Annotated in this window: 53 protein-coding genes and 1 tRNA gene (2 of these 54 running past the window's edge); 27 read left to right on the top strand and 27 right to left on the bottom strand. The window is 48.0% G+C overall.

What is annotated here, in order from left to right:
- Positions 1–236, top strand: the end of a protein-coding gene (locus tag GWC95_RS19535; protein WP_161820388.1) for a nucleoid-associated protein. Its footprint begins 811 nt before the window's first position; only the last 236 of its 1,047 coding nucleotides appear in the window; the start codon falls outside the window, past its left edge; it ends in the stop codon at positions 234–236.
- 19 nt (positions 237–255) lie between these two features.
- Here the strand turns inward: GWC95_RS19535 and GWC95_RS19530 are convergent, their stop codons facing one another.
- The gene (locus tag GWC95_RS19530) at positions 256–774 is read right to left on the bottom strand and encodes a hypothetical protein (protein ID WP_161820387.1); all 519 of its coding nucleotides are present in this window, start codon (positions 772–774) and stop codon (positions 256–258) included.
- Between the two features lie 43 nt (positions 775–817).
- On the opposite strand from GWC95_RS19530, the gene GWC95_RS19525 reads away from it, so the two are divergent.
- Both GWC95_RS19525 and GWC95_RS19520 read left to right on the top strand, forming a co-directional pair.
- Entirely contained in the window at positions 818–1,093 is a 276-nt protein-coding gene (locus GWC95_RS19525) for a DUF3820 family protein (protein WP_317164140.1), read from the top strand.
- A 61-nt stretch (positions 1,094–1,154) separates the two neighbouring features.
- On the top strand, positions 1,155–2,054 hold the full coding sequence (locus tag GWC95_RS19520) for a sugar phosphate isomerase/epimerase family protein (RefSeq protein WP_161820385.1): 900 nt from the start codon (positions 1,155–1,157) through the stop codon (positions 2,052–2,054).
- A gap of 19 nt (positions 2,055–2,073) precedes the next feature.
- On the opposite strand, the gene GWC95_RS19515 is transcribed toward GWC95_RS19520, so the two are convergent.
- Together GWC95_RS19515 and GWC95_RS19510 are read right to left on the bottom strand one after the other, a co-directional pair.
- A complete protein-coding gene (locus tag GWC95_RS19515; protein ID WP_161820384.1) occupies positions 2,074–2,739 on the bottom strand; it encodes a response regulator transcription factor in 666 nt (221 codons plus the stop codon).
- A gap of 244 nt (positions 2,740–2,983) precedes the next feature.
- Positions 2,984–3,220, bottom strand: a complete 237-nt coding sequence (locus GWC95_RS19510) for a helix-turn-helix domain-containing protein (RefSeq protein ID WP_202630317.1) — start codon at positions 3,218–3,220, stop codon at positions 2,984–2,986.
- A 355-nt stretch (positions 3,221–3,575) separates the two neighbouring features.
- On the opposite strand from GWC95_RS19510, the gene GWC95_RS19505 reads away from it, so the two are divergent.
- From GWC95_RS19505 to GWC95_RS19485, 5 genes are all read left to right on the top strand, one after another.
- Positions 3,576–4,073 (top strand): SET domain-containing protein-lysine N-methyltransferase, encoded by a 498-nt coding sequence (locus tag GWC95_RS19505; RefSeq protein WP_161820383.1) that lies wholly within the window; start codon positions 3,576–3,578, stop codon positions 4,071–4,073.
- A gap of 2 nt (positions 4,074–4,075) precedes the next feature.
- On the top strand, positions 4,076–5,260 hold the full coding sequence (locus GWC95_RS19500) for a D-alanine--D-alanine ligase family protein (RefSeq protein ID WP_161820382.1): 1,185 nt from the start codon (positions 4,076–4,078) through the stop codon (positions 5,258–5,260).
- Positions 5,257–6,678, top strand: coding sequence for an SET domain-containing protein-lysine N-methyltransferase (locus GWC95_RS19495; protein WP_161820381.1), 1,422 nt, complete (start codon positions 5,257–5,259; stop codon positions 6,676–6,678). The genes GWC95_RS19500 and GWC95_RS19495 overlap by 4 nt, the downstream gene beginning before the upstream one ends.
- Before the next feature lie 110 nt (positions 6,679–6,788).
- Positions 6,789–8,114: a Gfo/Idh/MocA family protein gene (locus GWC95_RS19490; RefSeq protein ID WP_161820380.1), complete on the top strand. Its 1,326-nt coding sequence runs from the start codon at positions 6,789–6,791 to the stop codon at positions 8,112–8,114.
- Between the two features lie 8 nt (positions 8,115–8,122).
- Positions 8,123–8,878 (top strand): 3-keto-disaccharide hydrolase, encoded by a 756-nt coding sequence (locus GWC95_RS19485; RefSeq protein ID WP_161820379.1) that lies wholly within the window; start codon positions 8,123–8,125, stop codon positions 8,876–8,878.
- A 46-nt stretch (positions 8,879–8,924) separates the two neighbouring features.
- Here the strand turns inward: GWC95_RS19485 and GWC95_RS19480 are convergent, their stop codons facing one another.
- The gene (locus tag GWC95_RS19480) at positions 8,925–9,848 is read right to left on the bottom strand and encodes a C1 family peptidase (RefSeq protein WP_161820378.1); all 924 of its coding nucleotides are present in this window, start codon (positions 9,846–9,848) and stop codon (positions 8,925–8,927) included.
- A 270-nt stretch (positions 9,849–10,118) separates the two neighbouring features.
- Between GWC95_RS19480 and recQ the strand changes: the two genes are divergently transcribed.
- From recQ to GWC95_RS19465, 3 genes are all read left to right on the top strand, one after another.
- Complete coding sequence (gene recQ / locus GWC95_RS19475) at positions 10,119–12,275, top strand: DNA helicase RecQ (RefSeq protein WP_161820377.1); 2,157 nt, start codon at positions 10,119–10,121, stop codon at positions 12,273–12,275.
- Positions 12,276–12,472: 197 nt separating this feature from the next.
- Positions 12,473–12,763, top strand: a complete 291-nt coding sequence (locus GWC95_RS19470; protein ID WP_161820376.1) for an isoamylase early set domain-containing protein — start codon at positions 12,473–12,475, stop codon at positions 12,761–12,763.
- Positions 12,764–12,984: 221 nt separating this feature from the next.
- Positions 12,985–14,379, top strand: a complete 1,395-nt coding sequence (locus tag GWC95_RS19465) for an MATE family efflux transporter (RefSeq protein WP_161820375.1) — start codon at positions 12,985–12,987, stop codon at positions 14,377–14,379.
- A 130-nt stretch (positions 14,380–14,509) separates the two neighbouring features.
- On the opposite strand, the gene corA is transcribed toward GWC95_RS19465, so the two are convergent.
- Positions 14,510–15,607, bottom strand: a complete 1,098-nt coding sequence (gene corA, locus GWC95_RS19460; protein WP_161820374.1) for a magnesium/cobalt transporter CorA — start codon at positions 15,605–15,607, stop codon at positions 14,510–14,512.
- 112 nt (positions 15,608–15,719) lie between these two features.
- Here corA and GWC95_RS19455 point away from each other — a divergent pair, with 112 nt between their 5' ends.
- Entirely contained in the window at positions 15,720–16,691 is a 972-nt protein-coding gene (locus tag GWC95_RS19455; RefSeq protein WP_161820373.1) for a YheT family hydrolase, read from the top strand.
- Between the two features lie 39 nt (positions 16,692–16,730).
- Here the strand turns inward: GWC95_RS19455 and GWC95_RS19450 are convergent, their stop codons facing one another.
- The gene (locus GWC95_RS19450; protein WP_161820372.1) at positions 16,731–17,222 is read right to left on the bottom strand and encodes a quercetin 2,3-dioxygenase; all 492 of its coding nucleotides are present in this window, start codon (positions 17,220–17,222) and stop codon (positions 16,731–16,733) included.
- Between the two features lie 62 nt (positions 17,223–17,284).
- On the bottom strand, positions 17,285–17,866 hold the full coding sequence (locus GWC95_RS19445) for a Crp/Fnr family transcriptional regulator (protein ID WP_161820371.1): 582 nt from the start codon (positions 17,864–17,866) through the stop codon (positions 17,285–17,287).
- A 360-nt stretch (positions 17,867–18,226) separates the two neighbouring features.
- Between GWC95_RS19445 and GWC95_RS19440 the strand changes: the two genes are divergently transcribed.
- The 4 genes from GWC95_RS19440 to GWC95_RS19425 all read left to right on the top strand — a co-directional run bounded on the left by GWC95_RS19440 (position 18,227) and on the right by GWC95_RS19425 (position 22,827).
- Entirely contained in the window at positions 18,227–18,799 is a 573-nt protein-coding gene (locus GWC95_RS19440) for a hypothetical protein (RefSeq protein WP_161820370.1), read from the top strand.
- Positions 18,747–19,760, top strand: a complete 1,014-nt coding sequence (locus tag GWC95_RS19435) for a S1 family peptidase (protein WP_161820369.1) — start codon at positions 18,747–18,749, stop codon at positions 19,758–19,760. Before GWC95_RS19440 ends, GWC95_RS19435 begins: the two co-directional genes overlap by 53 nt.
- A gap of 512 nt (positions 19,761–20,272) precedes the next feature.
- Positions 20,273–22,096, top strand: coding sequence for a hypothetical protein (locus GWC95_RS19430; RefSeq protein WP_161820368.1), 1,824 nt, complete (start codon positions 20,273–20,275; stop codon positions 22,094–22,096).
- Positions 22,093–22,827 (top strand): hypothetical protein, encoded by a 735-nt coding sequence (locus tag GWC95_RS19425; protein ID WP_161820367.1) that lies wholly within the window; start codon positions 22,093–22,095, stop codon positions 22,825–22,827. Before GWC95_RS19430 ends, GWC95_RS19425 begins: the two co-directional genes overlap by 4 nt.
- Before the next feature lie 151 nt (positions 22,828–22,978).
- On the opposite strand, the gene GWC95_RS19420 is transcribed toward GWC95_RS19425, so the two are convergent.
- Both GWC95_RS19420 and GWC95_RS19415 read right to left on the bottom strand, forming a co-directional pair.
- Positions 22,979–23,052, bottom strand: a tRNA-Asn gene (locus tag GWC95_RS19420).
- A gap of 79 nt (positions 23,053–23,131) precedes the next feature.
- Entirely contained in the window at positions 23,132–23,482 is a 351-nt protein-coding gene (locus tag GWC95_RS19415; RefSeq protein ID WP_161820366.1) for a Rieske (2Fe-2S) protein, read from the bottom strand.
- A 44-nt stretch (positions 23,483–23,526) separates the two neighbouring features.
- Between GWC95_RS19415 and GWC95_RS19410 the strand changes: the two genes are divergently transcribed.
- A complete protein-coding gene (locus tag GWC95_RS19410; RefSeq protein WP_161820365.1) occupies positions 23,527–24,156 on the top strand; it encodes a hypothetical protein in 630 nt (209 codons plus the stop codon).
- 19 nt (positions 24,157–24,175) lie between these two features.
- On the opposite strand, the gene hflX is transcribed toward GWC95_RS19410, so the two are convergent.
- Together hflX and GWC95_RS19400 are read right to left on the bottom strand one after the other, a co-directional pair.
- Positions 24,176–25,396 (bottom strand): GTPase HflX, encoded by a 1,221-nt coding sequence (hflX, locus tag GWC95_RS19405; RefSeq protein ID WP_161820364.1) that lies wholly within the window; start codon positions 25,394–25,396, stop codon positions 24,176–24,178.
- A gap of 160 nt (positions 25,397–25,556) precedes the next feature.
- Entirely contained in the window at positions 25,557–26,288 is a 732-nt protein-coding gene (locus GWC95_RS19400; protein ID WP_161820363.1) for an outer membrane beta-barrel protein, read from the bottom strand.
- A gap of 249 nt (positions 26,289–26,537) precedes the next feature.
- Between GWC95_RS19400 and GWC95_RS19395 the strand changes: the two genes are divergently transcribed.
- From GWC95_RS19395 to GWC95_RS19380, 4 genes are all read left to right on the top strand, one after another.
- A complete protein-coding gene (locus GWC95_RS19395) occupies positions 26,538–27,827 on the top strand; it encodes a DEAD/DEAH box helicase (protein WP_161820362.1) in 1,290 nt (429 codons plus the stop codon).
- 192 nt (positions 27,828–28,019) lie between these two features.
- Positions 28,020–29,654: a gliding motility-associated C-terminal domain-containing protein gene (locus GWC95_RS19390; protein ID WP_161820361.1), complete on the top strand. Its 1,635-nt coding sequence runs from the start codon at positions 28,020–28,022 to the stop codon at positions 29,652–29,654.
- A gap of 157 nt (positions 29,655–29,811) precedes the next feature.
- Entirely contained in the window at positions 29,812–32,271 is a 2,460-nt protein-coding gene (locus tag GWC95_RS19385; protein ID WP_161820360.1) for a TonB-dependent receptor domain-containing protein, read from the top strand.
- A 187-nt stretch (positions 32,272–32,458) separates the two neighbouring features.
- Positions 32,459–34,045 (top strand): S10 family peptidase, encoded by a 1,587-nt coding sequence (locus GWC95_RS19380; RefSeq protein WP_161820359.1) that lies wholly within the window; start codon positions 32,459–32,461, stop codon positions 34,043–34,045.
- A 171-nt stretch (positions 34,046–34,216) separates the two neighbouring features.
- Here the strand turns inward: GWC95_RS19380 and GWC95_RS19375 are convergent, their stop codons facing one another.
- Entirely contained in the window at positions 34,217–34,990 is a 774-nt protein-coding gene (locus GWC95_RS19375) for a hypothetical protein (protein WP_161820358.1), read from the bottom strand.
- 454 nt (positions 34,991–35,444) lie between these two features.
- On the opposite strand from GWC95_RS19375, the gene GWC95_RS19370 reads away from it, so the two are divergent.
- Positions 35,445–35,897, top strand: coding sequence for a DUF4268 domain-containing protein (locus tag GWC95_RS19370; RefSeq protein WP_161820357.1), 453 nt, complete (start codon positions 35,445–35,447; stop codon positions 35,895–35,897).
- A 27-nt stretch (positions 35,898–35,924) separates the two neighbouring features.
- Here the strand turns inward: GWC95_RS19370 and GWC95_RS19365 are convergent, their stop codons facing one another.
- The 6 genes from GWC95_RS19365 to GWC95_RS19340 are packed head-to-tail and all read right to left on the bottom strand — an operon-like array spanning position 35,925 to position 40,241.
- Positions 35,925–36,509: a GNAT family N-acetyltransferase gene (locus tag GWC95_RS19365; protein ID WP_161820356.1), complete on the bottom strand. Its 585-nt coding sequence runs from the start codon at positions 36,507–36,509 to the stop codon at positions 35,925–35,927.
- Positions 36,510–36,521: 12 nt separating this feature from the next.
- Positions 36,522–37,040, bottom strand: a complete 519-nt coding sequence (locus GWC95_RS19360; protein WP_161820355.1) for a GNAT family N-acetyltransferase — start codon at positions 37,038–37,040, stop codon at positions 36,522–36,524.
- Between the two features lie 15 nt (positions 37,041–37,055).
- Entirely contained in the window at positions 37,056–38,528 is a 1,473-nt protein-coding gene (locus GWC95_RS19355) for an APC family permease (protein ID WP_161820354.1), read from the bottom strand.
- A gap of 30 nt (positions 38,529–38,558) precedes the next feature.
- Positions 38,559–39,080, bottom strand: coding sequence for a DinB family protein (locus GWC95_RS19350; RefSeq protein WP_161820353.1), 522 nt, complete (start codon positions 39,078–39,080; stop codon positions 38,559–38,561).
- Between the two features lie 14 nt (positions 39,081–39,094).
- Positions 39,095–39,580: an acyl-CoA thioesterase gene (locus GWC95_RS19345; protein WP_161820352.1), complete on the bottom strand. Its 486-nt coding sequence runs from the start codon at positions 39,578–39,580 to the stop codon at positions 39,095–39,097.
- 58 nt (positions 39,581–39,638) lie between these two features.
- The gene (locus GWC95_RS19340; RefSeq protein ID WP_161820351.1) at positions 39,639–40,241 is read right to left on the bottom strand and encodes a TetR/AcrR family transcriptional regulator; all 603 of its coding nucleotides are present in this window, start codon (positions 40,239–40,241) and stop codon (positions 39,639–39,641) included.
- Positions 40,242–40,390: 149 nt separating this feature from the next.
- On the opposite strand from GWC95_RS19340, the gene GWC95_RS19335 reads away from it, so the two are divergent.
- From GWC95_RS19335 to GWC95_RS19325, 3 genes are read left to right on the top strand one after another with little or no spacing between them, the layout of a single operon-like run.
- Positions 40,391–42,259 carry a hypothetical protein gene (locus GWC95_RS19335; RefSeq protein ID WP_161820350.1) on the top strand — a complete coding sequence of 623 codons (1,869 nt, stop codon included), beginning with the start codon at positions 40,391–40,393 and terminating at the stop codon, positions 42,257–42,259.
- A 7-nt stretch (positions 42,260–42,266) separates the two neighbouring features.
- Positions 42,267–43,232, top strand: coding sequence for a hypothetical protein (locus GWC95_RS19330; RefSeq protein ID WP_161820349.1), 966 nt, complete (start codon positions 42,267–42,269; stop codon positions 43,230–43,232).
- A gap of 17 nt (positions 43,233–43,249) precedes the next feature.
- Entirely contained in the window at positions 43,250–44,152 is a 903-nt protein-coding gene (locus GWC95_RS19325; protein ID WP_161820348.1) for a hypothetical protein, read from the top strand.
- A 1-nt stretch (position 44,153) separates the two neighbouring features.
- Here the strand turns inward: GWC95_RS19325 and GWC95_RS19320 are convergent, their stop codons facing one another.
- On the bottom strand, positions 44,154–44,831 hold the full coding sequence (locus GWC95_RS19320) for a class I SAM-dependent methyltransferase (RefSeq protein ID WP_317164139.1): 678 nt from the start codon (positions 44,829–44,831) through the stop codon (positions 44,154–44,156).
- 70 nt (positions 44,832–44,901) lie between these two features.
- Here GWC95_RS19320 and GWC95_RS19315 point away from each other — a divergent pair, with 70 nt between their 5' ends.
- Positions 44,902–45,303: a hypothetical protein gene (locus tag GWC95_RS19315; protein WP_161820346.1), complete on the top strand. Its 402-nt coding sequence runs from the start codon at positions 44,902–44,904 to the stop codon at positions 45,301–45,303.
- 140 nt (positions 45,304–45,443) lie between these two features.
- Here GWC95_RS19315 and GWC95_RS19310 read toward each other — a convergent pair whose 3' ends face one another.
- From GWC95_RS19310 to GWC95_RS19300, 3 genes are all read right to left on the bottom strand, one after another.
- A complete protein-coding gene (locus GWC95_RS19310; RefSeq protein ID WP_161820345.1) occupies positions 45,444–46,082 on the bottom strand; it encodes a response regulator in 639 nt (212 codons plus the stop codon).
- The gene (locus tag GWC95_RS19305; protein ID WP_161820344.1) at positions 46,051–47,919 is read right to left on the bottom strand and encodes a sensor histidine kinase; all 1,869 of its coding nucleotides are present in this window, start codon (positions 47,917–47,919) and stop codon (positions 46,051–46,053) included. Before GWC95_RS19305 ends, GWC95_RS19310 begins: the two co-directional genes overlap by 32 nt.
- A gap of 91 nt (positions 47,920–48,010) precedes the next feature.
- Positions 48,011–50,806, bottom strand: a complete 2,796-nt coding sequence (locus tag GWC95_RS19300; protein ID WP_161820343.1) for an outer membrane beta-barrel protein — start codon at positions 50,804–50,806, stop codon at positions 48,011–48,013.
- A 159-nt stretch (positions 50,807–50,965) separates the two neighbouring features.
- Here GWC95_RS19300 and GWC95_RS19295 point away from each other — a divergent pair, with 159 nt between their 5' ends.
- Positions 50,966–51,892: an alpha/beta hydrolase gene (locus tag GWC95_RS19295; RefSeq protein WP_161820342.1), complete on the top strand. Its 927-nt coding sequence runs from the start codon at positions 50,966–50,968 to the stop codon at positions 51,890–51,892.
- A 6-nt stretch (positions 51,893–51,898) separates the two neighbouring features.
- Here GWC95_RS19295 and GWC95_RS19290 read toward each other — a convergent pair whose 3' ends face one another.
- The 5 genes from GWC95_RS19290 to GWC95_RS19270 form a co-directional block, all read right to left on the bottom strand.
- Positions 51,899–53,278: an arylsulfatase gene (locus GWC95_RS19290; RefSeq protein ID WP_161820341.1), complete on the bottom strand. Its 1,380-nt coding sequence runs from the start codon at positions 53,276–53,278 to the stop codon at positions 51,899–51,901.
- A 74-nt stretch (positions 53,279–53,352) separates the two neighbouring features.
- Entirely contained in the window at positions 53,353–54,798 is a 1,446-nt protein-coding gene (locus tag GWC95_RS19285; RefSeq protein WP_161820340.1) for a TlpA family protein disulfide reductase, read from the bottom strand.
- A 137-nt stretch (positions 54,799–54,935) separates the two neighbouring features.
- The gene (locus GWC95_RS19280) at positions 54,936–55,445 is read right to left on the bottom strand and encodes a hypothetical protein (RefSeq protein WP_161820339.1); all 510 of its coding nucleotides are present in this window, start codon (positions 55,443–55,445) and stop codon (positions 54,936–54,938) included.
- A 17-nt stretch (positions 55,446–55,462) separates the two neighbouring features.
- On the bottom strand, positions 55,463–57,127 hold the full coding sequence (locus tag GWC95_RS19275) for a RagB/SusD family nutrient uptake outer membrane protein (protein ID WP_161820338.1): 1,665 nt from the start codon (positions 57,125–57,127) through the stop codon (positions 55,463–55,465).
- A 12-nt stretch (positions 57,128–57,139) separates the two neighbouring features.
- A protein-coding gene (locus GWC95_RS19270) for a SusC/RagA family TonB-linked outer membrane protein (protein ID WP_202630316.1) crosses the window boundary here: on the bottom strand, positions 57,140–57,671 show its end. 2,627 nt of this gene lie beyond the right edge of the window; the window shows 532 of its 3,159 coding nt (coding positions 2,628–3,159); its start codon lies off the right edge, out of view; the stop codon is at positions 57,140–57,142.

Genomic DNA, 57,671 nt, shown 5'->3' with positions numbered 1-57,671 from the left:
ACAGCTTTACACAGTATAAACAAACCTACGAAGTGGCGCGCCAGGTGACCATTGAAGATGAATTTGACATCCATTTGTCTGCCGTAAAAAAACAGGAGCGTGTGTTCAAAAGCGTTTTAAAACTCGATAAGAATTTTCACGTTTACATCCATGGCCGGAAAGACCTGATCGAGAAAGGTTATGATGAGATGACGGGGAAACACTTCTATAAATTGTATTTTGACCAGGAGTCGTAACCGCTCCCGCAAACACCGCTTATTTCTTTTTTCCAAAGATCTTCGAAATGAACGACCCGCTTTCCAATGCCAGTTCTTCAAGGTCTCTCAGGTAATCGTATTGCAGGTCTTCGTGCAATGTTTTCAACGCCGTATTTATTTTCTTGACCTGGGCCAGGTACAGGTTGTGCAACACGGTGCTGCGCGGGATGTTGGGGATGGTTTCCTTCATTTGGCGGCAGAAAGAGATCAGCAACGCAACCTCCACCTGCTTTGAACCTGCGTATTTGATGTATTTATTGGTGATGCGTAATATTTTACGCAAACTCTTTTTACTGAGGTAAGCATTGGCTTTGGGAAGCTCGGCAAAACCTTCCTCCATCAGCGATTTTACACTGTTGATGTAGGCCTCTTCGTCGTGCGACTCAAACAACAGGTAAGTCAGCAGCTCTTTGTTCTCTTTTTTGAACCTCGCCAGCCGCAACGTGAGTTCCAGCAAACGCTGATGACTCACCGCCTGGAGCTCCTGTTTCAATTCCTGTATAGACGCCGTTTTCATGCCTGCAAGGTAAAACGAAAAAGTGCAGCGTAAATCTGCTTGTGTGCCGGCAAATGATTTATTTTACACCATGCCGTTCGACACTTCGCAACCACACCCCGAATTGCTCCAGGAGCTGGTGACCATGAAAATGCCTTTCGGGAAATACAAGGACCGCATTCTCTGCGATCTGCCCGATCATTATCTTGAATGGTTCCAGCGAAGCGGTTTTCCAAAAGGAAAACTGGGCATCTTGCTGGAAACGATGTATGTGATCAAACTGAATGGACTGTCTTATTTGCTGGATCCTTTAAAAAAACAAAATATACGCATGAGGTAAAACGGATGAAAAGCATTCTCCGTACTTCAAGCTGTTTCCTGTCATCGTTAAATCAACTACCATGCACATAGCCCGCCGATCTTTTATCCGTAAAACAGCCACCGTATTAACCGGCAGCCTGCTTGTTGGCAACAGGATCTTTGCCGCAACACCGCAGCCGATTACCGGCATCCAGTTGTATTCTGTTCGCGACGATATGAAAAAAGACCCTCTCGCAACGCTCAAAGCGCTGGCGGATATGGGCTATCAATACGTAGAGCACGCCAACTACGTGAACCGGAAATTTTATGGATACGGTGCTGCCGAATTCAGGAAAATCCTCGACGAGCATGGTCTTAAAATGCTGAGTGGCCATACCGTAATGGGGAAGGACCACTGGGATACTGCCAAAAAACAATTCACCGATGCGTGGAAATACACGATAGAAGACGCAGCTACCTGTGGCCAGCAGTTTGTGATCAGCCCCTGGCTCGATGCGGGTCTGCGCAAAACCTACGATGATATGCTTGCTTACATGGAAGTGTTCAACAAAAGCGGCGAACTCTGTAAAAAAGCGGGCATGCGTTTCGGGTACCACAACCACAACTTTGAGTTCACCGAAACCTTGAACGGTAAAAAAGTATACGACATCATACTGGACAATACCGATCCGTTGCTGGTGGTACAGCAGCTCGACATGGGCAATTTGTATGGCACCGGCGCCGATGCGTACGAGATCATACAGAAGCACCCCGGCCGTTTTGTTTCGCTGCATGTGAAAGATGAAATTAAAACAGCCAATGGCGCTTACGAAAGCACGATACTCGGCACCGGCGTGGCCAACACAAAAGCGGTTACCGATCTTGGGAAAAGATCGGGTGGCACGTTGCATTTCATCATCGAACAGGAATCTTACCAGGGCAAAACACCCATCGACTGCGCGAAAGAAGACCTGCGCGTGATGAAACAATGGGGCTATTGAACCGGGTGCAGCGCCCGTTTCAAAATTGCTGCACCGATTTATAAATGCCACGCGCCACGGCAAAGGTTATGATACCGGCAATGCTTTTGGCGCCGATCTTGTCCATGATGCGCGTGCGGTGGCCCTCAACGGTGCGCTTGCTCAGGTTGAGCGTGAAGGCGATCTCCTTGCTTGTGCACTCACGGCAGATCAATCGCATGATCTCTTTTTCGCGTTCGGTAAAATGGATCTCCAGTTGCGGCGGCAGCTGGTAATTGCGTGTAACGATCTCGGTTAGTTTTTCGGTGATCTCCCTGCAGAAATAAGGTTTGTGCTGGTATACCGTGCGGATGGCTTCAGAGATCTCATCCGCATCCGCGCTTTTTAAAACATAACCCAGCGCCCCGGCCTCCAGCATCTTGAGGATGGGCTCCTCTTTGCCGAATGCCGATAGAACAACAACCCGGCAACCCAGCTTTTTTCTTGTGATCTCTTTGGTGGCCAGTACGCCATCCATTACCGGCATACTGATATCGGTGAGCACAACATCGGGCGATAATTCAATGGAACTGCGCAGCAATTCCTGCCCGTTGGAAACTTCTCCTATTACTTCAATGTTCCTCGACTGGGAAAGCAGTGTGCGCAAACCGTTTCTGAACAATACATGATCATCCGCTATCAGTACCCTGATACATTTCTTTTCCATAAGTAGTTTTTGGTGTGATGAATACCGGTAAACAACCGCAAGCGGTAAAGGGAACAATTTCAGCCGGGGAGAACAGTAATCAATCAGGTATTTATACTGAAAACCGGGGGGAATACACGGTTTTTTCAGGAGGAGGATCGGGTACTTCGAAAGTAGTTGGTGTGTAAAGTGGAAACAACAGTGAAAACACGGTTTTTTATGCGGCTGCCTGTTGCGAACGCAGGGTTCGCGGTGCTCTTCTGCATCAGTTTCTCGGCGCCTTGAATTCATCCAGCAATTCGGCAACACTCATCTCCAGCCCCTGGGCCAAAGCAACCAGCGTGGTAAAGGCAATGTTCACTTTTGCTTTTTCAATACGCTGTACCTGGCTGTAATCAAGACCCGCCGCAGCCGCAAGCTGGCGGATGCTCAGTCCCCGCTCTTTCCGCAACCTGGTCAGGTGCGTGGCAAAACGCATCAATATTTTTTCTTTTGAACCCATTGAGAATAACAAGGTCGCTGCAATGCCCGGTTTAGCTGACGTATGGTCATACGTCACCACAAAACAAAGCATTAATTTGCACCGGCAATTTAAAAACCATTGCACAGTGAATATGATCCAGCCATTTCTTTCCACCGCCTCCCGCCAGACGCGCCACCTGGTCTTGTATGTGGTGGTGTTGCACATGATCAGGACCGGGAAAGCGGTAAGTCATTGATCGGTTTGTTGGTTGGCTGTTGCCCGTTGCGGCCGCGGCCAACCAACAAACCTGTTAACTAAATGTGGAGTACTAACCCCGATGAAATTCAATAACCATCTATATTTTATTGAAATTTAACGGGCTAACCTCCTTCATATGATCAGTGCTGTTACGTCGGCTTACAGAATGGTAAGTAAGCATGGTTTTGCAGAAATCATGCAGAATTCGGTCACCGGTGAAAAATCATTACACGCCGCTGCATTTTTTGATGCGGGCGATGTGGTTACCGGGTTTATCGCAGACAGGATCCTCGATGTTCCCACTTACCTTACTGTGCAAACCGGTACCAGCAAGCACATCACGCTGCTCCCAGACTTTTTACAGTTTGTAAACCACAGTTGCGATCCGAATGTATTCTTTGATACCACGCACATGGAACTGGTGGCGCTGAAAGAGATACAGCCGGGTGATGAACTCGTGTTCTTTTATCCTTCGAGCGAATGGGAAATGACACAGCCCTTCGAGTGCCTGTGCGGGTCAACCCGTTGTTTGCACCGGGTGCAGGGCGCAGCTTTCTTGTCGGAGGAAGAAGCGATGCGCTACCGGCTCACCGACTTTATCAGGGAACAACTGTTAAACAGAAAGACAATATAGCAATGCCCCGCCCAGCCGAATGGATCCCTTCCGTGCCTGTTGCTAAACTGAAAGTATGGGTACTCGCACCTTATCTTGTTACCAACGATGCCAACATCGATTACTATTACGATTTTTCCCAAAGCATAGAAGAGTATACAAACACTTTTGCAGAACTCGGTGTTAACTGGCAATGGCAACCCGTTACCGCGGGCAACCAGGAAGAGATCATCGAAATGATCTGCGATGAAAGAAATACGGGTAATATCTACCCTGTTGTTTTCAATTTATGTGATGGGGATGAAGTGAATGGAACACCCGGCATTTCTGTTGTTCGGTTGCTTGAAAAAAACAGGTTGGTGTACACCGGCTCGGATGAGCATTTCTACCGCATCACCACTTCAAAGATCCCGATGAAGAGAGCGTTCGACCGTGCGCAGGTGCCCAATGCGAAATGGCGGGCCATCCTTTCAAAAAACGAAGACCTTACCGGTATCATCGCCGAACTGGGATCGCCCCTGATCGTAAAACCCGCTGTGTCTGGCGGCAGCATGGGCGTGGGTGTAAAAAACGTTGTATCTACCAAGGCAGAATTGCAGCAACAGGTAGAACAGATGTTTGATGGTTACCGTGGCTGGAACCTGGCCTCTGGCGGTATTGTGGCGGAAGCATTCATCGACGGCCCCGAATTTACAACAATGGTGGTGGGCTCCGCACAGTTTCCCGAACATTGCAGGGTGCTGTCGCCGGTAGAAAGGGTATTCCATGCTTCGTTGCCCGATACGGAAAAGTTCCTGTCGTTCGACCGCCTCTGGGAGATCTACGAAGAAGAAACGCAAATGCCCGGCGAAGATAATTTTTACGAATACCAATCGCCGGATGCATCCCTGCACAATGCCCTCAAAGACATCAGTCTTGCTGCTTATGCCGCAACGGGCGGAACAGGATACACGCGCGTTGACATACGCATGGACCAGTTCACAAAGAAATTATACGTGCTCGAGGTAAACGCACAATGTGGCCTGAGCGAAGACGAGAACTACACTTCCATCGGCGCGATACTGCGCATGAGCGGAATGCGTTTTACCGAACTGGTGGTTGAGATCATCAATGACGCGTTCAGAAGAGCAGCGATCCATGAACAGGCAAAACCGGCCACGATACACACGACAGTTAAGCAACAGCTAAATCATACAGAACTGAAATGAAGATATGTGTGCTGCAACCCGATTATTCAACCTCCGGGGAGGATTATAAAAATTATGATCCCCCGCGTGATCTTTCGCATCTTTTGCCCGGCGATGAGGTTGATCATGTTTTTCTCAACAAACTCACTACCTACAAACAACTCAAAGCGCTTCAATACAAAGGCTACGATATTTTTATCAACCTCTGCGAAGGCTATCTCGAATGGGAAGTGCCTTCGATAGACGTGATCTATACGCTCGAACTGCTGAACCTTCCGTTTACAGGTCCTACAACACTGTTGTACGATCCTCCCAAAGACCTAATGAAATACGTCGCCTACTGCGAAAATGTTTTGGCTCCGGCATATGTGATCATCGAAAAAGAAGAAGATGCAGTAACCGCCTGTGAACAACTCCGGTTTCCTTTGTTTGTTAAGCCGTCGAAAGCCGGCGACAGCCTGGGTGTAGATGAAGGCTCACTGGTACACAACAAAGAACAGCTGTTGCAGAAAATAAGAAAGACCTTGCGCGATTATCCGCAACTGCTTGCAGAAGAATACATCGAAGGGCGCGAGTTCACCGTACTGATTGCCGCGAATGCGGATGGGAAAACGGCAACCACTTTCAAACCGGTTGAGTATGTATTTCCCAAAGGGTTTTCGTTCAAAACCTATGCACTCAAAACCTCTGAACTGCATCCCGATGCAAACATCCCCTGCAACGATCCCATTATTGAAGCGCAGTTGCGCGATGCGGCGCAGCGCATCTTCAAAGGCTTTAACGGCGTGGGTTACGGGCGACTGGATTTCAGGCTCGATGCAAAGGGACAACTGTATTTTCTCGAGATCAATTTTACCTGTTCCGTTTTTTATCCCGAAGGATCGGAAGGTTCTGCCGATCATATTTTACGTTTTGATGGAACCGGCGCCGCAGCGTTTCTCCGCCGTATGATCGAAGAAGGGCTGGCGCGCTACAAACGTTCGCAGAAAAAGTACCTGGTAAAAGGCAACGCCATTGCAGGGTATGGCATCTGCGCAACAGTACCGCTTAAGCCCGGCGAGACCGTCTTTACAGGTGAAGGGCGGCCACAGCGGATCGTTACCAAAAGACATGTGGAAGAAAACTGGAGCGAAGACGACAAACTCGTGTTCCGCCGTTACGCCTACCCGTTGAGTGATGCGGTTTTTCTATTGTGGGACCACAACCCTTCAGAATGGGCGCCGCAAAACCATTGCTGCGAGCCAAACACAGCGTACGATGGTTTGAATGTGGTTGCGCTCAAGCACATCAGGGCCGGTGAAGAACTTACGCTCGATTACGCCTCGTTCCTCGATGAGAACATGGAGCCGTTTCACTGCAGCTGCAAAGCAATCAACTGCCGCGGGGAGATCAGGGGAAAAACAAAGAACTCAGTTACGCTGCGCGAAAACAACCCATAAGAAAACCGGACACAAGCATACAGGGAAGCGGGTTTTTCATGTAACTTGTATGCTTGTGCCTGGTAACTCATTCCGGGTTCCTGGTCTTTACTTCTTTAAAAAACTTACTTATGTCGTCAAGAAGAGATTTTCTCCGCAATACTGCTTTTGTAGCGGGCGGCAGCATGTTGGGCAGCGCCGTTAAGGCCAATGCCTGGCTTAAAAACCCCGTGGCGCCGAGCGATCAACTCAATGTTGCAGCCATCGGTATCAATGGCCAGGGCTGGTCTAACGTAAATGCTGCGATGAAAGTGGCCGGCGTGAATATTGTTGCGCTCTGCGATGTTGATCAGAACGTGCTCGATAAAAGAATGGTTGATCTTGGAAAGAAAGTAACGGACACCTCGAATGTCAAACTCTACGCCGATTACAGGAAACTGCTGGATCAGAAAGACATCGACGCAGTGATCATCGGCACACCCGATCACTGGCATGCATTGCAGATGATCCATGCATCGCAGGCGGGTAAGCATGTGTTTGTTGAAAAGCCCGTTGGCAATTCAATCGGCGAATGCCGGGCAATGGTAAAGGCGCAGCAACGCTACAACAACGTGGTTCAGTGCGGGCAATGGCAGCGCAGCCAGCAACATTTTTCGGATGCGATCGATTTTGTACACAGCGGCAAACTCGGTAACATACGTACCGTTAAGGTGTGGTGTTACCTCGATTGGAAACAACCGCTCGAGGTACGCGCCAATACCTTAACGCCACCCGGTGTTGACTACAAATCGTGGCTGGGCCCGGCGCCAACACGCCCGTTCAACCCCAACCGTTTTCATTTTACCTTCCGCTGGTTCTGGGATTATGCGGGCGGCCTGATGACAGACTGGGGCGTGCATTTACTGGATTATGCATTGATGGGAATGAAAGTGGCCAACCCCAAACGCATATCAACCGTTGGCGGAAAATTTGCAAAACCCGATTCAGCCGATGAAACACCGGATACCTTGATGGCCATGTACGAGTTTGACGGGTTCAACATCATCTGGGATCATGCCGTGGGCATCGGCAATGGAAATTATGGAAGGGACCATGGCGTTGCCTTCATCGGCAACAACGGAACACTCGTGCTCAACCGCGGCGGATGGGAAGTGATCGAAGAAAAAAAGAACGCGGGAAAAGTGGTAGAACCATTTCACAAGTCGAGCGACAATGGCCTCGATAAACATTGGGTCAATTTTGTGGACGTGATCAAAACAAAAAAGCTGGGCGACCTGCGTTGCCCGATACAGGCCGGCGCAGACATAGCCAGCTTCTCGCAAATGGGGAACATCGCCTACCGTACAGGAGAAAAGCTGGTTTGGGATGAGAACAAAATGCAGTTCAAAGACGAGGCCATCAACAAAAAATACTTTATGAAAGAATATTTCAACGGATACCAGTTACCAAAAATTTAACCAGGCATATGAAAAAGAATTTTTTACTGATCGGTTCACTCGTTATGGGCATGGCGGCAAATGCGCAGGACAGCCTTACCAAAGAAGCCGCCAAAACAGAGATCTGGGAACCCGTTCCTAAAATAGTAACACCGGGAAACACGAACAGCGAACCGCCATCTGATGCCATCGTTCTTTTTGATGGAAAAAATGCGGATCAATGGCAAAGACAAAAAGGCGGCCCGGCCGGCTGGAAAGTTGAGAACGGCGAACTCGCCGTTGTAAAAGGATCGGGCGATGTGGCCACCAAACAAAGTTTCGGAAGCTGCCAGCTGCACATCGAATGGCGCGAACCGGCAACCATAGCGGGCGCCAGCCAGACACGCGGCAACAGCGGTATTTTCTTTATGGGAAAATATGAACTGCAGGTACTGGATTCATACAACAACCCGACGTATGTAAACGGACAGGCAGGGAGTATTTACAAACAACACATTCCCCTTGTAAATGCCAGCAAAAAACCCGGCGAATGGCAAACCTACGATGTGATCTTTACCGCGCCGAAGTTCAACACAGACGGCAGTTTGCAATCGCCTGCACGCATAACGGTATTGCACAACAATGTGCTCGTGCAAAACAATGTAGAGATCAAAGGCAACACAGAATGGCTGGGCCAGCCTAAATACACCAGGCTCCGCGACAAAGAGCCGCTTGTGCTCCAGGATCATGGAAGGGATGGCGGGCAGCCCATGAGTTATCGCAACATCTGGATCAGGGAACTGTAGTCTGCTGCGGGCCGTGTGCACATAAGCCGGCGGCCCGCAGTCATCTTTATCCTTTCAAACCGAATTGGTTCGAATCTATCCACTCTGCTTTCGTCATGGTCCACCAGTCTTCGGCGAGTCCTTTGATAACATAATCGTAGGGCAGCCATCCATAGCCACCTTCGCCCCAATCGGCGCCCCAGGAGTTGCGGATGAGAATGGCGCCGGTTGTGGTTTCGCCGTTGTTCGGGTTCTTGACCTTCATTTGATCATCGTAGCCAACGGCCATTACTGCATGGCCGCCATCGGTGTCTTCTTTCTTATCTGGGAAAGGGATTTTTCCATGATCGGCCTGGTGCAGAGAAGTGTAACAGGTAAAACCAAACACAGAAGGAAAGCCATTGCGCATATGGTCTTTGATGGCTTCCAGCAATTCTTTCCGGGTAACGCCCGGGCAATCGAGGCGGTAATAACTGATGGCCTGGTAACTCTGTGCATACGAATACAAAAATGCGGAAGGCTCTTCGTTAAATTTTTCTTCATCGTAGGGCCAGTATTTTTCGGGAACCACGCCAAAGAGTACAAGCGCGGCCATGGCAGTGCGCAGGTATGCGCCATCGTCGCCGGTTTTTCGGAGAAGGTTGCGCGTGGCCTTGTACTGGAACAAACGTGAGCCATCGATGTGTTTGCCAAAGGCGCGCCGCTCAAAATATTCATAGAGCCCTATCGTGGCATGCGCCGTGCAGGAGCCGATACTGCCCTGGTCCTCTATGGGCGAGCACCATTTGCGGAGATCGACTTTGGTCAATGCTTTTACCGCTGCTTTTTTAGCGGCCGTTGCTTTCTCAACTTTCTGTAAGATCTGCTGAACCGGCTTTTTTACACCGAGCGCAAGCTGCTTATCGGTAAGCTGCCTGGTGTCGGGCGTCTGGTCGCGAAAATCAGGAAGGTCCTTTAACCAGCCCTTTCCTTTAGAATAGAACTTGCTCATTAGTTTTGGTTTTGTAGAGATGATTGTGAGTTATCGGTTTTGTAAGATAACCGTTAATCGCGGTTCCCAAAACGGGAAAAAACCCGTTGCCACAGATTTCACGGAAGGACACGGTTGGCCGCTGTGAGGCAAGCAGCCCTACACATATCCGTGTCCTTCCGTGAAATCTGTGGCAACCCCTTCCAAAACGCCCCCCAACAAAAAACCGTGAAATCACCCGTACAAATACTCCATCAATTAAATCCGCCCACATACTATCTTGCACCCGCAATGAAGCAGATCGATTCACCTCATCACATCCTCGAATCCGTTTTTGGCTACACCGAATTCCGCCACAACCAGGAGGAGATCATCAATCATCTGCTGGATGGAAAAGATTCCATTGTGCTTATGCCTACCGGTGGCGGTAAAAGTTTGTGTTACCAGGTTCCGGCCTTGTGTATGCAGGGTGTTACGGTTGTGGTGAGCCCGCTGATCGCCCTGATGAAAGACCAGGTGGATGCGCTTTTGTTGACCGGTGTAAAAGCCGCATTTTTAAACAGTACGCAAGGCAGCAGCGAGCAATCGTTCATTTTACAGCAGCTGCGCAACAACGAATTGAAATTGTTGTACGTGGCCCCGGAAAGACTGGTGGAAGAATATTTTATGCGTTTCCTGCAGGAGATCCCGGTTTCCCTGTTTGCAATAGATGAGGCGCATTGCATCAGCCAGTGGGGACATGATTTTCGACCGGAGTACCGGGTATTGCGGCAGTTGAAAGTAAGGTTTCCCAACATTCCCATCATTGCATTAACGGCAACAGCGGATGAGATCACGAAGAACGACATCATCGAGCAACTGCAGGTAACGGATTACCGTGTTTTCGAAAACAGTTTCAACCGCCCTAATATTTTCTATTCGATAAAACCGAAAAAAGGTTTTTACGATGTGCTGGTCGATTATCTCGAAGCGCACAAAGAAGACAGCGGCATCATCTATTGCCTGAGCCGCGCCGCCACCGAGAAACTCGCCGACGATCTTCGCGCAGATGGTATCAGCGCCGCAGCTTACCATGCGGGCCTCGATAAAGCAACACGGGATGAGCGGCAGGATCTTTTTCTGAAAGACGATATACGCATCATGGTGGCCACCATTGCATTCGGGATGGGGATCAATAAAAGCAACGTACGCTTTGTGGTACATGCCGATCTGCCAAAGAACATAGAAGGCTATTACCAGGAAACCGGCCGCGCGGGCCGCGACGGGCTGCCCAGCGAGGCAATACTTTTTTACGGGGCGGGTGATGTGATCAAACTGCGCGGGTTTGCGCAGGTAGAAAACAATCCCGAACAAACGCAGATCCTCCTGAAAAAACTCGACCAGATGGTGGGCCTCTGCGAAACAAGAGGCTGCCGCAGGAAACACCTGCTCAATTATTTCGGTGAGGGCGCCGGGGAATATTGCGGCAGTTGCGACAATTGCCTGAACAAACCGGAGCTGACCGAAAGCACCGTTATCGCTCAGAAGATACTGAGCACCGTGTATCGCCTGAACCAATCCTTTGGTATGCGGTACGTGATCGATATCCTGAAGGGAAGCAACAATGAAAAGATCAGGGCGCAGCATAAAACGCTTTCGGTATACGGCATCGGCAAAGACAAACCGAAAGAAGAATGGGCGCATTACATAAGAGAATTGCTGCACTACGGTTACCTGCTCAACAGTGGCGGAGAGTTCCCGTTGCTGAAACTAACGGAGAAGAGCAGTGCCGTGCTGTTTAAAAACGAGGCCGTGTTCCTGACCGCGCCGGTACAGGTAACCATCGCGAAAGAGCCGGTGATTTACCAGCAGCACAGTTACGAAAAACCATTGTTTGAGGAATTGAAAAAACTCCGTAACAGGATCGCACACGAAGAAAATGTTCCTGCCTACCTTATTTTCAGCGACAGCAGCTTGCTGGATCTTTCCACGTACCTGCCATTGCACAAAAATGACCTTCCGCATATTTCCGGTTTTGGTGCGTACAAAATAGAAAGATATGGTGAGGCGTTTTTGGAAAAGGTACAGGATTACTGCAACGAAAACGGGCTCTCAACACGCGTCGGCCTGAAACAGGGAACCGCTCCGCGGGCCCGGAAGACCGCGCCGCCACGCGAGCGGTCATCAGATACCAAGCGCACCAGTTTTGAAATGTACCGTTCGGGAAAATCGGTACGGGAAATAGCCGGCGAAAGATCCTTGTCCATCACAACGGTGGAAACGCACCTCAGCCATTTTGTAACCACAGGCGAACTGGATGTGAACGATTTTGTTTCCCCCCGAAAACAAGAGCTGATCGCTTCTGCTACAGAAAAATACGGAAGACTGGGATTGCGGTTACTGAAAGACAATTTGCCCGAAGAGATCAGTTACCTCGAGATCAAAATGACGATCGCATCATTGGGTTAAGTGGTCAGCACACACCAAAAGAACATCATGAAGCGGGAGAAATAAACAGGAGGAATGCATCGTTCCGCAGGAGCGTTTTATGCCGTGCGTTCGCAATATAACAATGCCCGTTCTTGATCTTCGCACAAAACAGGAACCGATCGTAGATGGGTTACCTTTTCTCCGGATCTGTATTAAGCGGTAGAAACACGTCCGTTATGATACAGAAAACCTACTTCAAAACGAAAGACTACTGTAAAGTAAAATTCTCTTTCACAGCAGGCAATGCATCGGTTGTTGAGATCCTCGGGCTCAACAGCGATTGGGACAATGCTGTACAAATGAAAAGGAAAAAGGACGGAAGTTTCAGCTGCGAAGTTTCCCTTCCCAAAAACACCCAGCACGAATTCAAATACCGCATCGATGCCAATGAATGGATCAACGATCCTTCTGCAGACAGCGAAGTGGCCAATGTGTACGGTGGGAGCAACAGCGTGATTTCTTTGTAAGCAGCATTTGGTTTAAAGAAACAAGCAAACGCCGCTCCTCAAAAAGAGGATCAACCGATCCATTTTTCCCCTATTTTCGTTCCGCAAAATCAAGCAAGCGCCGATGATCATCTAAACAGAGCTTAGTACCGCTAAGTGTTTAGGCTCACACAATCCCCCGACCCTCATTGCAGCAGTGCTGCAGTGCAATTCTATTTATCTATTCATACCTTATTTATACAATGACTACTTATACAAACGATAAGAGCAAAAAGACCGTCTGGTCTTACATCAAACAATCACTCAATGGCGAGAGCCAGGATTTTACAACGGGCAGCATACGCAAAGCCATTTTCTTACTCGCCATCCCCATGATACTCGAGATGTGCATGGAATCTGTTTTTGCGGTTGTGGATATTTTTTTCGTGGGCAAACTCGGCCCGAATGCCGCGGCAACCGTTGGTTTAACAGAATCGTTTTTAACCATCGTTTATTCTGTGGCCATCGGGTTGAGCATGGCGGCAACCGCGATGGTTGCAAGACGTGTGGGTGAAAAAAATTACGATGGCGCCGCTAAGGCAGGCGCGCAGGCATTGTTGCTTTCTTTCATCATCACCATCCTGATCAGTTGCATCGGCCTGTTCTTTGCAGAAGACATTTTGCGTTTGATGGGTGGAAGCGATGAGCTGGTTGCCATGGGGCACACCTATACACGCATCATGCTCACAGGAAACGTGGTGATCATGTTGCTGTTCCTCATCAACGGTATATTCCGTGGCGCGGGCGATGCAGCCATCGCGATGCGCAGTTTGTGGCTCGCCAACATCTGTAACATCATCCTTTGTCCGATACTGATCCACAAATACGGGTTGCCGGGTGCGGCCATGGCCACAACAACCGGCAGGGGCATTGGTGTGTGCTACCAGGTTTACAGGCTGTTCAAAGGAAAAGGCATCATCAAAATACACCTGCACCATTTCAGGCCGGATATGGAAGTAATCAGGTCACTGTTCAAAGTTGCATCATCAGCAACACTGCAGTTCCTGATCGGTTCTGCGAGCTGGATAGCAATGGCGCGTATCATCGCCTCATTTGGCAGCGACGCAGTGGCGGGCTACACCATCGCGATCCGTTTGCTGATCTTCTTTTTGATGCCCGCATGGGGATTGAGTAATGCAGCGGCAACACTCGTAGGACAAAACCTCGGCGCCAAACAACCCGAACGCGCGGAAAAATCTGTATGGAAAACGGCGCAGTACAACGCCATTTTCATGGGAATTGTTTCGCTGCTCTTTATCACCTGCGCAGAATTTTTTGTAGGATTGATAACCAGCGACCCTAACGTGATCAAAACGGCGGTAATGGCACTGCGCATCGTGAGTTGCGGCTATATTTTTTACGGGGTGGGAATGGTGATGATCAATGCATTCAACGGTGCAGGCGACAGCAAAACGCCCACCTGGATCAACCTGTTCTGGTTCTGGATCTTCCAGATTCCGTTCGCTTATTTACTGGCGGAGGTATGGAAACTCGGAACAACCGGCGTGTTCCTCGCCATCGTGATCACCGAAACATGTATCACCATCACAAGCGTTGTGTTATTCAGGAAGGGCAAATGGAAGCTGGTCAAGATCTGATGGAACATTATCACCTTGCTTGAACAAGAATGCACAAACACAGCAACAAGTCCAAATAATTTAATAAATAAAATGCCGGTGATCTTCACCGGCATTTTTTATGGTCGAGTTTTTTGCCAGGATCGCCGTTTTAGAACCATCCTCTTTTCCTGAACAGGTAGATCATAAAAACCGGGATGATCAGCATCAGGAAGATCGCGATAAAAAATCCGTATTGGTTGTGCAGGTAGGGGATGCGGTCGAAGTTCATCCCGAAGATGCCGCCGATGACCGTGGCGGGGGCGAGGAGGCAGGTTACCACTGCCATCACTTTCATTACCTCGTTGGTTTTCAGGTTAACGTTGCTGAGGTAGAGGTCCTGCAGGTTCATCATCATATCGCGGTAGTTCTCTGCAAGTTCATTGGCCTGTAAGATATGATCGTGGATGTCTTTAAAATATTTGGTGGTTCTTTCTTCGAGCAGTTCGCTGTCGCTCCTGATAAACCCATTGATCAGGTCGCGCACCGGGCTCACATTTCTTTTGAGTACGATCAGTTCTTTGCGCAGGTTGTTGATCTCCGCCAGCGCGCGGGTATTGCTGGCGCGGATGATCTTTTCTTCGAGCAGTTCAATGTTTTCACCCAGTTTTTCCATTACGATATAGTAATGGTCAACGATCATATCGAGCAGCGAATAGCAAAGGTAGTCTGCTTTGTTTTGCCGCAGCTTACTGCCTGTTACCCGTAATTTCTCGCGGATGAAATTGAATACATCGCGCTCCGAATCTTCCTGGAAAGAGATCACAAAACCATCGCCGAGCACGATGCTCACCTGTTCCGTTTCCACGGCGCCGGTTTTATCGTTGAAGTAAAGCATGTTGAGCAGGCAGTAGAGTATTGGGTCCATCTCATCCATCTTGGGCCGCTGCCCGATGCTCATGATGTCTTCTTTGATGAGCGGGTGAATGTTGAAATGGTTGCAAATGGCATCCACATCATTTTTCCGGATGCCATCGATGTTGATCCAGGTAACGCGGTCGTTCTTGTGGAAGGGATAGGTTTCTTCGATGTGATCGAGGCATTTCTCATGAAGAACCTGCGGCGAATAATCAAACACACAAATCTTCGTTTCCGCAGCCTCCTGCCGGATGGGGGCAACCGTGGGGTTTACCTGGAAAATATCCCTTGTACGCCTTGTATTGAACAAAGGCAGAACGTTGAAATATTTCAGGTATTTGTTCTCTTGCATGGTTAAAGTTACGAAGCAATGAAACAAGGCGCAAGAAAACAAGACATAGGAAACCGGCAGGTATTACGGATGAAATTAGTTTCGCTAATTTGCCGCCATAAACCGTGATGCTGTGCCCGTACTTCCCAAACCCTTTTTCAAACCGCCGTTCTGGCAATTCAATGGTCATCTGCAAACCATCGTGCCGAGCCTGTTCAGGAAAGTCAGGTTCGACTACCATCAACGCGAGCGGCTCGAGTTGCCCGATGGAGATTTTGTGGACCTCGACTGGCATTTCACCTCGCCCCAAAGAAAAAAACTGGTGATCATCACCCACGGTCTCGAGGGCGATTCGCGCAGGCACTATGTGCTGGGCATGGCGAAGGCATTTGCGCAGCAGGGCTACGATGCCCTTGGCTGGAACTGCCGCAGTTGCAGCGGCGAGCTCAACAGGCTGCTTCGTTTTTATCACCACGGCGATGCCGGTGATCTGCGTTGTGTGATCGGGCACGCGATCGAGAACAAGGGCTACGAAGAAATTGTGCTTGTCGGCTTCAGTATGGGCGGCAGCCTGAGTTTGCGCGCCGTTGCAGAATTCCCGGAAGACGTTCCGGCGCAGGTAAAAAAAGTAGTTGCGTTTTCTGTTCCATGTGATCTGAAAACGAGTGTAGATACATTATCGCAACCCAACAACAAACTCTACAACAAACGGTTCCTTAAAAAACTCGGCGAGAAGATCAGGGCGAAAGAAAAGATCTTTCCCGGGCAGATCAGTTCTGAGGGATATACAGGCATCACCCACTTCCACGCTTTCGACGACCGTTATACCGCGCCCCTGCATGGTTTTAAAAACGCAACCGATTTTTATGAACGCGCGAGTGTGAAACCTTTCCTGAAGAACATCCGCATCCCCACGCTCATTGTGCAGGCGCTGAACGATACGTTTTTATCGGGCGACAGCCTGTGCTACGAAGAGGCCCGCCAAAACCCGAACCTGTTTTTAGAAACGCCGGATGTTGGCGGCCATTGTGGTTTTGTAATTGCCGGGTCGGAATTTTCCTGGGCAGACAAGCGGGCGTTGGCATTTGTGGAAAGAGGGATGTGATGGGTTTGCTTCTTTCTTACTTAAGGCCCGTATTTTTTTTCAGGTAGCCTTGATCTGGCTCTTATCCATACCCGCGATACCAAATTCTTTCTGCAGCGCCAGCATTTTTTCGAGCCAGGCTTGCGGTGGTGGCCCTTGTGGCGCATCGGGATAGCTGAGCGAAGATGCGGGCACGCTCATTTCGAGGAACATTTCTTCGAGTCCGCCGGGTGATAGGTGCATCAGCATTTTCGCCGTATCGCTAACCAGTTTAAAATGATGGGGTGTATTGCGCGGGATATGCAGGAACATGTTTGGCGAAAGGCTAAATTCCTCATCACCCACAAAAAAATTCACCTCGCCCTCGAGCAGGTAAAACGATTCGTCTTCTTTTGTGTGTGTATGTCTCGGAGGCTCGAAGCCTTTACGCAGGTTCGTTTCAATAAGACTGAACCTTCCCCCTGTTTCTTTTGCGGTGGCGAGAAAGACCCAATAGCCGCCCATGTACCAGCGGGCGCGTTCCAGCCTGTTTGCAGTTGCGAATGTTTTCATAGAAGTTGTTTCGGCTAAATTAACAGGCGTTGCGCGGACGCATGTTGACTTCGATCAACAAATTACAGCGAGGCCAGTTTGTTTTTGATGCGGCTGATGGTCTCGGTTCGTACGCCCAGGTAATTGGCGATGTAATGTTGCGGAACGCGCAGCAGCAGGGAAGGGCGGTTGAGGAGTAGTTCTTTGTAAAGTGTTTCCGGCGATTCTGTTTTTAATCGGTTGGCCTGTTCGAGCAGGAGCGCATGATCGGCCGGGTATTTTTTAAGGAAGTATTGCTGGTATGCCGGGAAGCGCTGCATCGCGATATCGACGTTGGCGAGGGTTATACCCAGTATGTCGCAATCTTCGAGCGCCTGCAGGTTTACGTTGGTGGGCACGCCGCTCCGCATGCTGCCCAGTTGACCGGCCCAGTTGCCTTCCTCGTTAAAGAGAACGATCTGCTCCACGCCGTCGTCGTTAACAACGTATTGGCGCAAACAACCCTTTAGCACAAACGGGCTGTATCGTGGCACCTGTCCCGCGCGGTAACAGAACTCGTTTTTCCTGATCGTAAACGGCACCAGCAGCTTGATGAACTCATTGAAATCATTCTCGGGAAAATCTACGTAAGAGCGGAGGTGTTCGAAGAAGAGGCGGGTGTTCATGGGTGGGGTTGTGGGTGCAATTTACGGGGAAATGCAGTTTTAAGTCGGGGGGAATTGTTTGGTTAGGGTGTTCAGTCGAAGTAAAAAATCGGAGTCTTGTTTGCGGATGTCACTAGAAGAGGACTCCACTTGAGGGTGTTGCACATTTGGTTTTGATAGTGGGAAACCGACATTGATAGTTGAATTTATAAATAGTAAACCGTGCTGCGCTGAGTCTTCTGCGTGAGACGTCCGCGGAGAATATTTGGATTTTTTTTGCGGGAGATCGACCCTCTGCGGAAAATTAAAAATGTCCAAATAATGCTGAAAATATGTGCTCGTGAATAAATAGAAAGAGGTTGGAATTTGTTACATTGTGGAATGTCAGATATTGAAATATCCCTAATTTATAAAACCTGCACCATTCTATTAAGTGGTTTAATTATTTATTGGGGGTATAAGTTATTTATGAAAGGCTTTGTTAACGCATCAGGGGATATATCGGCTTTTTGGGGTAACAAGAAAATTATGTTACGAAATGTAACTCCAGGAATTTTCTTTTCATTGCTGGGTGGTTTGAGCTTTATAATTTGCGTATTCAAGGGGATTGACTTAGAATCTTTTCATAAAAAAAAATCTGAAAGTGAAAACACTCAGCCTCCAGTGTATACTCAAACCATTTATGATACAGGAAAACAAAAAATAGATATTGATTCTTTGGATTTAGTAGCAAAAAGGGAGTATCAAAAAAAACATTATTTAGAAGCATACAAATTTCTTTTACTAATTAAAGGAGCTTCTTTTAAAGATTCAACTATTGATATTGATGATTTAAATAAAAGGATACAAATAACTTATGCGGAGCTATTATCTTCTATGAAACCAAATTATAAAATTAATTATGAAGAGAATTCGAGGTCAGTCAAAATTCTTCAAGAAGATACACTTAGGTAAGATGTATCTTCTTGTCAATTTTTTCCTCTATTTTCTAGTTATTGTGGATTCTGTATATTCACAGCATAGTGCAGAGTTCAAAATTGACGAATCTGAACAACTGTTTAACTTAGTTACGAAGATAAAGGGTTACAGGATTGTTAATCAAAACGGGAAAACAACACAAGTTGTTAGTATAGGAAGTGGGTTTTTTTTTGAGTTCGATTTTGGGCTTAATAAAAAAATGACATGTCTTGTAACAAATAAGCATGTAGTTGAAAATTGCGACTTCGGAGATTTTGAGTTGAATAGTATGAATAATGATGGAAGTCCAAACTATGGAGATATTTTGAAAATAAGACTTAAAAACTATAAAAAGCTTTGGCTATATCACCCTTCAGAAGATTTGGCAATTTTACCAATTACTCCTTTATTAAATTTAATTGCTCAGAATTATAAACGAAAAGTATATCTGCGAAAACTTATTGAAAGTTATATTCCAAATGAACAAAAGCTAAACGAATTAACTGCAATAGAAGACGTATTCATGATTGGTTATCCAAAAGGATTTTCGGACAGTATAAATAATATACCAATCTTACGAAGGGGCACCACAGCTACTCCTGTTTTTATAAACTATAATAAAAAGCCTCAATTTTTACTCGATATTTCAATTTATGCTGGGTCAAGCGGTTCGCCAATATTAATTTACAATCCGATTTCTTATGTAGACAAGAAAACTAATTCTACAATGTTTGGCAAGCGATTTTATTTTCTAGGAATTGCTGTTGAATCTCGAGAGTACGAGGCTAAAGGCACAGCAATCTCAAAAAATGGCTCTCAGATAATTGAAACTAGAACATGGCTGCCCTTTGGAATTGCGATAGGTATTAAATCTTCTGAGTTATTAATAATGAAGAAATATATTGAATCTCGTACCACTGATTCATATATTGAACTCTACAAGTCAAGCTTAAATTAAAGTAATCCTTCATCAGCGAAACTGAAACATTCCCCTTCATTGCCTGACAAGATAATGTAATCGGACAATCGTATCCTCATCAATAAGCTTATTTCCTCTCCGCAGCATGTCCAATTGACATAAAAACTCAGAATATTCTCCGCGGATGTCTCTCGAAGAGGACTCCGCGGTCCAAGTGCTGCCTACCTGTTTCAATATCGAAGGTACATTGGTTATAGAATTCAATAAACAACGGACCCGTGTTGCGCGGAGGGCGCCTCTTGAGACGTCCGCGACGGACATTCAGGATTGATACATTTGATGGACGGGCTGCGGAAAATTAAAGCTAAGACAACATATATGCAATACGAGCAACCACCTGTACATCGTATTCCATGGCTCCTTGTCGCTTCGGAGACATTCCCTGTTCGCACTCAAACAGCAACCCCTTTTATACTTGATTTATTAACATAAGGGCTTTTACCCCTGTATTTTTTTAGGCTGCTTACTTACGTTTGGGCAAACTACTGCACATGAAAAAACACGTTATCGGGTGGAAGGCAAGCATGCTATTCCTTCTCTTTTCGGTCTTTCTGGCCGGTTGCAAAAAAAACCTAAACGAACTATCCCCTCAAAATTCGATCAACCGCGCACTGCAGTTTTACGCGCATACTGAGAAATTAAACCCGGTGCTCCAAAGTCTTGTCAACTCCTTCAGGAAACAAAAGCGATTTAATTCGCACCTTGCGGAGTTCATTGAAAAAAATGGTACGCCCGTGTGGGAAAAAACGCTTTATAAGACTGCAGCAAACGCAAAGGCCACGCCGCTTGTAAGCTCCAAGGTTCAAAAAAATTCTGTCAAAACAACTGGGGCCGCCTCAATAGATCAAAAAGCATTTTACATAGTACCTTTGCAATCCGTAGATGACAGCAGCATCAAATCTTATATTACTGCAAGTAAACTGAATGACAGTACGTTTTCCTACCGGTTGTACAACAAAGATTCTTTATCGCAGATAACACCTGTTACGGATTCGGCCCGCAGTCAGTTAATGACCTCGCTTGCTGTTTTTGGCGCATTCGAAAAATCTGTGAACGGAAAAGATAGCGTCGATATTCACGGTGCAGCCAACGTGCGTTTCAGAAATGTTGACATCAAACTAGGAAACGATGTTAAAACAGTATCCAATGCCATTAGGGCTGATTATATGCAGGAAGTCGGTTGTGAAATTGAGATAAGCATATACTTAACCTACATGTATGTGAACGTTTCCAATTCATATTCCTACGGCTATGTTTATGAGTGGCAGCTGGTATCGGTAAACATAGAGATCATACTGACGTGTTGGGATTATCGTGGTCATGAAGGCGGCGGAGGCGGTGAAGGAGGTGGCGAAGGGGGGGATGAAGGTGACGACCCTCCGTATGGCGGCGGAGGTACTACCAGTGAATGGTGGGAGTATGGCAGCGGTTGGCCATGGAATAATCCTTTAGCTTACGAAATGGCAAATCAACCGTGGCAACCTTGGTGGACCGGAGGCGGTGCTGGTTACCGGAATCCCAACTTGCTTTCCTATGATGATCTTCTGATTCTAGATAACCTTAAGGATGAAGAAAATCAGGATGAGTCAGATGCATCGACAGATTGCTATGGTACAAAGAATGTTCCGGGTAGTGTGATGTTGCAACCTAATGCGGCCATTGCACACTTACTGATCCAGGAAGATTATATTAAATTTGCCGGAACGGGGGGACGGGCTGAATATTCCATACCAAATGCAACCATGTCGGGAAGACGCGGAAGGGCCGATCTCGCAAATATTCAGACCTATGAGATATTTGAGATTAAGCCGATCAGCCTTCAAGCCGAAGGCGCTGCTGAAGCACAATGGTATGTAGACAAGGCAAATCAGTATTGCCAACCCGGTCCCTGGAGGCTTGGGGATACTTATCAAACACCAAGGATATTACCCAATCCCGTAAATCCTGCACAGGTTATTCGTGTCACCCTTCCTCAAAATGGCGTTCTAATTTATACCTTTGATCCGAGAGCTACAGTACCTGTTCCTGTTGCAGCTCCTGTCTCGGTCTTTGACGCGGTAAAAGAACTTATGAATAGGAGAAGGCTGAATCCTAACCAGGATATCCGGGACTTAGTGATGCTTTACATTAAGGAATTGAAACGCGTAAGTCCAGGCACATTGACAACACTTAAGCAGGACATTACAAATATTGCCTATGGCATCATACTTGCCTATGCGGTGGAGGCCGTCTTTACCGAAGGGGCGGCATTGTTAGCAGATTTTGAAAAAGTGCTTATGGCAAGATATTTACTGCGAATTGCAAGCATAATATGAGTCTATTGATCCACAATGAAGAAAGTTTTATCAAATCTATACAAGGGATGTATGGACTGTTTATGTCTGCATCTTTCGTAAAGTGTGCGAACATTCAACTTTCTCAGCAGTTCGAAGTGCTCACCGGCATTAAGCCGTCGAGGAACGTTGGATTGGTTTATGACCCAATGGCGCCGACCGATTTCGAAGCAGGAAAGTTGTATACCAAAGACGTCATCTCTGGTATTACTCTTAGTATTAACATCCGGGCTTATGTTTTCCGTGTATTTGTTATGTGGGATTCGGTTTCTGGGAAAATCTATGATATCTCCGACCAGAACATAGATTGCGGAGACCTACGCTTCTGGTTCTTCCGGCTTGAACCTTTAGCGTACAGGAGATATTTGAACAAGCAGGATACCCTTCCCTTCCAGATCCCGGATTGCACCTACAAATTGACAGTTACAGAAATTGGCGTAAACGTGGTGATGGTGATGTTGGTCAAACCTGAAAGAGCGGCAGAAGTGAAAGACATAACGGATTTGATCGAAGAATTTCTGACGGGTTTCAATATTCCTTCCAGGCAAAAAGAAAATGATCTGCGTTTGCATAATTGGAGGTATGAATGGAACCCTGCTGACCATTCATTGAAATACATGATCGATACAGGTATGACAGGATACCGTTTTTTTGAAAACTTCCTTAACTTTCTTTCAGAAGTAAATGCTTTCGATTCGGTCACGATTGATTGAGAAAATAAGCTTTGGTTTTTTCATGCTTATTTTCCTTATCGGTAGTATTCAATCAAAGCCAAAAATCAGGATGTTCGGCGCGCTGTGGTGGGTTTTCAAGGAACCCTCCCAAATAAAAAACCCACAAACATCTCTGCTTGTGGGCTTCCAGCTCCCCCTTCTGGACTTGAACCAGAGACCCTCTGATTAACAGTCAGATGCTCTAACCAACTGAGCTAAGGAGGAATTTCCCGTTATGGGGTTGCAAAAATAGGGAAAAATGCTTTTCGGCAAAAAAGGAAAAGAAAAAATATGCCGGCTGCACTCAAAATCCCCAAAATCCTTTGTCTTCCCAGCCCACATATACCCCGTCTTCCCGTGTTTCTGCCGTATAGGTCTTCAGATAATAGCCCTCGCCACTGGTGTTTCTGCCGTTTTTCATATCAAAACGGTAACGGTGCAGCGGGCAGGTTACCTGTCCGGCGGCATTGATGTAACCATCGGCCATGATCCCGCTGGCATGCGGGCATTTCTGGGCAAAAGCGTAGAGCCCGCCGTTAAAACGGGCGAGGGTTATTTTCTTTTCACCCGCCGTTACAATACACATATCATTGGGCTGCCAGGGAAGAATGGCCTCGTTTTCCGCAATTTTGTGCCAGATCCAATTTTTTTCCATAGTTTATACCTGCCATTTTACAGTAACGCTTATAAAACAAAATTATGCAAAGAATACTTGTTGTTGCGTGCTGCTTACTGCTAAGCCTGTGTAGCTTTTCCCAACGCATCGGTTTCAACCAAAACATAGGCCTCGGCGCCACCCAGGTTCATGTAAACGATTCGAGAATGCTTCTTGATACACTGCGTTCGGATTACTCGGTTCGTGTGCGCACCTTCGGGCTTGTATATGTCGCCCGCTTCGACATCGCCGGGGGCAAAGATGTGGCGCTGAGTTTGTCTTCGCCAATGATGTTGGGCTACAGCACCACCAATAAATACAGATCCGTTGAAACACATCCCCAAAGAAAAGATACCATCGAAAATGTGCACAGCGCGCATATTGCTTTCGAAATACCGTTTATGGCCGACCTTAACGTGGGACTCCGTTCTGCCGGCGACGAAAGCAGGAGAGGATTTGGCTTTTTTGCCGGCATCGGTTATGTATACAGCTATACCAAGATAAAGCTTGCCAGCGGTATGATCCCGTTCGACAGGTGGGAACCCATGTTGCGCGCCGGTATCCGGATGGGCACAAACTGGGAAAAAAGGTGGAGCATCGTGTTCAACCTACGCGGCCGGCTGGAAGGCGGTGCGACAAAAACGTATGGCCTGCAGCTTTTGAAGGAACTGTAGAAAGCGGCGCCTCCGGCGATCAAAACATCATCGTTCTGTAAGGGTATCTTATCTTGTACATGTCGCGCACTTTTTCAAGTATCAATTCGCGGAGCGCATCTATGTTGTTTTTTTCCTGGGCGGAAATGAACACGCAGTTGTTTTCTGTGGCCTCGTCCCATTTCTCTTTCAGTTCGCGAAGGATCTCCTGCTTTACGCTGTCGTCAAGCCACTCATCGAAATTCTTCTCCTCGTAAAGATCCATTTTGTTGAATATGGTAAGGATGGGTTTTTCAAAGGCTTTCAGCTCCTGCAATGTCTTGTTCACCACGCCTATCTGGTCTTCGTACTGCGGGTGCGAAATATCCACTACGTGCAAAAGAATATCCGCTTCCCTCACTTCATCCAGCGTGCTTTTGAAACTTTCTACGAGGTGATGCGGTAGTTTCCTGATAAAACCTACCGTATCGCTCAGGAGAAACGGTGTGTTTTCAAACACCACTTTTCGTGTGGTGGTATCAAGTGTGGCAAACAGTTTGTTTTCGGCAAACACTTCGCTTTTGCTCAACACATTCATGATGGTGCTTTTGCCAACGTTGGTGTAACCCACCAGCGCAACACGTATCAACTCACCGCGTTCTTTTCTTTGGGTGAAGGATTGTTTGTCTATCTCCGCAAGCCTTTTGCGCAGCAACGAGATCTTGTCCTTTACAATACGGCGGTCCGTTTCAATTTCGGTTTCGCCCGGGCCCCTTGTCCCGATACCGCCACCTTGTCTTTCGAGGTGGCTCCACATACCTTTCAGTCTGGGCAGCAGGTATTGGTATTGCGCCAGTTCAACCTGCACTTTTGCCTGCGCGGTTCTTGCGCGGCTCGCAAAAATATCGAGAATGAGATCGCTCCTGTCGATGGTTTTTACACCGAGTTCTTTTTCTATGTTCGAGATCTGCGAACCGGTAAGTTCGTCATCAAATATGACCAGGCTGATGTCTTTGCCCGATACATAATTTTTGATCTCTTCCAGTTTACCCTTGCCCACAAATGTGCGGCTGTCTGGGTGCGCCAGTCGTTGGGTGAAACGTTTAACCGCGTGCGCGCCGGCCGTTTCAGATAAAAAGGCAAGCTCATCCAGGTATTCGGTAACCTGTTCACTGGTCTGGTCGTTCTGGATCAATCCCACCAGCACTGTTTTCTCTTCGCTCTGTATCGCTTTCTTTTTCTCTATCAAGGATGTAAATTTTTGTAAAGATAAGTCTTTCATTCGTGGCTGGTTTTTGCCACAGATTTCACGGAAGCACACAGTTGTTGTCTAGAGATCGACACCTCCGCAACCAACCGTGTGCTTCCGTGAAATCTGTGGCAAAAAAAAGTGGTGAGTGAGGCGTTTGCCTTACTCACCACTACCATGTAACACTCAAACTTTAAAGTCCGCTGATCGTAAGTCCCAGCGAGAACTTATGCATGGTTGGCCCAACCGCATCTTTTAAAACGCCATTGAACTGGTAGCCCGCATCGATCGAGAAGATACCGTAGCCTACGCGGCCGGTAACGGCGAGCATGGTTCCGTTAAAGAAGCCTTTGCTGCTTTCTTTCACCTTATAATCTGTTCCGTAGATGGTATTGCCCGATTTGTTAACGAGGTTTTTGCCTTTGGTATAGGTTTTCACCAGGCTTCCCACTTTGGCCCCGATGGCGAGCTTCCAGGATTTGCCCGGGTCAACAGGATTTGAATAGTAACGCAGTTCCACCGGGATCTCCGCATAAATGTTCACTACCTTGAATTTAGAGAAATGGTTCGCACTGTCAACATTGGTAAAAGGAAGTTTTGACGAGTTCGATTTCACATCCACATACGTATTCTTAAAGAACATATTGCTGCTTCCGATGCCAATACCATAGGCAATGCTCAGCTTCGGATTGTTCTTGAAAGGCTTATCGAACATGAAATAAATATTGAAATGCCTGCTGAAACCACCGGTGCGTACGCTGTCGGGGCGGTTGGTCCAGCTATCGCTACCATACTGGATCATCAGGTGATCCGCCGCACGGCCCGCGAGGTCCAGTTTGGGTTTGGTGCTGCTGTTATCGGTAGACTGAGACATAGCCAGTACAGACACGGTTATGCTGACAAGAAGAAGTAATGTTTTTTTCATTTCAGATAGTTAATTGCAAATTGGTTGCCAATAGGGCGCAAAAATAACAGAATTGGCTGCATTGGAACGGTTAAAAATTAGGTAAAACGTTAAATATGAGGGCAAGCCGTAAACAGGGGATGCGTGCTGCGGGCATTTTTGCTTTATAATTCCCTTTTCGGAGGCAACCGGTAGCCCCCGGTTTGAACAAATTACCGGTGTCTTGCGCCGCAAAGCGCACCGCTGCCGCCTAAAAGCTATCTTTACGCCATGAATTTCACAGAACTTGGCTTAGATTCAAGACTACTCGAAGGCATAGATGCCATGGGATATGAGACCGCAACACCTGTTCAGGAGCAGGTGATCCAACCGATATTGAGCGGTAAAGACCTGATAGCCTCCGCGCAAACCGGTACTGGTAAAACGGCAGCTTTCCTGCTACCGGTGGTTAACAAGATCATTACAGAACCGCACGATGCGCACCTGATCAATGCTGTTATCATCGTTCCAACAAGAGAACTGGCCGTACAGATCGCCCAGACAATGGAGGGCCTCTCGTACTTTACCGATGTAAGCTGTATTGCCGTATACGGCGGTGGCGACGGAAGCTCGTTCACCACGGAGAAAAAAGCATTGTCGAGCGGCGTAGACATGGTTGTATGTACCCCGGGCAGAATGATCGCCCACCTCAACATGGGTTATGTAAAAATGAGCGCCGTGAAATACCTGGTATTGGACGAGGCCGACCGTATGCTCGATATGGGTTTTCACGACGACCTGATGAAGATCATATCCTTCCTTCCTAAAAAAAGGCAAAACCTGCTCTTCTCTGCCACCATGCCCATGAAAATGCGGGAGCTGGCGCGTAAAATATTGCACGATCCGCTGGAGATCAACATCGCTATCTCAAAACCACCTGAGAAGATCGTACAGGAAGCTTTTGTAGTGTATGAACCGCAGAAGATCCCGTTGGTAAAGAAAATACTCAGCAGCAAGGATTTCCAGAGTGTGATCGTATTCTGCTCTAAAAAACAGAACGTAAAACAACTCAGCAACGAGCTCAAACGCGCACGTTTTTCGATCGAAGAGATCCATTCAGACCTGGAGCAGGATAAGAGGGAACAGGTGCTTCTCGATTTCAGGAACAAGAAACTGAAGATCCTGGTAGCAACCGATATCCTGAGCAGGGGAATTGATATTGAAGACATCGACCTGGTGATCAACTACGATGTGCCCAACGACGGCGAAGACTACGTACACCGCATTGGCCGAACCGCCCGTGCAGCGAGTGAGGGCACGGCCTACACTTTTGTGAGCGAAGCGGAGCAATACAAGTTTGCACAGATAGAAGAACTGCTCGGGCACCCGGTTACCAAAGCACCCGTTCCTGAAGAGTTCGGCCCAACGCCCGAATACAACCCGCGCAGAAGACCCGCCGGCAAACCCAACCGCCACCAGGGCCCCCGCCCGAACGGTCCCCGCCCCGGCGGTGGCAGGCCCAATGGCAACAACAGGCAGCACAAACCATCGGGCAACCCGAAAGGACAAAGGGCCAGGTAACGCAGCATACGGGTTACGAAAAACGAAAGAGATAAAAATTTGTATTCCGTAACCCGTATTTCTCTCTGTGCTTCAGGCAAGCAGCAACGAAATGGTAAGTTCCCGCGTCTTTAGTATATTTACTAGGCCCCCAGGCGAGAATACCATTGCGTTATGTGCAGACCGGTAACATTATACAGATATTGTTGGATATTGTTCCTGCTCTGCATTGGTTCAGGCGCTTATGCACAGGGCTGCCCTGAAAACATAGGGTTTGAGCTGGGTAATTTCAAAAACTGGGAAACCTCACTGGGGCGCGTTGATTCTGCCCGCGGGCCGCTGCTGAGCCCGGGTTTTGATGCGGGCCGGCATACACTTTACAAAAACAAAGGCGAGAACCTCGTAGATCAGTACGGCAATTTCCCGGTGAATTGTCCGAACGGAAGCGGCGGCTCCATCAAACTGGGCAACAATGTGGGTGGTGCATTGGCAGAGGGCATCAGTTATACTTTCACCATCCCCTACGATAAAAAAACATTCAGCCTTATTTACTATTACGCCGTGGTAATGCAGAACCCCCCGCATTCGGCCAGCGAACAACCCAAGTTCACCGCAAAGGTTTTTAATGTAACACAGGGTAAGTACATCGACTGCAGTTCTTTCGAATACATAGCACAGGCAGGGTTGCCGGGGTTTGAGTTTTCGCCGGTAGACCAGACCATCCTTTACAAAGACTGGACGCCTGTTACCATCAAACTTTCCAATTACGCGGGCATGACCATACGCCTCGAGTTTGTAACCAACGATTGTACAAGGGGCGGGCATTTTGGATATGCGTATGTTGATGTTGATGAAAACTGTTTATCACCCATCAAAGGAAACATCGTTTGCCAATACGATACCGCGCTGAACCTTACCGCACCGTACGGTTTCCAGGGTTACCGCTGGTTCACATCAGACTTTTCCAAAGTACTCAGCACCACCAATACCTACTCCAACCCCGTGATCCCGCCAGACAATACAGAATTTGCAGTGGAACTGATGCCATACCCCGACCAGGGTTGCGCCGATACCGTGTTCACGAAGATCCACTACTCTACAGAGTCTATCGTGATCAACGAACCGAAGGGCATCATCGCAAGCTGTTACAACGATGGCGTGGAACTGTTGCCATTGGTAGAGAACAGGGGCAACAGCCCGGGATTGACGTATTCTTTCTATGCCGATCCCGCATTGACCATTCACGTGTTTACAGAAGAAGCATTGCGCAAAAGCGGCACGTATTATATAAAGGGATTGAACCAGGATGGATGTTTTGATACAAAGAAGGTGGATATAAAGATCAACCCTACCCCAACCTACCAGACACTGAACAACGGCCATCCCATCTACCGCCCCGAGGTGCTCGATCTTTCGGCGGTGCTCAACTCCAATGGCAACACAGTTACGTACTGGGCCGATATAGAAGCAACGGTGCCCATCGCCAAACCCACATCGATCACGAAAGACGGAACGTATTACCTCAAAGTAACAACGGCGGAAGGTTGTTCGGTCATCACCTCCATCACGGCCTCATTCATCAACCCGCCACCCAAAATACCAAACGCTTTCTCTCCCAATGGCGATGGCATCAACGACACCTGGGAGATCCCCGAACTGATTTATTACCCCGACGCCATCCTTACCATTTATACACGCTCGGGCCAGCCTGTTTTCCGTTCCATCGGCTATGGCAAATGGGATGGCAAACACAACGGAACAGACCTGCCCGTGGGCACGTATTACTATGTGTTGCAACTCTCAAAAAATCTTCCGCCATTAGGGGCAGGCGTTACGATCATCAGGTGATGCACGGATACATCTTCCTGTAATTTTCCGCCAACGCAACTCCCACAACCCTGCGGCTTTTACCACTTACCCACGGGTTTCCGCGCTTATCCTGTTTTGCGTTTTAGTAAACAGATTATTGGCTAATCTTTACTTTTTGTAAGATCAACTACTGAGTATGAAAAGAATGTTTACGCTTGTACTGGCATGTGTTTTATTTGCTTCCACCGCAATGGCCCAAACGGCTGCGAAGATTGCCGGCGTGGTTAAAGACGAGCAGGGCAAACCGCTGCAGTCGGCCACCGTTTCCCTCCTCCGCGAAAAAGACTCTTCGCTTGTAAAAGTAGCCGTAACCGATGTGGCCGGGCAATACGAGTTTACCGGCAAACCGGGCAGGTACAAAATTTCCGTTGTGCTGGTTGGGTATGCAAAATCAACATCCGCTGGTTTTGATTTTTCAACAACCGATGTAAACATGCCTGTTCTCTCGCTGAGCCCTTCTGCAAGGGAAATGAACGAAGTGGTAGTGCAGACAAAAAAACCTTTTATTGAAACCAAGATCGACAAAACCGTTGTAAATGTGGAGGCCTCGCCATCAAGCGCGGGCGCTTCGGCAATGGATATACTTGAGAAATCACCGGGCATCAGCGTAAACAGCGATGGCGCCATAAGCCTGCGCGGAAAAGCGGGTGTGATCGTTATGCTGGATGGCAAACCAACTTACATGTCGTCAACCGACCTCGCAAACCTGCTCAAAAACATGCCGGCATCGGCGCTCGACCAGGTAGAGATCATGACCAATCCTTCTGCGCGTTACGATGCATCGGGCAACTCGGGCATCATCAACATCAAAACAAAAAAAGGAAAGAACAACGGTTTCAACGGAAACTTTACATTGGGTGGAACAGTTGGGTTGTTTAACCCGAGCGGGGTATTGTATGCGATCCCCAAATCGCAGAACAGTTTCAATTTCAATTACCGCAACAACAAATTCAATTTCTTCGGAAACTACAACCCGAATTATTTCCGCGGCAGAACGGAACTCACCATCAACCGCAATTTTTACAATGCGGGTACATTGGACGGATCTTCTGTACTGTCGTCTAAAATGAAATTCGGAAACTTCAACCAGACGTTGAAACTGGGTGTAGACTACCAGGCGGATAAAAAGAACTTATTCGGCGTGGTGGTGAGCGGGTTTGTTTTCGACGGGCATCCTACACCTACCTCCACTTCAGTGCTTAAAGACAAGAACGGCAATGTGCAATCAACGCTTGAATCGCTCACCAACAACAATACGCACCTGCGCAACTTCAACGGAAACCTGAACTGGAAACACAATTTTGATTCTGCCGGAAGAGAACTTACCGCCGATTTCGATTACGTTACCTACCGCAATGTTTCCGACCTGTTGCTTACCACCAATGCCTACAACAGTACGGGCGCATCGGTTGGCGCGCCGATACTGCTGCGCGGCAACCTTCCATCAAACATCGATATCCTGTCGCTGAAAGCAGATTACACACACCCGCTCAAGAACGGCCGCCTCGAAGCCGGTTTCAAAAGCAGCCTGGTGCGTAACGATAACCTGGTGGATTATGCACGACAGCTGAACGACAAATCATGGGTGCCCGATGCGCGGTCCAACCATTTTGTTTATGATGAGAACATCAACGCGGCTTACCTCAACATCAACAAACAATTTAAAAAATGGACGGTACAGGGAGGATTGCGCCTGGAGAATACGATCGCGAAAGGAACACAGGTATCCAACGATTCCACTTTCAAACGAAATTTCACCAACCTTTTCCCAAGCCTTTTTGTGAGTTATGGATTTGACAAGAACAACCAGCTCACCGCATCGTACAGCAGGAGAATTACAAGGCCGAATTACCAGGACCTGAACCCGTTCACCTATTTCCTTGATTCGCTTACCTACCGCGTAGGAAACCCGTACCTGTTGCCGCAGTTTACACAGAATTACGAGCTGAGTTATGCTTTCAAATCGAAATTCATTTTCACGTTCAACTACAACAACACTTCAAATGTGATCTCGCAGATACTGAAACAGAATTCTGCAAGCAAGATCACCTACAATACTTCGGAGAACATAGCGAAGTTTACAAATTTCGGGTTGTCAATAACAGCGCCCGCCACATTCACAACCTGGTGGAACGCCAGCTTCTTTACCAATATTTACAACAACCATTATACGGGCGTATACAATACAGACCCGATAGATATATCGTTCACATCGTTCATGGTTAATGTAACAAACAATTTCACCCTCAATAAAAAGAAGGGGTTGAGTGGAGAGATCAGTGGCTTCTACCGCCACAAATCGGTTGAACAATTAACCCTGATAGAGCCGGTGTACCAGATGAGTATTGCTTTGCAGAAACAGATCATGCAGGGCAAGGGCACACTGCGCCTGAATGTGCGTGACCCGTTTGCATGGCAGAAGTTCAGGGCCACTGTAAACTACAGTGATATTGATCTGAAACAAACCACTTACCCCGATGTAAGACAGGTAACCGCCACCTTTACCTATCGCTTTGGCAAAAGCGCCCAAACCGCCCCGCGCCGCAGAACAACGGGTGCACAGGAGGAGCAGAACCGTGTAGGAGGTGGAAACTAGGAGCATGATCCCCCGATAATAGAAAGAAGGCCGCAACATTGTTGTGGCCTTCTTTCTGCAGGTTGTACCGTAGTATGCCGCGTCACCGCGCATTTAAACCTGTTTACCTAATATTTTAACCCATTCAAAACTAATCCCGCCTATTTCACTAAATTCATCCCACATTTTTAAGACCAAAACCAACAACATGAGAAAAATCTTTTTATCCTGTATGGCACTCAGCATTGCTGCAGGATCGATGGCCCAGGGCGGTGGAAACCGCGGCGGCGGCGGCGGACAATTCGGCGGCGGCGCACCTGCCCCCAACGCCGGTATTGCTACGGCTACGCCTACGCAGGATGCAAGAACCGCTGCATTCAACATCCCTTTCAACCCCGATCAAACCGTTGTGAGCGATCACGAGGTTACCATCAAAGGAAACAAGATACCTTACAAGGCAACCGCAGGTACCATGCCCGTTTGGGATGCCGATGGAAAAGTACAGGCAGGCGTTTTCTTTATCTATTATGAAAGAACAGACATCAAAGACAAAGCAACGCGCCCGCTGGTAATCTCTTTCAATGGCGGCCCCGGAACGCCTTCTGTATGGATGGAACTCGGTTATACAGGACCGCGTATGCTCAACATCGACGACGAAGGATACCCCGTTCAGCCCTACGGCCTGCGCGATAACCCGCATTCTATACTCGATGTGGCCGATATCGTTTATGTAGACCCGGTTAATACAGGGTTCTCAAGACCCGTTAGCAAAGACATCCCGCTTACCACTTTCTTTGGTGTGCGAGCAGATGTAAAATATTTATCAGAATGGGTAAACACATTCGTATCCAGGATGAACCGTTGGGCATCGCCTAAATACCTGATCGGCGAGAGCTACGGTACAGGAAGGGTTTCGGCGATGGCGCTTGAACTGCAGAACGCACACTGGATGTTCATCAACGGGGTGATCCTTGTATCGCCAACCACACTCGGCATCGAAAGAGACGGCCCGATGGAACAGGCGCTGCGCCTGCCATACATGGCAGCTACCGCATGGTACCACAAGGCACTGCCATCAGACCTTCAGAAAAAGGACCTGACCGATTACCTGCCCGAAGTAGAGAACTTCACCATCAACGAACTCATTCCTTCACTGGCAAAAGGTGGATTTCTTGAGGCTTCAAAACGCAAAGAGATCGCTGCCAAATATGCACGCTACTCAGGGTTGCCTGAGAAAGTGGTGCTGAACAACAACCTCGATATCTCCACCAATCTTTTCTGGAAAGAATTGCTGCGCGATAAAGGGTTTACCGTAGGAAGACTCGATTCGCGTTACAAAGGCATCGACAGGAAAGACGGCGGCGAGAGCCCCGACTTCAATGCAGAACTGCTGTCATGGGAACATTCTTTCACGCCGGCGATCAATATGTACCTGAGAGACGAACTGAAATACAAAACAGATGCACGTTATTATATGTTTGGGCCAACCAATCCATGGGACCGCACCAACGACCGCAGCGGTGAGAACCTGCGCCAGGCAATGGCAGAAAATCCATACCTGCATGTGCTCATCCAGTCGGGCTACTACGATGGCGCCTGCGATTATTTCAATGCGAAATACAGCATGTGGCAGATGGATCCAAGCGGCAAACTCAAAGACCGCTTCAGCTGGGAAGGTTACCGCAGCGGGCACATGATGTACCTGCGCAAACCAGATCTTGAAACAAGCAACCAAAGCCTGAGAAACTTTATAAAGAAAACAACGCCGAAGGCAGACCAGCCGGCGAAATACTAGCAGGTTAAACAACGAACCCATAGGATGATCGTGGTTCGTACCGTATTACCAATTTAAAAGACCGATGCATTTGCGCATCGGTCTTTTAAATTCATAGCGCCTGGCTACACCCGGCATTGCTGTTCAACTTTCATTGTTCAGGTCAGATGTTCGGTTTCTATGTTGCGCAGTTTATTTATAAGTAAATGTATCCCGCCAAAGCATAGGTTGTCCATTGGCGTTGAGCAATGTATAGGTAGCGAGGATAGACTGAACGGTGAAGTTGATCAATGTATATTCAATGTTGCGGAACCTGACAACGGTTGGAGAACCGGGGTTGGATGGTCCACTGGGTTGTGTGCCCATATCAACCACCGTTAACCGTCCGCCGCTGTACTGTAAATTGGTTGAGTCGTTGGTTATTGAAATATACCCGTTCAGGTTAAAAAGCAGTCTTTCATGCCTGTTCTCCGGGGCAATAGAAGTGTCTTTCCATCCTTTTGTTGCAGTGGTGGTATCGTACCATTCGGTTTTTGTTTTTTCCAGTTGCATGCCGTCGTTGAAAAGCTTTGTGGTGATGGAATCTGCCACATGCACCATCTGCGACCTGCGCTGCCCGTTGTTTACGGCAAGTACAAAAAGCGAATCGCGTTTCAAACGTCCCGTAGAAAACGGCCCCGAGATGCCAACCGGGTAACCCGCAAAAGTAACGGCGGTCAGTTTATTGCTGCCCGTAACCAGCCATCTTGCAAAAGTGGAAGTGTTGTAACCGATCAAAGTATCGTCGATACTGAAATTTTCAATAACACCGGTCGGAATGGTATCCGGCGGAATAACCAGCGGCGGAAGCTGCGGAATGGGATCGTCGGGTGGTTTGCTGCACCCCATCACAAAACAAACGGACACGATAAAAAGCACCACGAAACGCAACGCATTATGCAAAGAATATGTAGAGCCTTTTATCATTGACAAATCCTGGTTTTATACCAAAAAGCATACAGATAAACTTTATTTTTTTCGTTGCTTTTTACCTGGCAGGATACGGATTTCAGGTGCAGTGCAGTATGCATCAACGGTAAAATTAACCCTTGACGGTGGATAATTGTAGCTACTGATGCCGCTAAATTAAGCAATAGTTAATGAATTAGGGGGCCGGATACCCGATTTGTTTGACTGGCGGTAACAATTTGATAACGTAAGCCCTTAAAAATAAAGGGATTGTGAAGAAGCCGCCAAAACACCCGTCTACGGTCATCAACCCCTTCTGTTGAATGGAAACCCCGGCTGAAATGCTGTTTCGCAAACAAGGCGCTCACCGGACCTTGTCTGCACCGGCAGATTATCAACGCATCCTCGCTCATTATCCGCTTAAAATAGTTTATTTGCCGCCATAAGCCGCTGATTTAACAACCAACGATCCATGTATTCCAAACAAGAGGCCTCCAAAATAAAACAAGCGTTCTGGACACGTTTTGGCCAGTACATGAAACCCGTGCCGGCTTCGGGCGGAGAAAAGGTGAATTGGTCCAATTACAAGACCGGCATTGCACATATATATTTCCGTTTGCACGTAGAGAAAACATTTGCTTCGGTTGCGATAGAGTTAACAAACCCGTTGCCCGAAAAAAGGATCCAGCAGTTTCAGCAATTTCTTTCGATGAAAACAATGCTTGAAGAAACCATGCAAACAGCCATGCATTGGGAAGAAAACACAACCGACGAAAACCAGAGAACCATCAGCCGCATTTCGGTTAAACTTAATGATGTAAATATTTTCAGGGAAGAAGATTGGCCGGCCATTATTTCTTTTCTCAAACCATCCATCATCAACCTTGATGTGTTCTGGGAAGACGTGAAGATGGTTTTTGAATAAAAATTGCGTGTTACCCAGGTAAACCGCTTAAACAAAACCCGCTTTAACCATCCCGAACCACTCCTTTCTCAAGATGCTGAAGTAGCAACTGTTTCTTCTGAAACCATCATACAAAACCATGTCCTCACGAAGGATCCCCTCCATGGTTGCGCCAATTTTTCTGAGCGCGGTGCGCGAGGCGGCGTTCCGCTCGTCTGTTCTGAACGCAACGCGGTTGGCGCCCAGCGTTTCAAAAGCATAGGTGAGTAAAAGATGTTTGCAGTTTTGGTTAAGCCCTGTTCCCCGGAAACGTTTGCCCAGCCAGGTGGCGCCAATCTCGAGCGAATCATTTTCCTGCGAAACCGTTAAAAAAGCCGTGCTGCCCGCATAGGCATTTTCTTTCCTGCAGAAAATACTGAATGAATAACGTGTCCTGTTTTTTCTTTCTTCAACGGCGTTCTGTATATATCGCGTAAGCAGTTCCCTGTTGTAAACCGGTTTGGGCGAATACTGAAGCAGCAAAGGGTCTTCTGTAGCAACAGCCAGCAAATGTTCAACGTCTTCGTTTGTAACCGGGCGCAGCAACGCCCGTTCGTTTTCCAGGATGATATCCCGGTCAAAAGAAAAATGCATGTTCAACGATTTTTATTTTTCAACAACCAGCTCAAGCAACGCAACATGGAGATTGCGGTGTTGCTGTGGCAGATCGGGTGTATCTGCTGTTGTGTAATGTTCCACCAGTGTAAATCCAAAACTTTTATAATAGCCGATCAACTTTTCATTCCCTGCCCATGTATCCATGCGAACGTAGGAAAGGTTGTTTTGCTTTGCTTCGGCTATTGCCCACGCAAGCACCCTGCTGAAAAAATTTTTATGGCCCGGGCTCCTGTTTACAATGATCCGGTGCAGGTAAAGGGCGTCGCCTTTTTCTTTTTTTCTCCAGATCAGTTCATCGCGGTAGCATACGCTGAAAACACCCAGCAAACTTTCTTGCGTTGTGATCTTATAAAGAAGCTTTTGGTGAATGTCCTTTTCAATAAAAAACCTGTCGTAGGTGTTCCACCCGATAAACTGGTTGTCCTTTTGATAAGCGATCGCCTCTTCAAAAAGCCTGCAGACAACCGGAACATCCGCTTCTTCCGCATGTACAATATTCGTTTGCATGACAGATCTATTTGTTTAAGAATGATTGCTGTTCAGCCTGCTGTTCTTTGCACTGTATAAAAAATAAACGGCAATGCCCACCGCGCTCCACAACAGGAGGCGCAGCCAGGTTGATGCATCCAGGCTGAACATCAGCAACACGTTGAAAAGAAAGCCAAGCGAGGCAACCAGCGGAAGGTATCTTACTTTATACGGGCGGTGCAACTGCGGTTGTTTTTTACGGAGGATGAAAACCGCGACACAGATCATTGCAAAAGCAAACAGCGTTCCGATGCTTGTCATTTTTGTCGCTTTCTCGATCGGCGTAACCGCTGCAACAACAGAGGCGATAGCGCCAACCAGCAATGTGCTTTTCCACGGTGTTTTAAAGGTTGGATGTATTGCGGCAAATAATTTCTGCGGCAGCAATCCATCTTTCGCCATGTTTAAAAAGATCCTTGTTTGCGAGAGCAGCATCACCAGCATTACCGAAACCAATCCCACTACCGCCGCAACGGTGATCAGCAGTGAGGCCCAGCGCAATCCCACAGAACCAAAGGCAGAAGCAACCGGCGCGCCAAGATCGATGTCGGTATAATTCACCATGCCCGTAAGCACCAGTGACACCAGCACATAGAGCGTTGTACAGATCACCAGCGACGCGATGATCGCAAACGGGATGTCTTTTGTAGGGTTCACCGCCTCCTGCGCCTGCGTGGAAACAGCATCGAAGCCGATGAATGCAAAGAACACGATGCCCGCCGCCGTTAATACCCCGGGCAATCCATAATGACCCATACCCGAATCGTCAACCATCCTTTCCGGAATAAAGGGCTGCCAGTTGGAAGTATTGATATAGGATATGCCCGCTACGATCACGAACAACACCGCCGCAACTTTCAACAGTACAATGATGTTGTTCGTACGCGCAGATTCTTTGATGCCGCGAACCAGTACGGCCGTCACCAGCCAAACAACCAGCGCAGCCGGGAGGTTGATGGCGAATGCCGGCGCTTCAATGCCCAGCTTCAATGCTTCTTCTTTTGCCGATACCGGGTCGTTGACCAGGTAAAGGGGTATGTTTTGTATGCCTAGCAGGTGCAGCAGTTTTACAAAATATTTAGACCAGCTTACCGCAACCGTTGTGGCACCCATCATGTATTCAAGTATCAGGTTCCACCCGATGAACCACGCAAAAAATTCGCCGATCGTTCCATACGAATAGGCGTATGCTGAACCAGATACCGGCAGGATACTTGCAAACTCTGCATAACAGAATGCGGCAAACAAACAACCGATTCCCGCGAGTATAAAAGATAAGGCCAGTGCGGGCCCCGCATACTGGTTGGCGGCAACACCCGTTAAAACAAAAATACCGCCACCGATCACGGCGCCCACACCAATGGCAGTGAGCTCCCATTTGCCCAGTGTTCTTTTTAACTGGCTTTGTTTGATGTCGTCGCTGTAGGCTTCAATCGGTTTTTTGCGGAAGGGGTTGTTGAGAGACATAAGTTTTGGTTGTGGTGAACTGAATTTTTTTTATTGCATCACTCTTAAAAAATGAAGGAACGGCCCCACGCTTTCTCTGTACTGCTTTGCCATTACCCGCGCAACCTGGGCAATGTGTATGAGATCGTGCGATACCCAGGTAGACAACAACTCGCGCAATTGTATCGTGCCCATTGTGGGATGGTTCGCCGTTTTGCCAAGATCCGTTTCCGTGAGCTGCATGTTCTTTAGAGAAAGGATATTGTTGCGCCTGAGCGCCTCGAATTCGAGCAGCAGCTCGAAAATGCCTTTGCCCTGGTTCGCGCCAAGATGAGCGGTCATGTCTATGAGCGATACGGTTTTATCCGCGGCATCCGAAAGAATGAGTTTTGTTCGGATGATGAAATTGGTTTGCTCGCAAACGATAAGATGGCCCACCACATCAAACGGGCTCCAGGTTCCTTCGCCTTCATGCTGCATTACCCACTCATCGGGGAGGCCCTTGAGCAGCGCAAGCAATACATCAGGCGTGCGTGAAAGGATGTCGATTGATTGTTCAAGATTGAATTTCATGCAGGTAAGATTTTTCAGTATGTTTTTCTTTTCAATTGATCCACACGTTCATCAAAATCTGCGGTGCCAACGGGGTTAACGATCTGCGCAAACAATTGCATGTGCTCCTCGCTGTGTGGCTGGCTCGCGTTCGTAACAAGGCTAAAATGCACGAGCTTCGACCACAGCACTGCTTTCAATACCGTTTTGTCATGGTTCCACATGCAGGCTTCGAACTGCAGGCTTTTTTCTTTGGCAACGATCAGCCTTGTTTCAATCACCACTTCTTCCATCAGTAAGGCAGGGGAGAGGTAAGAGATCTGTGTTTGCGCGGTTACCCAGCCGATGCCTTCCAGGCGGCCCAGCTTGTAAATGTCAAATCCATAGTTGTCGATCAACTGGTCGCCGCGCGCCGTCATAATGTAATCGAGGTATCTTGAGTTGTTGAGGTGGTTAAACGGATCGCAATCGTGAAAGCGGATCTTCATTTTGCTTTCCAGTACTTTTTTCAATGGTTCCATAGCTGTGGTAGATGATTGGTTAAAATATACCGATCGGTATATTTTTGGTCAAAAAATTTTATCGTTTTGTATCCTTTATTAATTTTTCAAGAAAGTCCATTGCAATGCGCAGTTCCGTTGAGCGGTTGGTAACTTTTGCCTGCATGGCCGCGCCTTCTATCACCGACATGATCACCACTGCCAGTGCAACCGGGTCGGTGCCTTTTTTGATCTCTTTTCGTTCGATGCCGCGTTTTACCTGGTTCTCCAACGATCTTTTCCAGAAACCCAATGCCTCTGCGGCTTTGGCTTTCAATTGCGGATGTGTATCGTCTGCTTCTGTTGAGGTATTCAGCAATGGGCAACCCGGTTTCAGGAACGGGATCCTGAGAAAATCGCGGTATACGGCGGGGTACACCAGCAGCCGGTCAACCGCGTTCTCGTGCGCCAGTATTTTTGTTTTGATGTATTGGGTAACCTTTCCGAAATTATAATCAAAGGCAGCAAGTGCAACATCGTCTTTGCTTTCAAAATTGCCGTAGATACTGCCTTTTGTGAGGCCGGTTGCTTCCATCATATCCGCCAATGAGGTTCCCGCAATACCTTTTGTATTGAACACAGGCGCCGTTTTTTCGATGATGTACCGGCGGGTTTTTTCGGCTTTTGACAAGGTTTGATCCATACAGGAAACAAATATAGATAAAATATACCAATCGGTATATTTTGTTTTTTGATTCGCATTTCAAAATTCTGTAATGCGGTGCTGCTTTGCGTTGTTAAATCATTTTATCCTTATATTTATTTTTGACAACCAACTGCGTTACCGTGTTTATGAGAATTTTTTTCCTTGTGTCTTTGCTTTGGCTGGGTGCTGTAAACGCGTCCGCGCAATTTGTAAGCGCAAACGATTACCCGATGCCGCGCGGCCATTCCAACGGGTTGGTGCGGCCTGGCTTTCACCTGGAATCGAAGTTTTCATTTGTCAATCTCGGGAAAGAAAAGCACCTGTACCTTACGCTGGAAATACAGCTCGGTACGGCCCTGAACCCACGCGCGCCCTTCTCTTACCGCTATATGTTGATGGGCAAAGAATACACCGACCAGGACCTGGGCAAGGAGCCTTTCCAATCCATCCGCCTGGGCTTCGCTGAATTTTCCGTGCTGGTACAAGGCCCTAACCTGAACCGTACACTTACCTATAAGTACGGCGTTAAAGAGGATCTCGGCATTGTGCCGCAGGATGCCTTGTTGTCGTACTACGCCTGTCATGTACAGGGCCTCGAAGATGTTGACTACAACGGTACCGAAGCCGTAGTAGCGGCGATCCATGCGTTTGAAGACAAGCGCAAGGCCGCGCTTCAGCAAAGCCAGAACACGGCGCGGCCATCGGTGTCGCTGAACACGCAGAACAACAGTAACGCTTCCAATACAAACAGCGACCCATCGCAACAGAAAAAAGAGTCGGTTGCGAACAATCCTGCCACGCAAACGAGTGCGCGGCCGAAAGATGATTTCTGGTCGGAGAAAAAAACAACGGCTCCCAACAACAGCACCGCCATCCCCGAAGGGGGAAGGTTGATACCTGAACAGCCCAACCATAAAAACCTACCCGAGTTTGTGCGAACCACGAATGGCGGGTATTATCACAAGGGTGCGGATGGAAGGTTCAGGGAGGTAACTGCGGAGGAATACCAGAAAGCGAAGGGTGCGCAGTCTGCTAAAAACACATCGGCGGCGCCGGAAGAAAAACAGCTCACGGCCGCGGAGATCAACGCGAAAGTTGACAAGATGTTCAGCGATGCGAGGGAACGCGACGCGGCCATAAACGCAAAGATCGAGCAGTTTGGCAACATGATGCGGATGAACTTTTATTATGCGGAAGCAATACGCAACGGGAAACAGAACCTGGCGGAGTTGAGTACCTTATCGGGCGAATACAGTTCCATTGAACAACTGCAGGCCGATTTCAACCGTAAATATTCCGCCATCAATGGCCAGGTTCGCCAGCTCGAAGATGCGCGGAACGCGAAGTTGAACAATGCGGTGAGCGGCACATTGAATGGCTCCGCTACCGAGCAGGCAATAGGGCAGGGCGTAGCATTGATCGGAAGTATTTTCAACAGCGCGAAAGCAAGCAAGGAAGCAAAAGAAGCAAAAGAGGCATTGCGCCTCGCACGCGAGCGGCAGGAAAAGGAGATCATTGCCGCCAAACAAAGGGCGCGCGTGGAAATGCGTGGCCAGCTGCTCAAATCTTTTCCGAACGGGGGAACGCCATTGACCGCGCACAAGATCACTGCGCCGGAAGTATACATGTTTGGATATGTGATAGACCCTGCTTCCATCAACAATGAAACAGCAGGGATCACGGTAAGCAATGTGTTTTCCGTTACACAATATTCGGACGGAACCTATCCTTTGAAAACGAGCGTGACGGGCCGGCTGAAAGGCATTGCACAGGGAGATGTGGTGCTGGTTGGTTTTTATACAGACAAAAACGCGGCCGACCAGATGCGCAATTCGTTTATCTCGCTCGCACAGAAAAGTGAGTTGTCGGTAAAACAGTTCACACTCAAAACCCTGGGCGGAAGCGGTACAGGAAACGCGGCCGCAGCCTCGGGCGATTTTTGGGAAACGGGGAAGTCGGCAACCAAAACGGCTGCGGATACAACAAAAAAGAAAGACGGGTTCTGGAACAACTAAATAAACTATGAGAAAAACAATACTGGTGCTGTGCCTGGCTTTAACGGGCCTGTTTACACGTGCACAAGACAATGCCACCGAAGCGAAAGCCGCCTACCTGCTTGCGGAAGAATGTTACGGCAAAGGTGATTACAAATGCACGCTGGCATACCTCAAGGAAGTGCATAAGAACCTCGGCTCTACCAATTGCAAAATACTTTACCTCCAGATCATGGCCACACGCGAGATGCTTGCCAAAAGCGAAACGCTGGCAGACGTGGTACTGCCCCTCGTGGAAGAATTTGAAAAGAGCCCGGATTATGCAGACTTCAACGAAGAAAAAAAACTGGAGATCAGCAAGATCAAACTCGTGATCCGCAATGAAAGAAAAGAGGCTATAGCAAAGGCGAAAGAAAAAGAGATTGCAGACAAAGAGGCCGCCGAAAGAAATTACGAAGCCACCCTGCATTCTGCCGGCGGTTTTGGCATTACAATAGAAGAGCTCGACAAAAGCAAGCCCACCTGGAAAGTAAAAGGATGGAGAAAAAAAGATTACGGCAGCATCCAGGTTGTTTACGACTCATACCTTTTTGATCCTGATGCCAAAGATTACCCTTTTATAGAACGCAGAAAATTCATCTCTACGCCCAATGCCATTTCGGGCATCCTGTTGTCTGATAACAAGATCATCGGGTATATTGTACAGGTAACGGATTTTGATGAATCCAAATCGTTTCAAAGCTCCGCATACCAGGTAATGAAAAATTCTGTGGAATCGCTCAAGCAGTCGTTCATAAAAAGCTATCCCGGCAATTACCGCACAGATCATTTTGCTGCGATGGGAAATACGGCGGAGGTGAACGATTGGCGCCGCGGTGATTGCGGCATCAAAGTGGTATCCATCAGTTTTGCGAAAGGAATGGCGGGTGTGGCCAAACTGGTGCAGGTATTGTATTGCGACCCGGAGAAGAAGCTGGATGCGTTTGTAAAATGACCGATCAAAAGTAAACCATGAAAGGAAAAATATTTTCACTGTTTTTATTGTGTTTTGTTTTGGCCGGCCCGGTATCGGCCCAAAGCAGTGCCGTTGAGGCAAAGGCGGCCTACCTGCTTGCAGAAGAAAGTTACGGCAAAGGCGAAATGCGTACTGCATTGCAGTACCTGGAAGATGCCACATCAAAACTCGGCACCGCCAACGCAAAAGTGCTGTACCTGAAAATAATGACGCTGAAAGAGCTGGCGGTTACCGATACGGGTTTCAACAGCAAGCTCGACAAAGCCCTCGCAGAATTTGAAAAAGCGCCGGATGCAGAATCGTTCAACGAAGAAAAAGTGCTGGAGATAGTTAAGATCAAACTGCAGCGCAAAAGACAACTAAGCGCCGCTTCAGAAAACCAGAAAGTAATAGAGGCGTTTGAGCAGCGTACCCATTTCCCGGTGGGCGCATCGTTCGACAGCATTTACCTGGCTAACAAAGAAAGGCTCGACGCGTATTTCAAAAGATCGTATACAAGCAAAGAAAGAATGGGGGCAGATGGCTTTGCCATATTCATGGAGGAAAACAAAGTAACAGAAGCAATATACTTATCGGGGAGCCGTATCAAATCTTATGTAAAATTTCATTTTTCGTATGGCGACGAGAACAGTAGTTTTTCAAAATCAAACGCTGAATTCCCTGCTGTGCTCAGAACCTATACCGATCTTTTCGGCAGCACACCAGTGGAACAGTCCAAAACAACGCAGAGTGTAACGGCCGGGCAAACGTATACAACAGTAACCCGCCAGTATGCATGGCGGGCGGGCAGCAAAGCGTTGATCCTGTATCTCCTTCAAATAACGGGACCGGACTATCATGCTTCCTCCTGCAACATTACACTGACGAACGATCCAAAGACAATCAGCGAGATCCGGTAAACTATTTACCGAGTACAAGGATCCTTATTTCCACCGCTTCTTGTGGCTGGCTGTGTGTTCGCAACACGGAATGTTTAATCAGTGGCCGGATGGCCTCGGCAAAAGGTGTGATGTTGATGCGAACGGGTGTTGACAGGATCACTGTTGTGCCCACATTTACAAAGCGATCGATAAGGTTAAGAAGCGATGGGAACTGAACGGCTGCATAATTCGTATCGCTTAACAACAGAACGCCTGCTTCCAGGTTGGGTGGCAAAGCGTTCCAGTCGATCAGGCATGCATGGGCATTCTGCAAACCAAGATGTGCAATGTTTTTCTTCATCAGCGCAACGGCTTCCGGCGCGTGATCGCTGATGGTTACAGAGGCTGCAAACGGTGCAATGGCAAAAGACGGCAACGCAGTTCCTGCACCCAGCTCCAGTACATTTTTTCCTTCGGTCCATTTTATTTCGTCTCTTAAAAACGAAGCGAGCGCAAATGCCGAGGGCCATGTTTTCGCCCAGAAAGGGAAGGGCGTATCCGGCTCTGCCAACAATTGTTTTTCGTATACGGATCTTACCTGCAATGGATCGGGCAGGTAGAGCCCCAGGTCCGGGAAGATGTTGGTCAGCGTGAGTGGATAATGCATCGTGTGCGAAAGTAAGACATCTCCGAAACGCATCCTCAAGCCTGTTTTCACTAAATACCTATTTGTAGGTATTTCCCCCGCAGAACGCCGCTTTTACTTTTACAGCATTAAAACAATGACCATGAAAATTAAAATCCTATCCCTTTGTTTTGCGGTTGCTGTATTGTTCAGCGGATGTTCAAAAGATGCAGACGACGCATATAATTCCAGCGGAAGTTTTTCGGCCACAGATATCAACGGAACCTGGAAGGAACCAACATCAGGCGTTGTGGTTACCATCAGCGGTGTTACATCGGGCGGCTCTGGCAGCGGCAGACTCACCAATGTAGGCAGCGCATTTCCCGCAGCAGCGCTGAATGGTATCTGTATGAAGCAGGTAGAACATCAATCAGGTGGCTATTGGGATGCATACAACCAATCTTACACAGGCTCTACCTGGGTGCAGGGTAGTGTGATCGGGTTGGCGATGAACGATGACAAAAAAAGTTTTAAGATCGGATCTAAATCATACTACCGTCAATAAGAGATTGCAAATGTTTCAACAGTTGATCTTTGGATGAATGTTTTGAGTATTTGCAGTAGGGAAGTGTATCTGGGGAGATATTTCCCTTACAAAGCCGCCAGCGATCCATCAATGGCGGCTTTGTTTCTTTAAAACAGGGATCAGATAAGCCGGTTCTCTTTTGCGAAAAGCACAAGTCCCGCAGTATTTTTTATATCCAGCTTGCGCAGTATGTTTCTCCTGTGTGTCTTGATCGTAAGCTCGCTCAGGAACAGCGCATTGGCCATGTCTTTGTTGCTCATTTCACCGCACACGAGTTTGATGATCTCTACTTCTCTTTTGGTGAGCTGGTATTTTTTTAAAAAATCATCAAAAAAGAAAGAGTCTTCTTTAACGGCCTGTAGCCGGCGGCTGTCCGGGTAATGTGTTTTGCCCGAAAGAATGGCGGCAATGGCGCCGGTAAGTTCGGCGGCGGATGAATTTTTTACGAGGTAGCCCTCGGCATTTTTAGACCGCACTTCATTAACCAGCTCCGGCTGGCTGTAGTTGGAAAGCACGAGCACTTTTGTTTTGGGGAAATCTTTTTTGATCCTGTCGAGGCTCTGCAGTCCATCGTATCCCGGCATATTCATGTCGAGGATAACCAGGTCGGGCCGGTGTTTTGTAACAGCATCGATCAGCTCAAATCCATTTTGCGCTGTAGCTACCACATTGAGTGAAGACTGTTCTTTTAAAATGGCCAACACTCCTTCTAACAAAAACTGGTGATCATCTGCCAGTATTATCCTGTACTGCGTCATTGGATATAGGGATTTCTATCGTGATGATAAGTCCGCTGGGCGTAACCTTATCAAAAGCAATTGAACCGCTAAAATAATTGATTTTCGATTCAATACCTGCCATTCCGAGTCCCGGTTTCTTTTCTGTGGCATTGCCTGTTAAACCAATGCCATCGTCTTCGGCCAGGATGGTGAACATATCATCATATTCCATCACCTGTAACAGTGCGTTTTTGGCGCGCGAGTGTTTGACGATGTTGTTGAGCAGTTCGTAAACGATACCGTACAATGCCGTATAGTAATTGTTGAATGCGGGTTTGTATTCTTCAAAACCGATCACCACCAGGTGGATATTGATCTGGTCGGATACATTGAATATGGAAACCACTTTTTCCAACGCAGTTTTAAAACCTACCTGGGCGAGCATTACGGGGCTTAATGCATGACTGAGGTTGCGTACCATATCAGACACGAGCCCAACTGCTTCTTCTGTTTTTTCGAGTTGAAGGGATGTGGAGCGGTTGTTACTCCATTCTTTTTCGCGTAGCGATGAGAGGTTGAGTTTTGCTGCAGACAAAAGCGAACCCGCAACATCGTGCAGCTGGTTGGCGATGTGGTTGCGTTCGGCCTCCTGCACATCCATCAGTATGCGTGTGTTCTCGTGCTGGCGGCGGTTCATTTCAACCAGTAATTTTTCTTTGTCGAGCCGGTACCTGTTGAAACGGTATACGAGTCCGGCAGTGATGATGATGGCTTCCGCCACGTATCCCACAGCCAATCCATATTTACTGAAAAAATGGCCAAACCTGTTGATGCTGCCGAATGAGAAAGAGATCTGCAGTACCGCAGAGAGCAGTAACACGATGTTGGCAGCAAGGTAAAACATGGCGAAGCGGTTTCCCTGCCACGATGCAACAATGAGCACGCCGAAAGAGATCACTATATAAAACAGTGGATTGAGTGGTATCAGGTACTGAAGGAAAAGCCATACGTCGGTGTCGTGCATTTTTTCGGTAACAAAAAAGATGAGCACAACGGAACCGGCGATCAGGGAGATCAGGATGCGTATTGCGATCCTTATTTTCCTGAGCTTAACGCCGCCGATGTAGTGTACCAGGAAAAGCATCGAAAAGATCAATGGCACCAGGGTAAATACCGGCCTTGCCTTGCTTGCGAACCAGGGCGCATCGGGCCAGAGATATTCAAAGCCGTATCCCGCATTTGATAACACCCAGAGCCAGCCCGTGGAGATAAACAGGATATAATAGAGGTATAGTCTTTCCTTCTCAATGATAAAAAGATAAAGGCCAAAGATCACCAGCAGCAACAGCATACCGGTAAAAACGGCCATGGTCGTTTTATCCCGGGTCTCCATTGCAAGCGCCGCGGTTTTGGCATAGGTGCGGAACGACAACTGCAGCGATTCATTTGCTTTGTCGATTTTTGCTAGGTACAAGCCTTTGCGCTGAACCGGGAAATAAAAACCGGTTGCAAGGATGGGCCGCTGCGCAAAGGGATAATGGTCGCCGGTTATCCACTGCAGCACCGGCAGGCTGTCTGCATAGTAAAAATGAATGCGGTTGATGTGGTTGTGCCCGATAGACAACAACAACGAATCTGCGGGCCGGTCAACCGGGTTCATGTATGCGAGCCAGAATACCGATCGTGTAAAACCTTTGTTGTTGTCTCCCGCGGGTGTTGCGTTAAATTTTCCGTCCCTGAAAAGTTGAAGCGCGGCTCCAGGCGAGAGCTGCCTGCTGCTGTCTTCATAAAGAAAAAAACCATCTTTCTCCTGCGCAGCCAGCGAAGAAGCTACAGCAAAAAAGATAATGGTTAAAAGAAAACGGGGGCAGTGCATTGAAACTAAGATAATGAATGTGCCTCAATTAAAAGCCCGCGGCACATTCCCTGGTTCTGCAAACCGTAATGCGGCTATCAACCCCTATACATCAAAAGTTGAACAGGCTCTTGTTGCCTCCCACCTTGGCCGTCTGGTTTCCAAAACTGCGGATGTTGTAGGTATACGTCAACATAAAATACCGTTGCAATACGTTGCTGCGGTTATCGATGATGGCATTGGCATTGTAGTAGCGGGTCACGTTTGTGTTGCTGTTGAGAATATCATACACTGCGAGGCGCAGCTGGCCTTTGTCCTGCTTGAACATCAGCAACGTAACAGCGGCGTTCCAGTAAACGCTTGAGAGCGGAAGCCCCGGCGCAACATTGTTGAGCCTGCGGTAAAAGATATTTGTTTCCCAAACCATTTTCTTTGGCATCCGAACGATGAATTCGCCCTGTATCACCTGCTGTTCAATGTTGCGGCCCGAGAATGCAGTGCTTGTATAATGGCTGCTGGTTGAGCTGAATATGTATTTGGGTGAGAATTCGACCAGGTCTTTCCAGTTCATTGCAACGCCCGCGTTTCCACTGATGTTTACGGTGGTGAGGCGGCTCTCCTCGTTGTTGAAACGCATGGGTGTGCGGTTCAGGTTGATGGTTGAGCCGGCGGAGATGGTTACATTGAACTGCTGCGAATTCTTGAATTGCCTGTTGAAACCGATATCAAGGAAGCTGCTCAGTACACCATTCACATTGATGGGCCTGTTGAGTTGGATGCCATTGCTGTTGAGCTGTATGGTCTGTATCACGGCATTGTCGAGAATAGACGATTGCCCGGAAAAATAAAAGTTGGTATTGGTCTTTGTATTTGTCAATGCCCCGTTGTAATTCACAGCATTTCTTTTGGATGGTGCGAGGGTGGGATCGCCATAAATGACCAGGAACGGGTTTGAGTTATCGGGTGTTGGAATAAGGTTGTTGATGCCCGGCGGATTTACATCCTGCGAAAAGCCAACCGAAAATCTTTTCCAGTTCACACTCAGGTTGAGCAGCACATCTGAATAATAGGGTTTGCTGTTCTGTGATGCGCCGGTAAAACGGTTGTTGATCCACTGCTGCAGCAAACCTGCGCCGGCGTTGATCGTTACGGTGTTGATGCGGTAACTCAATACGCCGCTGCTCAACCATCTTGTCATTTCTCTTGCAAGGTTACTACTGAGCGTATTGTTCAGGCTATCGTATGCGCTTGTGGCTACGTGTTTGCCGTAGGTGGCAACTTCCTGCTCGTTTTTCTGGTAAGTAAGGTAGGGATTGAAACGAAGCGTGAGGCGCGCACTCAAAGGCGTGCTGTAATTCACATAAAGATAACCGTTGGTTGAAGGAGCATCGGTAGCGCGCAGTTGCTGGAACAAAATAGTGGATGCGGCTGGATACTGGTATGCATTTAATGTTTCGGTGGTGGTTGAAACAGGATTGCTGCTCCTCGTTAAAACCTGTGTAACGGAGAGGAGCCTGCCTTTCACTTTTGCGGAACGGCGCGAGAGCTGGAACACTTCTGAAAAATTATCAGAGCGGCCACGTGTGAGCAGCATGCCGTTGCCGTTGTTGACTGCGCCGATCTTGTTGTTTTCGGTATAGATGAACGATGGCGCATCGGATCTTGTATCGGCATGAGCATACGATAAGCGCAGGTTCATATTGGTAAGCGAATCGGGCTTCCATCCCCCGCTCGTGGCTAGGTTGTGTGTTCGGCCGGTAGCAAGTGCATTGGTGGTTGTTCTGGCATTCACAACCGTGTCTTCAAAAAAGCGCTGTGTGTTTTGCACCTGTTCCAGGTCGTTGCGTGTGTTGCCATACATGTACTGGAACGAAAAATTCACTTTGGTTGAAGGGGAATGGTTGAGGTTGAATGCCGCGCCGTTGGCACTGCTCAACCCTGCGCCGGTTCCGCCGAGTGAAAAGCCATCTACGGTAAAACCCTGTTGGCCACCGGAGTTGCCGTTGCCATTGATGGTTCCCCAACTGCTTCTTGCAAAACCGCCCAGTTGTGTAATGTCTTTGGTGGTAAACGATGCGCGGTTGATGTTGTTCGCAAAACCGATGAGGCTCAACTGCAACGTATCGCGGAAGGAGTTGAGGATTGCGCCTGCTTCGTAACGCTCATCTGTGCCGCCACCCGCAAACACGCGCCCGAACAATGCTTTCCTGATGCTTTTCTTCAGGGTGATGTTGATCACTTTGCCGATCTTGCTCATGTCGCCGTCGTTGTTGAAATCGATCTCCTCTTTGTCGTCCATCACCTGCACTTTATCAATGAGGTTGCTTGGTAAATTGCGTGTGGCCATTTGTGGGTTGTCGCCAAAGAATTTTTTTCCATCCACCAATAACCTGTTTACTTTCTGGCCGTTTACCATGATATCACCGTTTTCTGCAACGGTTACACCGGGCAGTTTTTTAAGCAGGTCCTCGAGCAATGCATTGGGTAATGTTTTGAATGCAGAGGCGTTGAATTCGATCGTATCTTTTTTTATGACAACGGGCGGGCGCTCCGACAGCACGATCACTTCATCTAGTTGTTTGGATGTATTGTTGAGCAACAGTTCGCCAAAATTTAATACCGGTTCTTTTTCCGTAAGCATAAAATCTTTGCGCACCGGCTCATAACCGGAGTAGGTTGCCATCAAACGCAGGGGAAGGTTCAGGGGAAGGCCGGGCACTTTGAATTCGCCGCTCTCCGTGCTCAACCTGTAGGTAAGAATGCTTGTGTCTTTGGCGCGAAAAATAGTTACCGTTGCCAGTGCGAGTTGTTTTTTCCCGGCGCTGTCTGAAATTTTCCCGGAAACGGTTCCTTGTGCATTGGCAATAAAAGGGGCCAGGAACCCAAATAAAATAAGCAGTTGTTTCATAAATAAGCGCCGGTTGGTGTGCGTACTTATATAGTCACAATTTAGCTTATAATGTTTCAGCCCGCAGAAAATTATTTTTTGCTACGGCGTTGATACACAGAATCATCGGTCATCACCATCTTTTGGCATGTTTTTTTCACTTCTTCCTGAAACAGAAGAATGAACTACCGATATAAAATCACCGGAACCTTGCTTGCAGGACTGTTGTTTTTCACTGCGTGCAACCAGAAAAAAGAAATGACAGCAGGTACCGCTGTTGAAGCCAGGGTTATGACTGATGTTGCCTATGGTGCCGATCCAAGGCAGAAAATGGATGTTTATCTTCCGGCCAACCGCACCGCGCAAACGCCCGTGATCGTTTTCCTGCACGGCGGCGGTTTTGTTGCAGGAGATAAAAATGAATTCTCGGCGTTCTCGCAACAGGTGGCTGCAAGAGGCAACGTGGTACTGAATGTGAACTACAGGCTTGTTGATACAACAGGGATGTTGTCTACACCACCGGTTCACAAAGCAAGCGCCATCAGGATCAAAGAACAGCTTCAGGATGTTGATGCGGCACTCGGTTTTGCCGCCGCAAGATCGGGCGAATGGGTGATGGCGCCTGGTAAATGGAACATTGCCGGGCACAGTGCCGGTGCAACCCTTGCATTGCTTGCAGGCTATACTCCGGCCAATGCGGCCAGGCTCAAAGCGGTTGCCAACCTTGCCGGCGCAACAGACATGAGCTTTGCCGATGAATCACAATTTCAATCGATCGATCCAAGATTGGTGGAACTGTATTTCCGCGCCGTTGGTGCAGAACCCAGGAATGCGAACAAACTGGCGTATATGGCGGTGAGCCCCTACTGGGTTGCCAACAATGGAAGCGCCATCGCAACGATCAATATCCGCCCCGAGTTCAATGTTGTGTTTAATATGGAAGATGCAAGCAAACCGTTGTACCAGGCCTTTACGCAATTGCTGACGAGCAAGCAGGTTAAAAACAAATGGGTGGAAGTAGCGGGCGCTGATCATGGTTTTGGGCAACCCGGAAATTGGGAACTCGTGGTGAATGAGATGCTTGCTTTTTTTGCATCCGTTCAATGATCCCTGTCATTTTAGCTGGAACAACGGGCTCACGGCCGTTACGTGTTCTTTGGCCATGATCCCTTCCATTTCTTTTACCATAGCAGGATTTGATGCGGCAATATTGTGTTGCTCTGCAACGTCTTTCGAAAGATCATACAGTTCAAGCGGCAAAGGATCGGTTCCATTAAAATACCGCACAGCCTTCCAGTTTCCTTTGCGTACGGCCTGTTTAAAGCCCTTTTCATAGAACTCCCAATATAAGTGATCGTGTTGTTGGGATTGCGGTTTCGAAAAAAGCGTTGGCGAAAAAGACACGCCATCGTTTGCAGGAGGCGTTGCGCCGGTTAGTTGTGCAAGCGTGGGCATGATATCGTAAAATGCGCCGATGTGATCGCTCGTGCTTCCTGCATCGATCTTGCCGTACCATACCGCAATCAATGGCGCGCGGATGCCGCCTTCGTACATATCTCTTTTTACGCCTCTCGATACACCACTGCTTTTGAAAAATGAAACATCTTCTTTTGTACGTCCACCTTCAACATGCGTACCATTGTCGCTTGTAAAAAAGATGAGTGTGTTTTTATCGAGGCCCCATTTTTTAAGCAGCGCGGCTACCTGTCCTACGTGATCGTCTACCTCCGAAACCATTGCAGCATACGCCGCTTTGGGATAAGGCTGGCCGCCGTAGTGTTGTCCATCTGCCCATGCTTTTTCAGGTGCAAAACTGCTGCTGCCATCCTTGTTGAGATAAGGCTGCAGGTATTTTCCGGGCACACGCAATTCTGCATGCGGCAAGGTAAAAGAGAGAAAAAGGAAGAAAGGCCTTGCGCGGTTCTGTTCAATAAAATGCATCGCTTCGCTGGTGAACCATTCGTTGATGTAGATGCCATCAGGTAGTTTTATCCTGGTGCTTACACGCTGTTTGATCTGCCATGCAGAATCAGGATGTTGAAAATGCCCCTCTGTGTTGTTGATCACGCCTGAAAAAAAATCCCATCCTTTGTTTTCGGGGGCGCCGCTTGTGTTGCTGTTGCCGAGCCCCCATTTCCCGGCCATGCCTGTTACATATCCTTTAGTATGCAACATTTCCGGTAGAATGGTGTCTGCTGCGCGCATGGCTATTTCACCGTTGCCGCGGATGTAAGCGTGGCCGGTGTGTTTGCCCGTCATCAGTGATGCCCGCGAGGGAGAACAAACCGTACTGCCCGCATAAAAACCGGTGAACCGTTTTCCCTGTGCAGCGAGGGCATCTATGTGTGGCGTTTTGATTTTTTGCTGGCCATAACAACCCAGGTCGCCATAGCCCATATCGTCTGCAATGATGAAGATGATGTTTGGTTTTTGTTGTGCGATCGGTGACTGCAGGAAAACGCAACAGAGCAGGAGTGATAAGACCAGTTTCATGGTTTTGAAATTACTGTTTTTCTTTTGTAATAGCGTCACGCCCAAACCCATGCTTTTCAATGATCATGTAGAGGTTAATGACGGCCCAGCAGCGAATCGATCAATGTTTTCAATTCTCCATTACCTGGCCGGGGCGCGTGATCGGCCACAACTGCTCCGTTCCTGTTAATCACTATATATCTTGGGATGGTTTCAAGTTTATGAGTCGCTAAAAACGGCGCAGCGTGCACATCTACAAACATGAAACTGTTCTCTTTTTTCGACTTGCCTGCATACATGTATTTTACCCAGCGTTGGTATTCTTTGTCTATGGAAAGATTGATGAACACAATTTCGTTTTTCGAATATTGTTCCTCCAGTTTCTTTAATGCAGGAGCATCCTCACGGCAGGGGGCGCACCAAGAGGCCATGAAGTCCAGAAATACCAGTTTGCCCTTGTGCCTGGCTAAGGCCTTTTCGAGCGTGGTTATTTTGTTCCGGTTGATTTCGTACAGGTAGTTTCCTTCCCTGGTTGTTTTCTCTTCTGTCGATGATTGTACCGAACTGATTTTGTTTATGATTTCAGTATAGTGCCCAGACGATGCAAGTGATCTGTATGTGTCAAGATAAGTAGGTTTGACCTGCAGTTTTTTTGCATATGCGGCATAGATCAGCCGGCCCAAAAGATATTCACGTGCAATGCCTTTGAAATCTTTTACTATTTCATTGAAATCGGTTTCAAACGCTTCGGTGCCTGCCAGTTTTTCGATGTTGTAAGGAAGGATCGCGTTCACCAGTTCGTTCAGCAGAAGTGCATTGTACTCAATGGCGGCCATGGTTGTAAGCGCATTTGCCACCGGGATCAAACTGCGGCATTTTTCCTGGTACAAACCACGGGCCTGTAAACTGTCTTTGTTTTCCCTGTAAAACAGGAAAAGTAAAAAGGTGTGCCTGTTGTCTACAAATTCCTTTGTTGCATTCCTGAACCTCACACTTGTTTGGTAAACGGATTGCAGAGAATCAAACACCTGCCTTGCCCGTTGTGTGGCTAATGGTGTGTTTTTCTTCAGCTGTTCTTCGGTTGATAAAAAAGCTTCAAGCGAAAGATCGCGGAAAGCTGTGGTAGTTACCAAGGGCTCGATGTCTATAAATTTGTTAAGCACAAGCAGCTCGCGCGTTCTTGTTTCATCAGTAAGCGATCTGGCCAGAAATTCGCCATTTGTTTTTTTTGAAATGACCAGGTTGTCGCCGGGGAAAACCAGGAACCGGTCCACGTTCACTAAAAATAAGGTGGGACGGGCAATGAGCGCTTGTACAGGTTCGTCTTTCGACAATTCAAAATTATTGTAGAAGGGCCCGGCCAGTTGCAACAAGTCTGCATAGCTAACCGTGGTTTTCCTGTTGTCTGTGCTGTCGAATACACTTGCGTCTGCGGAAAACACGACGGGTTTTGAAATGCCATCGTACATGTGGTGAACGCTGCACGACGTGTACAGCATCAGAAGAAGAAGAACGATGAGTTTGTTTCGTTGGTAACACATGGCTTAAAGACTGGCCATTAATATTAACAAAAAAACCAATAGATATTTTGGATCGGATAAAATAAATATGCTAAAACAACAACAGGCGCCCGTTTTACCGAACGCCTGTGCGATTGACCATTATACACAAAACAACTTTATTTGATCTCTACGGGTCTTCTGTATGCGGTTGAGAAGATGTCTACATAAAAAACATCCGTCTTGTTTTCTTTCAGCTGGATCTCCATTTTGCGTGTGCCGGCTGCGGGATTGTTCAGCAGCTTCAGGTAGATCGTATCCGTTGCCTGAACGGCTTTTGGAAATACGATGGAATATGCGCCATCACTCCCCGGCGCTATCACTGTGCCGTTCTTGTCTACTACTGCAAAGTCAACACCGAGTACTGCGTTGGCGGTTGCATCAGGTACGATCACATATTTTGCAACCGCATCATAACTGCGTGTGAAGGTTGAGTAGAACTGCACGGGGAATTTTACCAGTGCCGCCTGGTTCTTTGTGTAACTCACCAGCGTGTTGTTGTTCGGAACAAACACGGAATAGTAGTGGTGCTCCTCCGAGGAAAGTCCTGCCGGGTAATCTTTTTTCTCGCACGAAGAAAAAACCACGGCTGCAATAAACATCGCTGCGATATATTTTACTGATTTCATCTTGATAGGTTTTAATGTTATTGCCAGTTTGGATTTTGTTTGATGTTGCCCCCGCTCAATGCGATCTCGTTCAATGGAACGGGATAGAGATAATCGCGGTTGGCTGCAAAACGCCTTGTGGTTGCGGGTTCGGTGATCAATACATTGTCTGCATTCAGGTTGAGGCTGTTCTGGTTTGTGCCCACCCATTCTGCGGCAATGAATTTTGCCCCGAGCAGGGCGCCCGGCAAAACGGTTTCCGCGGTTTTCCAGCGGATGAGGTCGTCGTACCTGAATCCTTCGAGTGCAAGCTCCACCGTTCTTTCGCGACGGATCTCTTCGCGCATGCTCAAATTGTTGGCGGTAACAAATGCATTGGTCAGTTTTGGTGCAAAGCCCACTCTTGTGCGCAATGCATTGATGGTGCTGTTCAGGTCAGCATCACTGATGCTTCCGTTCAATTCAAATTTTGCCTCGGCAAAGATGAGTAGTACTTCTGCGTAGCGGATGAGGATCCTGTCTGTTGTACCTGCATTGTTGATGGTCTGATCAACCGTGCTGAATCCTTTCTTTGGTGCAAACGCCGTTCTCGATCCGAGTGATGTTTTGGGTACCCATGGTCCCTGGTACGCTGTTTCTCCCGACCTGAAAAAGCTTGCTGCCATGCGTGGGTCCCTGTTGTCGAGGATGGTGTTGTAGCTTGTTTCAGCCCCTTCCGCAACAAACTGCGCTGAGCGGGTGGCAGATGGCGTGGTGCCATCTGTGTTCCATGCCGGCAGGCCATCGCTGTACAGGTACTGGCGAACGAGGTTCCTGGTTGGCGCTGCACGGCCATTTTCAAGATCGCGCGAGTTGTTGTGCGAGAGCAAAGGATTGGCATTGCTTACACCGAATATCTTTACAAAAATGTTTTCGGTATTGCCGATGCCCTCGCCTGTTTGGGTGAAGAGGTCGCGATAGTTTGCGTACAAGGTGTGGCCTTCTCCCATTACTGCGGTTGCCGAAGCAATCGCGATGTTGAGGTGATCCTGCCAGTTGCTTGCCGCATCTCCGTGAAATTTGGCCCTTGTGCCTTCGTACAATGCAACCCGTGCCTTGAGCGCCAATGCGGTACTGCGTGTTATCCTTCCGTATTGTGCAGCAGAGAGCGCTGAACGCCTGGGCAGGTACAGCGCCGCAGAATCCAGGTCGGCATAGATCGCTTTCAACACTTCCTGTCTTGGCGCGCGGCCCATCTGCAATTCAGGCGAATTCACGTTCAGTGTTTTCAGCACGAGCGCAACATCGCCATACTTTGTCACCAGGTTCGCATATGCATATGCCCTGAAGAACCTTGCTTCGCCGAGGTAACGGTTGCGGATCGCATCGGCTACTTTTGCACGTGGTGCTTTCTCAAGAATGTTGTTCGCGGTAAAGATCTCGTCGTACCTGTCGTTCCAATCCCCGCTGGTGTTAGGAATGACCCTGTTGCCGGAGCTCACCTGGTCAACGGTTTGGTTTACGTTATCGTCCGCGCGGTTGTCTATCCAGAAAGCATCAAGCTGTTGGTACAGGCGGTTGGTTGCATTGATGAGGTCCGTTTCCGTGTTCCAGAAAACATCGTCTGTCAATTCTGTTTCCGGCAGGCGGTCGAGTTTGCTGCATGCCGAGAGCAGCAGTGCAGCCGTTAGAAAGTAAGCAGAAACTATTTTAATTTTTTTCATGGCTCGTGTAGGTTAGAGTGAAATGTTTACACCAAAAGAAACAGTGCGATAAAATGGATAAGCTGTTGCGCCAACGTTGTTGCCCACTTCGGGATCAAATACGCTGAGCACTTTTGTTGCTTCCCAGATATCCTGCGCAGAAACATATACTTTCAGTTCGCGGAAATATTTCCTGTTTACAGGAATCGTATAACCGAGCTGGATATTTTTCAAACGGATGTAGTTCCCGTTTTGTGTCCATTTGTCCGACGGACGGAAATTATGCGCACTGGTCTGGTACATCCTCGGGAAGAAAGCATTCGGGTTATCGGGCGTCCAGTGGTCCATGTGGATCGTCCATGGCATGTCTGCGGTACCGAGTATGGGCGACAATGTTTCTTCAGAGATCAGGAACTTGCGGCCGAGCGCTCCCTGGAAGAATGCGGAGAAGTCAAAGCCTTTCCATGCAAACGCAACATCGAATCCGTAAGTATAACGTGCATTGGTAGTGCCGAGGTAAACGAGATCGCCCGGGTTTTCCGGTGTGCCGCCGCCGGCAGAGATC

Origin of the sequence: Sediminibacterium roseum (genome assembly GCF_009939005.1) — a bacterium.
Taxonomy (GTDB): domain Bacteria; phylum Bacteroidota; class Bacteroidia; order Chitinophagales; family Chitinophagaceae; genus Sediminibacterium; species Sediminibacterium roseum.
This window is presented reverse-complemented; position numbering and strand designations above follow the sequence as displayed.

What these genes read in the sequence shown, in the direction of transcription:
- GWC95_RS19500 (WP_161820382.1), top strand. Translation starts at nt 4,076, where the DNA reads ATGCCCCGCCCAGCCGAATGGATCCCTTCCGTGCCTGTTGCTAAACTG.
- GWC95_RS19370 (WP_161820357.1), top strand. Translation starts at nt 35,445, where the DNA reads ATGTATTCCAAACAAGAGGCCTCCAAAATAAAACAAGCGTTCTGGACA.
- GWC95_RS19350 (WP_161820353.1), bottom strand. Translation starts at nt 39,080, where the DNA reads ATGAAATTCAATCTTGAACAATCAATCGACATCCTTTCACGCACGCCT.
- GWC95_RS19430 (WP_161820368.1), top strand. Translation starts at nt 20,273, where the DNA reads ATGAAAAAACACGTTATCGGGTGGAAGGCAAGCATGCTATTCCTTCTC.
- GWC95_RS19335 (WP_161820350.1), top strand. Translation starts at nt 40,391, where the DNA reads ATGAGAATTTTTTTCCTTGTGTCTTTGCTTTGGCTGGGTGCTGTAAAC.
- GWC95_RS19330 (WP_161820349.1), top strand. Translation starts at nt 42,267, where the DNA reads ATGAGAAAAACAATACTGGTGCTGTGCCTGGCTTTAACGGGCCTGTTT.
- GWC95_RS19505 (WP_161820383.1), top strand. Translation starts at nt 3,576, where the DNA reads ATGATCAGTGCTGTTACGTCGGCTTACAGAATGGTAAGTAAGCATGGT.
- GWC95_RS19360 (WP_161820355.1), bottom strand. Translation starts at nt 37,040, where the DNA reads ATGCAAACGAATATTGTACATGCGGAAGAAGCGGATGTTCCGGTTGTC.
- GWC95_RS19345 (WP_161820352.1), bottom strand. Translation starts at nt 39,580, where the DNA reads ATGGAACCATTGAAAAAAGTACTGGAAAGCAAAATGAAGATCCGCTTT.
- GWC95_RS19520 (WP_161820385.1), top strand. Translation starts at nt 1,155, where the DNA reads ATGCACATAGCCCGCCGATCTTTTATCCGTAAAACAGCCACCGTATTA.
- GWC95_RS19275 (WP_161820338.1), bottom strand. Translation starts at nt 57,127, where the DNA reads ATGAAAAAAATTAAAATAGTTTCTGCTTACTTTCTAACGGCTGCACTG.
- GWC95_RS19315 (WP_161820346.1), top strand. Translation starts at nt 44,902, where the DNA reads ATGAAAATTAAAATCCTATCCCTTTGTTTTGCGGTTGCTGTATTGTTC.
- GWC95_RS19400 (WP_161820363.1), bottom strand. Translation starts at nt 26,288, where the DNA reads ATGAAAAAAACATTACTTCTTCTTGTCAGCATAACCGTGTCTGTACTG.
- GWC95_RS19300 (WP_161820343.1), bottom strand. Translation starts at nt 50,806, where the DNA reads ATGAAACAACTGCTTATTTTATTTGGGTTCCTGGCCCCTTTTATTGCC.
- GWC95_RS19425 (WP_161820367.1), top strand. Translation starts at nt 22,093, where the DNA reads ATGAGTCTATTGATCCACAATGAAGAAAGTTTTATCAAATCTATACAA.
- GWC95_RS19410 (WP_161820365.1), top strand. Translation starts at nt 23,527, where the DNA reads ATGCAAAGAATACTTGTTGTTGCGTGCTGCTTACTGCTAAGCCTGTGT.
- GWC95_RS19295 (WP_161820342.1), top strand. Translation starts at nt 50,966, where the DNA reads ATGAACTACCGATATAAAATCACCGGAACCTTGCTTGCAGGACTGTTG.
- corA (WP_161820374.1), bottom strand. Translation starts at nt 15,607, where the DNA reads ATGCAAGAGAACAAATACCTGAAATATTTCAACGTTCTGCCTTTGTTC.
- GWC95_RS19380 (WP_161820359.1), top strand. Translation starts at nt 32,459, where the DNA reads ATGAGAAAAATCTTTTTATCCTGTATGGCACTCAGCATTGCTGCAGGA.
- recQ (WP_161820377.1), top strand. Translation starts at nt 10,119, where the DNA reads ATGAAGCAGATCGATTCACCTCATCACATCCTCGAATCCGTTTTTGGC.
- GWC95_RS19445 (WP_161820371.1), bottom strand. Translation starts at nt 17,866, where the DNA reads ATGAACACCCGCCTCTTCTTCGAACACCTCCGCTCTTACGTAGATTTT.
- GWC95_RS19450 (WP_161820372.1), bottom strand. Translation starts at nt 17,222, where the DNA reads ATGAAAACATTCGCAACTGCAAACAGGCTGGAACGCGCCCGCTGGTAC.
- GWC95_RS19395 (WP_161820362.1), top strand. Translation starts at nt 26,538, where the DNA reads ATGAATTTCACAGAACTTGGCTTAGATTCAAGACTACTCGAAGGCATA.
- GWC95_RS19510 (WP_202630317.1), bottom strand. Translation starts at nt 3,220, where the DNA reads ATGGGTTCAAAAGAAAAAATATTGATGCGTTTTGCCACGCACCTGACC.
- GWC95_RS19290 (WP_161820341.1), bottom strand. Translation starts at nt 53,278, where the DNA reads ATGAAACTGGTCTTATCACTCCTGCTCTGTTGCGTTTTCCTGCAGTCA.
- GWC95_RS19355 (WP_161820354.1), bottom strand. Translation starts at nt 38,528, where the DNA reads ATGTCTCTCAACAACCCCTTCCGCAAAAAACCGATTGAAGCCTACAGC.
- GWC95_RS19530 (WP_161820387.1), bottom strand. Translation starts at nt 774, where the DNA reads ATGAAAACGGCGTCTATACAGGAATTGAAACAGGAGCTCCAGGCGGTG.
- GWC95_RS19310 (WP_161820345.1), bottom strand. Translation starts at nt 46,082, where the DNA reads ATGACGCAGTACAGGATAATACTGGCAGATGATCACCAGTTTTTGTTA.
- GWC95_RS19415 (WP_161820366.1), bottom strand. Translation starts at nt 23,482, where the DNA reads ATGGAAAAAAATTGGATCTGGCACAAAATTGCGGAAAACGAGGCCATT.
- GWC95_RS19490 (WP_161820380.1), top strand. Translation starts at nt 6,789, where the DNA reads ATGTCGTCAAGAAGAGATTTTCTCCGCAATACTGCTTTTGTAGCGGGC.
- GWC95_RS19485 (WP_161820379.1), top strand. Translation starts at nt 8,123, where the DNA reads ATGAAAAAGAATTTTTTACTGATCGGTTCACTCGTTATGGGCATGGCG.
- GWC95_RS19480 (WP_161820378.1), bottom strand. Translation starts at nt 9,848, where the DNA reads ATGAGCAAGTTCTATTCTAAAGGAAAGGGCTGGTTAAAGGACCTTCCT.
- GWC95_RS19465 (WP_161820375.1), top strand. Translation starts at nt 12,985, where the DNA reads ATGACTACTTATACAAACGATAAGAGCAAAAAGACCGTCTGGTCTTAC.
- GWC95_RS19340 (WP_161820351.1), bottom strand. Translation starts at nt 40,241, where the DNA reads ATGGATCAAACCTTGTCAAAAGCCGAAAAAACCCGCCGGTACATCATC.
- GWC95_RS19495 (WP_161820381.1), top strand. Translation starts at nt 5,257, where the DNA reads ATGAAGATATGTGTGCTGCAACCCGATTATTCAACCTCCGGGGAGGAT.
- hflX (WP_161820364.1), bottom strand. Translation starts at nt 25,396, where the DNA reads ATGAAAGACTTATCTTTACAAAAATTTACATCCTTGATAGAGAAAAAG.
- GWC95_RS19375 (WP_161820358.1), bottom strand. Translation starts at nt 34,990, where the DNA reads ATGATAAAAGGCTCTACATATTCTTTGCATAATGCGTTGCGTTTCGTG.
- GWC95_RS19435 (WP_161820369.1), top strand. Translation starts at nt 18,747, where the DNA reads ATGAAGAGAATTCGAGGTCAGTCAAAATTCTTCAAGAAGATACACTTA.
- GWC95_RS19285 (WP_161820340.1), bottom strand. Translation starts at nt 54,798, where the DNA reads ATGTGTTACCAACGAAACAAACTCATCGTTCTTCTTCTTCTGATGCTG.
- GWC95_RS19515 (WP_161820384.1), bottom strand. Translation starts at nt 2,739, where the DNA reads ATGGAAAAGAAATGTATCAGGGTACTGATAGCGGATGATCATGTATTG.
- GWC95_RS19305 (WP_161820344.1), bottom strand. Translation starts at nt 47,919, where the DNA reads ATGCACTGCCCCCGTTTTCTTTTAACCATTATCTTTTTTGCTGTAGCT.
- GWC95_RS19385 (WP_161820360.1), top strand. Translation starts at nt 29,812, where the DNA reads ATGAAAAGAATGTTTACGCTTGTACTGGCATGTGTTTTATTTGCTTCC.
- GWC95_RS19365 (WP_161820356.1), bottom strand. Translation starts at nt 36,509, where the DNA reads ATGCATTTTTCTTTTGACCGGGATATCATCCTGGAAAACGAACGGGCG.
- GWC95_RS19280 (WP_161820339.1), bottom strand. Translation starts at nt 55,445, where the DNA reads ATGAAATCAGTAAAATATATCGCAGCGATGTTTATTGCAGCCGTGGTT.
- GWC95_RS19325 (WP_161820348.1), top strand. Translation starts at nt 43,250, where the DNA reads ATGAAAGGAAAAATATTTTCACTGTTTTTATTGTGTTTTGTTTTGGCC.
- GWC95_RS19470 (WP_161820376.1), top strand. Translation starts at nt 12,473, where the DNA reads ATGATACAGAAAACCTACTTCAAAACGAAAGACTACTGTAAAGTAAAA.
- GWC95_RS19440 (WP_161820370.1), top strand. Translation starts at nt 18,227, where the DNA reads ATGTCAGATATTGAAATATCCCTAATTTATAAAACCTGCACCATTCTA.